Below are 41,609 nucleotides of genomic sequence, written 5' to 3'. Positions count from 1 at the left end.
TTCGCCCTCCGTCGTCAAAAAACTGCCTTATCAGCTGCCTTCGTTTCCTTTTTCCAGCTTTTGCCTATCTTCCAAGCAAAATTTTGGACTAGCATGAAAAAACTCGTTATCACCCTGTTTGCTCTGGGCCTTGCCACCTTTGGCTACACTCAGAATAAACCCCTTACCAAAGCCAATTATGAGCTGGCTGCCCGTTTTTCAACGCCAAAGGTGGAAAAAATGGTCTTTTCCACCAGTGTGACGCCCCACTGGCTCAAAGAAAGCGAACGCTTTTGGTACAGCTACGAAACCAGCCAAGGCCGCACCTATTACCTGGTCGATCCTGCCAAAAAGCTCAAAAAAGTGCTGTTCGACAACGTGAAAATGGCTGCCGACATGTCGCGGCTGTCCAAAGACCCCTTTGATGCCCAGCACCTCGACATCACCAACCTCAAATTCATCAACAAGGAAACGGCCATTCGCTTTGAAGTCAAAAGCAAACTGGCCGAAGAAGACGAAAAGAAGGACGATGGGGAAGACGATATGAAGGAAAAGAAGTCCGACGCACCACCCAAGAAAGTGAAGCGGACTTTCTACTTTGAATACGACCTCAATACAGGCGTACTCACGCTGCTGGATGATTACAAAAAGCCCAAAGACAAACCTACCTGGGCCACGATTGCCCCCGATTCCTCTTATGTGTTGTTCTCCAAAGATTTCAACTTGTATTGGATGGACAAGGCCAACTTCCTGAAAGCAGTCAAAAAAGAAAAAGACAGCACCATCGTCGAAACCCAATTGACGACTGACGGAGTCGAAAATTACGGCTATGAAAGTGGCACTTTTGGCCAGACAGACACGGAGAAGGAAAAAAACAAAGGCAAACGCCAGGGTGTCAGCGTCCTTTTTTCACCCGATTCCAAAAAGTTTGCCCTGATCCGCACCGATAGCCGCAAGGTAAAAGACCTTTGGGTCATCAACTCCATTGCCGAACCCCGACCTACGCTCGAAACCTACAAGTACCACCTGCCAGGGGAGAAGGATGCGCCGCAGTCTGAAATGCTGGTATTTGATTTCCCCTCCAAAGAAAAAATCCGCATTGCTTTGGATACCTTGAAGGATCAATCCTTGTCGCTGTTGCGGGCGCCCCGCCTGGCCAAAAACCGCGACGATGACCACCAGCCTGCACTGTGGTTGGCGCCCAATGCTGATCAGCTCTATTTTTCCCGCACCAGTCGCGACCTCAAGCACATCGACAATTGTGTGGCCGATACCAAAACTGGAGTGGTGAAAATCCTGATTACCGAAGAATTGAACACCTACGTCGAAACCCGCGACCTTGGTCTGGTCAACAACGGGGAAGAATACATCCACTGGTCAGAACGCGATGGTTGGGCACATTTTTACTTATACGACAAAACGGGCAAGCTGAAAAATCAGATTACCTCTGGCCCATTCCACTGCGAAAGCATCGAAGCAATTGACAGCAAAAACCGGGTACTGTATTTCCTGGCCAATGGCCGTGAGCCTGGAGAAGACCCATATTTGACGCACCTTTATCGCGTCAATTTTGATGGGACAGGCTTGAAACTCCTCAGCAGAGGCGAATTCAACCACACCACCTCCAACAACGACGCAAATACGTTTTTCATCAACAATTTTTCCCGCGTCAACACCACTCCAAAATCTGAATTGCTGGACAACCTGGGCAACAAAGTTATGGATTTGGAAACTGCCGACTTGTCGCAGCTTTTTGCCGCAGGCTATAAATTTCCAGAGCCATTTATCGTCAAAGCTGCCGACGGCATCACCGACTTGTACGGCGTGATGTACAAGCCCTTTGATTTTGACTCTACCCTGCAATACCCGATTCTGGAGTACGTTTACCCCGGCCCACAGACTGAAGCGGTGAACAAGTCGTTTTCTGCGGCAATGGATCGCACCGACCGACAGGCGCAATTGGGCTTTATTGTCATCACGGTGGGCAACCGCGGCGGCCACCCCAGCCGCTCCAAATGGTACCACAACTATGGCTACGGCAACCTGCGCGATTATGGCCTCGAAGACAAAAAAGTCTCTGCCGAACAATTGGCAGATCGATTTGATTACATCGACATCAACCGGGTAGGCATTTTCGGCCACTCTGGCGGGGGCTTTATGTCCACTGCTGCCATGTTGGTGTATCCAGACTTTTTCAAAGTTGCGGTGTCTTCTTCCGGCAACCACGAAAACAACATCTACAACCGCTGGTGGAGTGAAAAACACGATGGGGTCAAAGAAGTAAAAGACGCCAAAGGCAACATCACCTTTGAATACGACATCGACAAAAACTCCGACTTGGCCAAAAATCTGAAAGGCAAGCTGCTGATTTGCACCGGAGACATCGACAATAACGTGCATCCCGGCCTGACCATCCGCATGGCCAATGCCTTGATCAAGGCCAACAAGCGCTTCGACTTCTTTGTGTTCCCGGGCCAACGCCACGGCTATGCCGAGATGAATGAGTACTTCTTCTGGTTGCGCGCAGATTATTTTTGCAAGCACCTCTTGGGAGATTACCAGGACAGTACCGACATCATCCAGATGAACCGCGAAAAACCGATGAACAACAAGCGGCCTTAACGAACTACAATGTGGAGGTGACCTTGAGGAGATTAATCTTCAAGATCACTTCCATTTTGTTTTGGCAGTAGCCATTGCTTTTCCATCTTTTTCGCGGAGTAACTGATGCAGGTAAATCCCTTCTTCCAGTTCTTGCAACTCCGCATGCACCAGATCGTCGAGGTTTCCCTCTGCGTAAAAAAGCAAATCCATCCGTTCCAGTACTTGCTGATCCAAAACCGAATTGGGCAAAGCTTCCAGCATCCATTTCACAAAATGGACATTGTTGAGGTGGTTGATGAAATCCAAATCGTACCAACCCACCAAATAGCTGCGCTCGCGCTGAGGTTGATCCAGTGTAGGCAAAGCATCCAAAGCGTGCGTCAAACAAAGCTCTTTGGCCGGAAAATAACCCGAAAAACGTGCTAGCAAATCTGCAGGAATACGACTCATTTGTCGGGTTTCGGTATTCATCAACAGCCAGGTGGTAGCCGAAGTCGCTAAAATGTTCCCCTCCGCATCGTGCACCACAAAATCGCGGTAGGTAAACACCCGATCTGCACCGGTAGGGTAGGAGTGGATTGAAATTTGCTCACCCAAGGTAGGCAAGCGTTGTATGTCGAGTCGCTTGCGAATCAGCACCCAGCCCAATTTGTAGGCCTCCAGATCCCAAATAGAAATATTCAAGGCCAATACTTGTTGCATGGCCGTTTCTTGCATCAGGCGCACCAATGCTGGAATGGTCAACTGCTTGTTGCAGTCAATTTCAAAAGTACGAATGGCGTAAGATTCGAGTTGTGGGAGTGGTAGCATAGGGTAAAGGTAGAGAATTGAAAATTTGAAAAAAAACAGTTAATATTGTAAAAAAATACTTCGATGTTCAGTCAAGTTAACGCTTTTGATGAAATGGCCAACCTCCTTGCATCTGGAATTGAACCAGAACGGCTCATTGCTTATGAAATTCCACTACGGTTGATTGAACGTTATCAGTTTTTAGTGGACAAAGAAAAAAATGAAGAAGTTAGTACATCTGAAAAAAGTGAGTTGGATAGCCTTTTGATGATCAATCACGTAATCAGTATGGCTAAGTTGATGGCCTTGAAAAAACTGGCTGCTGCATGAGTTACATTTCTGCGTCATTGCGGCTCTTGGTTGCCCATCGCTCTCTTTTTCGTTGTGAATATTGTCGAATTCCAGATTTAGGTTTTGGGATTCCTTTCCAAGTCGATCATATTCGTGCTATTAAACATGGTGGATTGACTGTAATATCCAATTTGGCATATTGTTGTCCTGATTGTAATCGATATAAGGGGTCAGATTTGGGGTCTTGTTTGGAGGATGAAACCGTAATCATTCGTTTTTATAACCCTCGGACAGATCATTGGGATGATCATTTTATAACAGTTGATGGAATCATCAAAGGTAAAACTCCTCATGGTGAAGTCACTACCACTATTTTTCAATTTAACTCATTCGAAAGGATTATGTATAGAAACGAATTGATTGCTAACGATTTGTACTGAAATATAATTCACTTGAATCAAAATATAGATTAGTTTATGTCAATCTTGAGAAAAGCAGGCTAAGGACATAGACAATTTTTAAGCAGCCCATCGCAGGTTTTCCCCAAAAAAAGTCGTCCAATGCCTCAGCAACTAAAAACGACGATGCGATGAAGAACCACCCAAGCTTTCAACTACTTTTGTTGATCTGTTTTACAGCATTTTCCTGCAATTCAGCCCACACCCAATCCTACAATACCCTGTGGATTCCAGATACCCTGGCCGGACCCAAATTCAACCTGACCATCAAAGACACCTTTGCACAGCTTACACCTGGCAACCAGACCATTACTGCGGGGATCAATTCCAAATTTTGGGGCCCCACTTTGATTTTCAACAAAGGAGAAGTGGTCAAAATGAACATCAAAAACAAACTAAACGAAGCCACGACCATTCACTGGCACGGTTTCCACTTGCCCGCAGTAATGGACGGCGGTCCACACCAGGTCATTCCAGCGGGTACAGTATGGCAGCCATATTGGAAAGTAACCAACAACGCGGCGACTTATTGGTACCATCCCCACTTGCACGAAATGACCGAGGAGCACATCACCAAAGGGATCGGTGGTTTGATCATTGTACGTGATGCAGAAGAAGCTTCCCTTCCTTTGCCTAGAAAATACGGGGTAGACGACATTCCACTGGTACTCACTGATCGGGATTTCAGCACCCAAAAACAATTCCAAGTCGTGCCCTACGGCGACAGCATGATGACCAACGGGACTTTGCGGGCACAATTCAGCGTACCCGCGCAAGTGGTGCGATTCAGAGTGTTGAATGCGGCCATCGAACGTTCCTTCAACATTGGATTCAGCGACAACCGCAATTTTTCCATCATCACTTCTGATGGCGGTTTGCTGAATGCCCCGGTGAGCGTCAATCGCTACTTGCTCCACGCGGGAGAAAGAATTGAAATTTTGGTAAGCTTCAACGGACAAAGCGGGCAATCTTTTAATCTAAAAGCCTTCAATTCCACGTTGGGCAACGCAATCCCCGGTGGTGAAAACTTTCCAGGTGGGCCTTTTGCCAATTTTTTGGGCAAAAAAGACTTCACCATGCTGCACATCAATGTAACCGCAGCGACCGCCAATGCCATCACCAGCATTCCCACTACCTTGAAAACCAACGTGCTGCTCAATACTGCCAATGCCAATGTCACCCGCATCTTGACCATGAGCGACAGCACCGGAGTCACCAATCCGACGATCCTGGGCCCCAATGCTTTCCTCATCAATCACAAGTTGTTTGACATCAACTATAATCAATACAATGTACCTGTAGGCAATACCGAGATCTGGGAGATTCGCAGTACCTCTGGTTTTGGTCACCCTTTTCACATCCACGATGTAGAGTTCAACATTTTGTCGATCAACGGTGCAGCGCCACCAACAGCACAAGCGGGTTGGAAAGACGTGGTGTTTGTACCCAGCAGACAAACTGTGCGTTTCATTGCCAAGTTTGATGACTACGCCGATGCGCTGCACCCCTTTATGTACCATTGCCACATCTCGTTGCACGAAGACGAAGGCATGATGGGCCAGTTTGTAGTGACCGGAACCGCAACCAGTACCTTACAAGCCATTAAAAAAGCCAGGGACATCAAATTGTACCCCAATCCAGCCATCGATCGACTTTTCATCAACTTCAGCGATCCCAATATGCAAGCCTATTATATACGCATCAGCAATGCGCTTGGAAAAACCATGTACATGTTGCCTCGGCCTCAACTGCAAGGAGGAATTGACATTAGTAATTTTGCCTCGGGAGTGTATACCCTGGAATTGACCGATGAAAAAACCAAAACAACCACTACCAAAAAATTCATTAAGCAATGAAAGTCAGATACTTTACCTTCAAACTACTCGGGTTGCTGCTGGTTATGGCCATTTTTGGCATGAGTTTTAGCACGATTACCGGGAAAGTTATCCAGGATTTTAAATTGAAAAACGTTGATGGAAAATACATTTCCCTGAAAAACTACCCCAAGGCAAAGGGGTTCATCATTGTGTTTACCTGCAATCATTGTCCGTTTGCCAAATTGTATCCACCCCGCTTGAACGCGCTCAATAGCAAATACAGCAAACTGGGTGTACCGCTGATTGCCATCAGCTCTACAGATACCATTACATACGATGAAGACACTTACCCAAACATGGCCAGGAAAGCCAAACTGGAAAAATTCAATTTTCCTTACCTTTTTGATGGACAACAGCAAGTGGCAAAAAATTTCACTGCCCAAAAAACGCCACACGCATTTGTAATCTGGAAGGAAGATGGGAAATGGGTGGTCAAATACAATGGCGCCATCGATGACAATGGCGGAGAACCCGAAAAAGTAGAAAATCCCTACGTTGCACAAGCCGTTGATGCCTTACTTGTTGGAAAAACCGTGGTGCAAAAGGAAACCAAATCGATCGGTTGTCAGATTTATTTCCGGAAATAAAAATCAAGCAATTTCCTTTTATTATTTTTTAAAAACCATTTGGCAATTCGATTTAATCATCGTACATTTGCCCTCGCTTTGGGGGGAGGGTATATCTTCTGTCCTCTAAAGCCCACGAATTAATTCGTGGAATACAACGTTCTAAGGCCACGAATTCGTTCGTGGATGAGTTTACAAAGGATTTTAAACGAAAACAGGATATGCCTACTATTAACCAACTGGTACGCAACGGCAGAGAAAAAGTGGTTGTCAAAAGTAAGTCACGCGCATTGAACTCATGCCCTCAAAAGCGTGGTGTTTGTACGCGTGTGTACACAACGACTCCCAAGAAACCAAACTCCGCTTTGCGTAAGGTGGCTAAAGTACGTATGGTGAACGGCATCGAAGTGATTGCTTACATCCCGGGTGAAGGCCACAACCTGCAAGAACACTCCATCGTGCTGGTGCGCGGAGGTCGTGTAAAAGACTTGCCGGGGGTGCGCTATACCATTGTGCGTGGCGCATTGGACACCGCGGGTGTGAATAACCGCAAGAAAAGTCGTTCTAAATACGGTACGAAAGCACCGAAAAAGTAATTATGTTTCATTGGAAACCTCTAATTCAAGGTAATGAGAAAAAGAAAACCAAAAGTAAGAGTAATTGCGCCGGATCCACGTTACAATGATCCGATGGTTACGCAATTCGTGAATAACATGATGTGGGAAGGTAAGAAAAGTACCACACTCACCATCTTCTACGAAGCGCTGGATATTGTGCGTGATCGCCTCAAGGCTGACGAGCACAATACCTGGAAAAAAGCGCTGAACAACGTAATGCCAATGGTAGAAGTACGTAGCCGCCGTATCGGTGGTGCGACTTTCCAGATTCCTACTGAAATCCGCCCAAAGCGCAAGGTTTCAATCGGAATGAAGTGGTTGATTCGTTTCGCTCGCACACGCAGCGGAAAGGGTATGGCGGAAAAGTTAGCATCTGAAATCATTGCAGCCAGCAAGAATGAAGGCAACGCAGTGAAGAAGAAGGAAGATACCCACCGTATGGCAGAAGCCAACCGCGCTTTTGCACACTTCCGAACGTAATCTTTTATCATCTTTTAACCATAAACTCCATTGGAGTAAAGCCATGGCAACAGATCTTAAATACACCAGAAACATCGGTATCGCCGCTCACATCGACGCGGGTAAGACAACGACTACCGAGCGCATTCTTTACTACACCGGCGTAAGTCACAAGATCGGTGAAGTACACGATGGCGCAGCCACTATGGACTGGATGGAGCAAGAACAGGAGCGCGGTATCACCATCACTTCTGCTGCTACCAAAACCAAGTGGTTCTGGAAAGGAGAGGAATATCCCTTCAACATCATTGACACTCCAGGTCACGTAGATTTTACCGTAGAGGTAAACCGCTCTTTGCGTGTATTGGACGGTTTGGTGTTCCTTTTCTGTGCAGTTTCTGGCGTGGAACCTCAATCTGAAACCAACTGGCGTTTGGCTGACAACTATAAGGTTCCTAGAATCGGATTTGTCAACAAAATGGACCGTTCTGGTGCTGATTTCTTCAACGTGGTAAAAGACGTTGAAACCAAGTTGAAATCAAAAGCTATTCCGCTCCAAATTCCGATTGGTGCAGAGGAAAGATTCAAAGGTGTAGTTGACCTGATTACTGGTGAAGCCATTACCTGGAACGAAGCCGATCAAGGTATGACTTTCGAAGTAATCGAAATGCCTGCAGATTTGGTCGAAACTGTTGCTGAGTACCGCGAAAAACTGCTCGAAGCAGTTGCTGAATACGACGATACTTTGATGGAAAAATATTTTGAAGATCCGAACAGCATTTCTGCTGACGAAATCCGTGCAGCCGTTAGAAAAGCGGTATGTAACCTGGAATTCGTTCCGATGATGTGCGGTTCTGCCTTCAAAAACAAAGGGGTACAAGCAGTTTTGGACGCAGTATGCGCTTTCATGCCTTCTCCTCTGGATGTTGAAGCTGTAGTTGGTATCAACCCCAAAACGGAGAAAGAAGAAACTCGTTTGCCAAGTGTAAATGAGCCTTTTGCTGCACTTGCCTTCAAAATTGCTACCGACCCATTTGTAGGTCGTTTGGCTTTCATGCGCGTCTATTCTGGTGCATTGGATGCAGGTTCTTATGTCTTGAACTCTCGTTCTGACAGCAAAGAGCGCATCTCTCGTTTGTACCAAATGCACGCCAACAAGCAAAACCCAATCGATCGGGTAGAAGCTGGTGACATCGCTGCAGCTGTAGGTTTCAAGGATATCAAGACGGGTGATACCCTTTGCGATCTGGATAGACCAATCATTCTGGAATCAATGGTTTTCCCTGAGCCGGTTATCGCTATCGCGATTGAGCCTAAAACGCAGAAAGACCTTGATAAACTGGGTATGGCTTTGGCCAAATTGGCCGAAGAAGATCCAACCTTCCGCGTACGCTACGACGAAGACACCAACCAGACCGTAATCAGCGGTATGGGTGAATTACACCTCGAGATCATCGTTGACCGTCTGCGTCGCGAGTTCAAAGTAGAATGTAACCAAGGTGCTCCTCAGGTAAACTACAAAGAGGCACTTACGAATACCGTTTCCCACCGCGAAAAACTGAAAAAACAAACAGGTGGTTCTGGTTTGTTTGCCGATATGGAATTCGAACTCGGCCCTGCTGACGAAGAATTCCACCAAACTGATGACTTCCTCAGTGGCAAAACACGCCTCCAATTTGTTTGGGGTATCGTGGGTGGTGCAATCGATAAAAACTACGCAAAGCCAATTCAGGATGGTTTCAAAGCCATGATGAACAACGGTATCCTTGCAGGCTATTCCATGGATAGCATGAAAGTTAGAGTATTCGACGGCTCGATGCACGCAGTCGACTCTAAGCCTGTTGCTTTCGAATTGTGCGCCAAGGAAGGTTTCCGCGATGCCGCACCTAAGTGTAAGCCAGTATTGCTTGAGCCGATCATGAAGCTGGAAGTAATCACTCCAGAAGAATATACCGGTTCTGTAATCGGTGACCTCAACCGTCGCCGTGGTTTGCTTAAAGGCCAGGAAGACCGCTCCGGTGGCGCCAAATCAATCTTGGCTGAAGTACCACTTTCTGAAATGTTCGGCTACGTAACTCAATTGCGTACCATTACTTCTGGACGAGCCAACTCAACCATGGAATTTTCGCACTATGTAGCAGCGCCTACAAACGTTGCGAAAGAAGTGATTGAAAACGCCAAAGGAAACAAATAAACCGACAACCCAGGACTTCGGTTCTGGGAGTCAACCATCGATCCAGCCCACGAATTTATTCGTGGGCCAGATCATGGGGGAGTGAAACAAAAAAACGCTTTCGGTAAAAGTTTCCGAAAGTTTATTCATTGACATACATCAAATCAGATTTTCAGGCATGAATCAGAAAATCAGAATCAAACTCCGCTCTTATGACCACAATTTGGTGGATAAGTCGACGGAGAAAATAGTCAAAACAGTACGTAATAGTGGTGCCGTTGTAACTGGCCCGATTCCGCTGCCCACTGAGAAGAAAATCTTTACCGTGCTCCGTTCTCCGCACGTCAACAAGAAGTCTCGTGAGCAGTTCCAATTGCGAACCCACAAACGTCTGATTGAAATTTACACGCCTACTCAGAAGACAGTAGATGCGCTGTCCAAGTTGGAATTGCCTAGTGGCGTAGACATTCAAGTTAAGTTGACGTAATTGATTGCATTAATTTGCAATGCATTATTGATTGCAAACCAATTGCAATGAATTTTAAATCAAGAAGTGATGAACGGACTGATTGGTAAAAAGATTGGCATGACCAGTGTGTATGATAGCACTGGTAAAAGTGTGGCGTGTACCGTCATAGAAGCAGGTCCTTGTGTTGTAACACAGGTGAAGACCGAGCTAACCGATGGGTATACTGCCCTTCAATTGGCGTTTGGTGATACCAAAGCCAAAAATACCTCCAAGCCCCTCCAAGGGCATTTCGAGAAAGCAAATACCGAACCAAAGCATAAGTTGGTTGAATTTCGCGATTTCTCTATCGTAGAGAAAGCCATTGGCGAAATCATCAAGGTGGAAGATGTCTTCACTGAAGGAGACATGGTTCATGCTGTAGGGGTTACCAAAGGCAAAGGCTTCCAAGGCGTTGTAAAGCGCTACGGATTTGGCGGGGTCGGTGGTACTACTCACGGTCAGCACAACCGTCTGCGTGCCCCAGGTTCGATGGGTGCTTCTTCGTATCCTTCCCGCGTATTCAAAGGCAAACGCCTTCCTGGTCGTACTGGCGGTGACAATATTAAGGTCAAAAACCTTAAAGTCCTCAAAGTATTTGCAGAAGAGAATCTCATCTTGGTAAAAGGTGCAATTCCTGGACACAAAGGGGCTTACGTTATTCTGGAGAAAAAGTAATCGTTAACGGCCGCCTAACGAGCTAAGTTCATGGGGCGTTAAATTCAAGAAAAATGAAATTGGATGTTTTCAATATTCAGGGCGAAAAGACCGGTAGAGCCGTTGACCTTCCAGATGACGTTTTCGGCGGTGAGCCGAATGATCACGTGCTTTATCTCGCGGTAAAGCAATATCTGGCCAATCAACGCCAAGGTACGCACAAATCAAAAGAACGCTGGGAAATCGCTGGTTCTACACGCAAGTTGCACAAACAAAAAGGTACAGGTGGTTCTCGTAAAGGGGACATCAATAGCCCCTTGTTTCCAGGTGGTGCCCGGGTTTTCGGCCCTCGTCCACGCGACTACGAGCAAAAATTGAACAAGAAAGTTAAACGTCTTGCACGCAAATCTGCACTTCGCACCAAAGTCAAAAGTGGCGCTGTAGTGATTGTGGAAGATTTCAACTTCGATACACCAAAAACCAAGAATTTTGCAGACCTGTTGGGTAAACTCAACACAGGGGGCAAAAAATCTCTGGTTGTGGTTTCAGAACAAAACCATAATGTATTCCTCTCTAGCCGCAACATCCCAACTACCAAGGTGGTGCGTGCACAGGATTTGAATACTTACGAAATTCTGAATGCCAGAACATTGGTTCTATCTGAAAGCTCGATCCAAAAGATTGTTGAAACTCTGGCTTAATCCGTGTCGGAAAGCCTTAAGAATAGTTGAAAGATGGCAAAGAAAGAAATTCTTATTCAGCCGCTGATCACGGAGAAAGCAGAGAGATTGTCAAGTACATTGAACAAGTACTCTTTCATCGTGCATCGGAGAGCCAACAAAGTAGAGATCAAAAAAGCTGTTGAAGCTTTTTACGGGGTTACCGTTGAAGCCGTGAACACTCTGGTTGTTCCTGGTAAAACCAAATCTCGCTCTACCCGTACCGGTGTTGTGCGTGGCCGTGTATCTGCCTACAAGAAAGCAATTGTTACCCTCGCTGAAGGCGAAAACATTGATTTCTTCGCAGAGTTGTAAATTATGCAGCAATAGCTTCGGCTACCACTGCAGGTTAACCAATGTTCGTTCGGGTCGGCGAAACAATTATGGTGGTTTCGATCCGGCGATGAACGTAAAAGACCATAACAATGGCAGTTAAAAAAATGAATCCGGTAACTCCGGGATCGCGTTATCGGGTTGGTCAGACCTTCACAGAACTGACCACGGATAAACCAGAAAAAAGCCTGATGGCACCGCTTAAGAAAAGTGGCGGTCGCAACAGTTCAGGTCACTTGACGATGCGTCAACGTGGTGGTGGTCACAAGCGCCGCTATCGTGTCATCGACTTCAAGCGGGATAAGGATGGCATCACTGCAATCGTAAAAACCATTGAGTATGACCCCAACCGCACAGCGTTTATCGCTTTGGTGGAGTATGCCGATGGTGAAAAGCGCTACATCATCGCTCCCGATGGACTGAAAGTAGGTACCGAAATCATGTCAGGAGATGGTGCTGCACCAAACACGGGTAATGCCTTGTTTTTGAAGGACATTCCTCTTGGTGCAACCATTCACGCCATCGAATTGAGCCCTGGTAAAGGTGCCTCGCTCGCGCGCAGTGCTGGAACTTATGGTATCCTGAACGGTCGTGAAGGTAGCAAATACGCAGTAGTGAAATTGCCTTCTGGTGAAGCACGCCGTATCCTGGTCACTTGTAAAGCAACTATTGGTACTACCTCTAATGGTGACCACGGGTTGGAAGTATTGGGTAAAGCAGGCCGCAATCGTTGGTTGGGTCGTCGTCCACACGTACGTGGGGTAGCGATGAACCCTGTGGATCACCCCATGGGTGGTGGCGAAGGCCGCGCATCTGGTGGTCACCCACGAAACCGCAATGGTATGCCTGCTAAAGGCTTTAAGACCCGCGATAAGAATAAGGCTTCAAACAAGCTTATCCTTACCCGGAGAAAAACCAAAAATCCTTAAACAGCTATCAGCAATGAGCCACCGGCCATCAGCAGAAACATACTTCTGATGGCTAATGGCTGAAAGCTGAAAGCTGCTAGCTGATAAGACAATGGCAAGATCAATCAAAAAGGGACCATATGTGTTCCATAAATTGCTGGAAAAGGTTCTTGCATCAAAGGATGCAAAGAAAAAGAGCGTTATCAAAACCTGGTCTCGCGCTTCGATGATCATCCCCGATATGGTGGGTGAAACCATCGCCGTTCACAACGGTAAAACCTTCGTTCCAGTATTCGTTACCGAGAACATGGTCGGACACAAGTTGGGTGAATTTTCACCTACACGCAATTACAAAGGTCACTCTGGCAACCGTAAGAAATAAGTTTTAAGTGCTGGATTGTGAGTTTTGAATTAGTCACCGAGCGAAACCAAGGTGTAAAACTCAAAACGCATGGCCCAAAACTTAAAACCCTAAAAGAACAGACATGCAAGCTGTAGCAAAAATCAAAAATGTCACGATGTCTGCGCGCAAGATGCGTCTTGTAGTGGATATTATCCGTGGGAAAAAGGTGGATGATGCCATCAACATCCTGCGCTTTACTAAGAAAGAAGCTGCTGTGTGGTTGGAAAAATTAGTTCGTAGTGCGGTTGCCAACTGGGAGTACAAACTGGAAGGCAACGAAAGTGCTGACGATTACGACCTATACATCAAAACGGCTTTTGTTGATGGCGGTGCCATCGTTAAGCGTTTCCGCCCGGCTCCACACGGCCGTGCTCACCGCATTCGTAAACGTTCTAACCACGTAACGATCATTGTGGAAAATCGCACTGCGGTTCCCGGGGTTGATGATCAAGCTGTGGTTGTAGAAGAAATGGAACAAACTAATTAACAATCCAACTACACCATTATATGGGTCAGAAGACTAATCCAATCGGCAATCGCCTGGGGATCATCAGAGGTTGGGAATCCAACTGGTTCGGAGGCAAGGACTTCGCAGCCAAAGTTGTTGAGGATGAAAGAATCCGCATTTACCTCAATGCACGTGTTAACAAGGGCGGTATATCTCGTATCGTAATCGAGCGTACACTCAAGCGCATCACTGTAACCATCCATACTTCCCGTCCCGGTATCATTATCGGCAAGGGTGGTCAGGAGGTAGACCGTATCCGCGAAGAGCTCAAGAAATTGACCAGCAAAGACGTTCAGATCAACATTACGGAAATCCGTAAGCCAGAATTGGACGCCAATATCGTAGCAGAATCCATTGCCAAGCAATTGGAAGCGCGTATCAACTACCGTCGTGCCATCAAAATGTCGATCCAATCTACCATCCGTGCAGGTGGAGAAGGCATTAAAGTGCGCATTTCCGGTCGTTTGAATGGCGCTGAAATGGCACGTACTGAAGAATACAAGGAAGGTCGTACTCCTTTACATACCTTCCGCGCAGACATCGACTACTCTTGGAAAGAGGCGTTGACCGTTTATGGAAAAATTGGCATCAAAGTTTGGATCTGTAAAGGTGAAGTATTGGGTAAGCGTGAATTGACGCCTACTTCTGCTCCATCCAATACAACCCAACCTGGAGGTGGACAAGGCCAGGGTCAGAATCGTCGCGACGGCGGTGGTCGTGGCCGTGGTGGTGAAAGAGGTGAAGGCCGTGGTGGCAACGATAGAAACCGTGGCGGTGGCGGCGGTGGCGATCGTCGCCGTGGCGGTGCTGGTGGCGGCGGCGGCAATGCTGGCGGCGGTGGCGGTAACGCTGGCGGCGGCGGCAATAACCGCGGCGGTGGCGGCGGTGGAGGCCCACGCAAACGATAAGTAACGCAGAAAAATTAACTTCCCGATTTTGGGTTTTGAATAGAAGGTCGAACGATTCATTTCAAGTGAGCTTTCTATTCAAAACCCTCTAAAAAAATCGGGAAGTAATTTTTTGCGTCAGACTAAGGAAAGAGGTTTAAATTTTTTTAGTTGAGTTTGTTTAAGATTTAACTGAAAAAATTTAAACAAGTACTTAGAATATTTCAATCCAAAGCTGTACCTTTGCCAGACTTTTTCAAAAAGCTGGTGGTTTTCAGCTATTTTACTGAAATTCCGCTAAATACATAAACAATGTTACAGCCTAAAAGAACGAAATACCGCAAGCAACAGAAAGGCAGAATGAAAGGTCTGGCCCTGAAAGGCGGTACTATAGCGTTTGGGACATTTGGTCTGAAGGCAGTTACCGGTGCGCGGATTACCAACCGTCAAATTGAATCAGCTCGTATTGCGATGACTCGTTCTATGAAACGGGAAGGTAAAGTGTGGATTCGCATTTTCCCCGACAAACCTATCACCAAGAAGCCTCAAGAAGTGCGGATGGGTAAAGGTAAAGGTGCTGTGGATCACTGGGTAGCACAAGTAAAACCAGGTCGGATTATGTTTGAGATCGACGGTGTTCCACTCGAGGTGGCCAACGAAGCACTGCGTCTTGCTGCGCAAAAATTGCCAGTTTTGACCAAAATCGTTACTCGTCCCGATGCTGCAATTTAATGCTAAATGCATTCAAATAGGCGCCAGATATTAGTTTTCGCTGTGTTTTCCTCTTTAGTGAAAATATAATCAGTAGGAAACCCAATCTGGCGACGATGATTTATATCAAACTTAATTTTTTAAGCCAATGGCAAACAGTAATTTAGAAGAGCTAAAAGGATTAGCTGATGATGCCCTCCAGGCTGAGTTGGATAATTCCGAATCGCTCTACCGTAAAATGAAGTTCGAACACGCAATCAAAGGGTTATCTAACCCAATGGAGTTGCGTGACCTTCGACGCGACATTGCGCGCCTCAATACCGAGATGCGCCGTCGTCAAGTAACGACAATGGGTCCGGAAGAGTTGGCAATGCGTTCTAAAATTCGTGCAAGAAGACGTCGTAAACAGTAAGGTGATGGAAAGAAATCTTAGAAAAACGCGTACCGGCGTCGTGACAAGCAACAAGATGAACAAGACCGTTGCTGTAACAGTTGAGCGTAAGCTGCGCCACCCAATCTACGGTAAGTTCGTGAAGAAGACCAAGAGTTTTATGGCTCATGACGAAAATAATGATTGCAACATCGGTGATGTAGTGAAAATTATGGAAACCAGGCCATTGAGTAAACTCAAGCGCTGGCGCTTGGTCGAAATCATCGAAAGAGCGAAATAACCCACAATTTTAATCGTGGGGTCTTTATGATCAGCACGATTTCTATTCAAGGGTATTATCACGTGTGTTTACGATTTATTCCTCCTGAATTGGAGATAAATCCTCTAAAACCAGACGTCAACCATGATCCAACAGGAATCCAGACTCAAAGTAGCCGACAATAGCGGAGCCAAAGAAGTGCTCTGTATACGTGTACTCGGTGGCTCAGGCCGCCGTTATGCGTCCGTAGGCGATAAAATTGTCGTTGCCGTGAAAGATGCTTCCCCTGGAGGTGTCAAGAAAGGTAGCGTTTCAAAAGCAGTTATCGTTCGCACTAGAAAGGAAATTCGCCGTAAAGACGGTTCCTATATTCGTTTCGACGACAACGCTTGCGTATTGCTGAACAACAATGATGAGCCACGTGGTTCCCGTATTTTCGGACCTGTAGCTCGTGAGTTGCGCGAGAAGGAGTTTATGCGTATCGTATCTCTTGCTCCTGAGGTACTTTAACCCAAGCGTTGCTTTGATTCGCAAGCGCTATTAATTCGTCGAACAATGGCAGTTAAGAAAACAACAAACAATAAAAGACACGCTCCCAAGCTTAAAATCAAGAAGGGAGACATGGTCTTTGTGATCGCCGGCGCCTATAAGAATCTTTCTGATCCAAAAGAGGTGCTGGAAGTGTTCCCAGCTGAAAGTCGGGTACTGGTAAAAGATGTGAACATTCGGATGAAACACCGCAAAGCAACGCAAGATGCAGCAGGTGGAATCGAAGAAATGCTTGCACCAATCCACATCTCCAACCTCATGATTGTTGACCCAAAAGAAGGTACGCCTACTCGGGTTGGTCGCAAAGAGGTAGATGGTAAACTGGTTCGTTATTCAAAAAAATCAGGCGAAATCATTCAGTAATGAGTTACTTTCCTAGACTAAAGACAAAATACAAGGAGGAAGTGATCAGCGCTCTAATGGAACAATTCCAATACAGCTCTATCATGGAAGTACCCCGCTTGGTTAAGATTTCTATCAACCAGGGGATCGGCTCCGCTACACAGGATAAAAAATTGGTGGATGTAGCAATCGAAGAGATGTCTCGTATTGCAGGCCAAAAAGCCGTTCCAACCAAAGCAAAAACCTCAATCTCCAATTTTAAGCTGCGTGAAGGCATGCCAATTGGAGCAAGAGTAACCCTGCGCAATATCCGTATGTACGAATTTATGGATCGTTTAATCTCGATCGCATTGCCTCGTGTACGCGATTTTCGTGGCATCAATGACAAAAGCTTCGATGGGCGTGGCAACTATTCAATGGGCATTACCGAGCAGATCATCTTCCCGGAAATCGATATTGAAAAAATTGCCCGCATGACTGGTATGGACATCACTTTCGTGACCACTGCCAAAACCGATGCCGAAGCTTTGGCTTTGTTGAAATTGTTGGGTCTTCCATTCAAGAACCAGAAATCAAACTAATATACCGTGGCAAAGAAGTCGATTATCGCTCGGGAAGTAAAAAGAGCCAAATTGGTTGCTAAATACGCTGATTTGCGCAAGCAACTCAAAGAAGAAGGCAACTGGGAAGAACTGGATAAACTGCCCCGCAACTCTAACCCTATTCGGATGCACAACCGTTGTCAGTTGACCGGTCGTCCAAAGGGTTACATGCGCCAGTTTGGTCTTTGCCGGAATAAATTCCGCGAAATGGCCCTTTATGGCAAGATTCCCGGAATCACCAAAAGCAGTTGGTAAGAAAGAAATTCTTTAACAGTTGGCCAGGTTCCACGTTTCATGAAAATGGAAAACCGGCTGGCGAAACATCATAAAGATGGCATTTTCAGATCCTATTGCAGATTATCTGACGCGTGTTCGCAACGCGCAGCAAGCGGGACACCGCATTGTAGATATTCCTGCCTCCAAGTTGAAGAAAGCAATCACTGAGATTCTTTACGAGCAAGGCTATATCCTGAAATACAAGTTTGAGGACAATGTCGGCAAAGGTGGTCAGGGCATCATCAAAGTCGCTTTAAAGTACGATCCCATCACCCGTAAACCGGTGATCCGTGAGTTAGGCCGTATTTCAAAGCCTGGTTTGCGTAAGTACGCGAAAGCAGATGAAATGCCTCGTATCATTAATGGCCTGGGTTTGGCAATCGTTTCTACTTCTCGTGGCGTAATGTCTGATAAAAAGGCACGCGAACTGAATGTAGGTGGCGAATTGCTTTGCTACATTTATTAATTAACCGCTCAAATCAGAAAAGATGTCTCGAGTAGGTAAAGCTCCAATTCAACTTCCCAAGGGGGTAGACATAGATGTCAGCAAAGGCAATTTAGTTACAGTTAAAGGCCCTAAAGGTCAACTGCAACAAAAAATCGATCCAGACCTTACCCTCGAAATGAACGATGGTGTGCTGGAAATCAAACGCCCAACTGATCAAAAACGCCACCGTGAAGTTCACGGGTTGTTTCGCGCACTCATCAATAATATGGTGACTGGTGTTTCCGAAGGATATATTCGCGAAATGGAAATATTCGGGGTAGGTTTCCGTGCTGCCAGTAATGGCCAGTGGCTGGAATTGAGCCTTGGTTACTCCCACCCGATTTTGTTCCGCATTCCACAGGAAATCAAAATCGAAACGCGTCAAGATAAAGGTCAAAACCCGATCATTAAGCTTGAGTGCATTGACAAAGAATTGCTGGGTCAAGTGTGTGCCAAAATTCGCAGCTTGCGTAAACCCGAGCCTTACAAAGGTAAAGGTATCCGGTTTGTTGGTGAAGAAATTCGCCGCAAAGCAGGCAAGACCAGCGGTAAGAAGTAGCGGCAACCCTACGTGGTTGCCCAGTATCGGCAACCTTACTTGGTTGCCAACGGGTAACCACACAGGGTTACCCCAACTTGATTACCCCAACTAAACAAAAAAGGGACCTTGGGTTTGGCAACATTGCCCTACACTAAGATCATAAATAAATTGACATGCAACTCACAAAAGCAAATAGAAGACGCCGGATTCACAACCGCGTCCGTAAAAAAATTACGGGCACACCTGCGAGACCCCGTCTTGCTGTATACCGCAGCAATAAAGCCATCTATGCTCAAATCATCGATGACCTTGCTGGACACACACTTGTTTCTGCTTCATCCATGGAAGAAGCAGTTGTAAAAAGTGTAAACAAGACTGAACAAGCCAAAGCCGTGGGCAAAATCCTGGCTGAACGTGCAGTTCAAGCGAAAATTGGCGCCGTTGTATTTGACCGCGGCGGTTATCTGTACCATGGTCGTGTTAAAGCGTTAGCCGATGGCGCACGCGAAGCAGGACTATCTTTCTAAAAAACCATTAACCATAAAAGATAATGGCTAAACAGAGTGCAAACAGGGTAACACCTGCAGAAACAGAACTCAAAGAAAAGCTGGTACAGCTCAACCGTGTAGCGAAAGTTACCAAAGGTGGTCGTACATTTAGCTTCGCTGCGATTGTAGTAGTAGGAGATGGCAAAGGTACCGTCGGACATGGCTTGGGAAAAGCCCGCGACGTATCCGAGGCTATCGCCAAAGCAGTGGATGATGCCAAGAAAAACTTGGTACGCGTTCCATTGTACAAGGGAACCATTCCTCACGAAGTAAAAGGCAAATTCAAGGCGGGTAGCGTCTTTATCAAGCCAGCTTCCGATGGTACAGGTGTAATTGCGGGTGGTGCCATGCGTGCCGTACTCGAAATTGCAGGTATTCACAATGTATTGGCAAAATCACAGGGTTCTTCTAACCCTCACAACGTAGTAAAAGCTACCATTACGGCGCTTTCTCTGCTGCGTGATCCAGGTGTAATTGCCAAACAACGGAATATCTCTTTGGATAAAATGTTCAATGGTTGATCGGGCGCCATGTCCGCATCGTTTTGTAAATGCTTAAAACAAGAAGATCATGGCTAAGATCAAAATTACCAAGGTCAAAAGCACGATCGATCGTCCTAAAAATCAAAAACTTACCATGACAGCTCTCGGGCTGAACAAGATAAGTTCAACAGTAGTGCATGAAGCTACTCCACAGATTTTAGGAATGGTTCGGGTTGTAGCCCACCTCGTGAAGGTGGAAGATGTGAAGGAATAATTTCTTTGACAAATGGCAACGCTCAGCGAGAAACAGTTATTTTTTATAACTTGCATCTTCATCGCTGATTTGCTCAAAACATAATGCAATGGAATTGCATAATTTGAAACCTGCAGAAGGTTCTAACAAAAGTAGAAAACGTATTGCACGTGGTCAGGGATCTGGTCACGGAGGTACTTCTACTCGTGGTCACAAAGGGGATGGGTCTCGTTCTGGACACTACACCAAACGTAACTTTGAAGGCGGTCAGATGCCGTTGCAAATGCGTTTGCCAAAAGTAGGGTTCAAAAACCCAAACCGCGTGAGCTACGTACCGTTTAATCTTGGTCAACTCCAGGACTTTGCTGAAAAATTCAATCTAGATACCATCTCTAAAGAATGGCTTCTCGAAAAGGGGTACATCAGTCGCACGGATAAAGTAAAAATCCTAGGTGCTGGTGAACTGACTGCTAAGTTAAACGTAAGTGTACACGCTTGTTCTGCATCTGCCAAGGAAGCTATTGAAAAGCTTGGCGGAAGCATCAACATCGCTTAATTCTGAACGATGAAAAGGTTTTTTACCACTCTGCGTAACATTTGGGAGATCAAGGAATTGCGTACGCGCATCTTGTTCACTTTGGGAATGATTTTCATTTTCCGGGTGGGCTCCTTTATCGTCCTTCCGGGCGTGCTTCCTTCAGTACTGAAAGCACAATCCCAAAATGATGACAACTCACTTTTGGGGTTGATCAATGCCTTTACAGGCGGTGCCTTTAGTCAGGCCTCCGTTTTCGCACTGGGTATCATGCCCTACATTACGGCATCGATTATCATTCAGTTGTTGGGCTTTGCAGTTCCGTATTTCCAACGTTTGCAATCCAAAGAAGGAGAATCTGGCCGCAAAAAGCTGAATTCCATCACACGTTTGCTGACCGTTGCCATTACCCTGGTTCAGGGTGGCGGATACCTGCGGTACCTGTTCTTCCTGAAAGCAGTTGATCCCAATATTCCTCAAGGTATTTTCTGGTTTTCCAACATCATCATCCTGGCTGCCGGTACGGTATTTGCGATGTGGTTGGGCGAGCGGATTACCGACCGCGGTTTGGGCAACGGTACGTCGTTGATCATCATGGCCGGTATCATCGCACGTCTTCCGTTCGCGCTGGGATTCGAATTCCAATCTCAGTTGGACAGCAATGGCTTGTTGTTCTTTGTGGTCGAAATGGCGCTGTGGTTCGGAGTTGTGTTGCTCTCCATTATGATTATCCAGGCAGTTCGAAAGATACCCATCCAAATGGCCAAAAAAGCCGTTGGACGTGCCAGTGGAACAGACATGAGATCTGAACAGGATTTTATTCCGCTCAAACTCAATGCTTCTGGTGTAATGCCTATCATCTTTGCTCAGGCTTTGATGTTCCTGCCCACTACTGCTTCTCAGTTTAGTTCTACAGGTGGTGTTACATCTACTGGATGGTTGGCTGCTTTGAGTGACTTTACAAGTGTACCTTACAACGTAATCTACTTCTTGTTGATCGTTGTATTTACATATGTCTACACGGCTTTGATTGTCAACCCTCAGAACTACGCGGAATACCTGAAACGCAATAATGCTTTCATTCCTTCGGTGAAGCCTGGTCAGCCTACTGCTGATTACATTGATGCCATTACCTCGCGGATTACCCTGCCAGGTGCGGTGTTTTTGGGACTCATCGCTATTTTGCCAGCATTCGCGTCTGCGATTGGAATCAATCGCAACTTCGCGGTATTCTTTGGAGGAACATCGGTATTGATCATGATTTCCGTTATTCTGGATACGTTGCAGCAAATTGAAAGCCACTTGTTGATGCGTAAATACGAAGGTCTGGCCAAATCTGGCCGGATTCAGGGACGTGCATCGCAAAGCCGTCTCCAAGGTATTGGTGACTCTATATAACCGGGTTTTTCACAGAAAATTCGCTTGATTAAAGGCGGTTGGTGAAATTGCCAGTCGCCTTTAATTGCTAATTATCCTGAGCTTTAGTGCCGCATCGCAGAATGCATACGTTGCTCAGCCTCAATTTTGGCGCTATGGTATATTACAAAACGGACGAAGAGGTAGAATTCATTCGCAAAAGCTGTCTGCTGGTTTGCGACGCTTTGGCGCATGTGGCTTCCATCATTCGTCCTGGAATTACTGCCAAAGAGATTGATGATGCCGCTGAAACTTTGATTCGTGATCATGGGGCACACCCCGCATTCAAAGGGTATCGGGGATTTCCCGCTACGCTATGCGTTTCCATCAATGAGCAGGTTGTACATGGCATTCCTACCGATTCCATCATCTTCAAAGATGGAGATATTGTATCGGTTGACTGCGGAGTACAATGGAATGGTTTTTTTGGCGATGCAGCCTACACTTTCCCGCTAGGCAATGTAAATGACAAAGTGATGGAACTGTGTCGGGTTACCAAAACATCGCTGTACAAGGGCATAGAACAGGCCGTATCGGGTCGTCGGATTGGTGACGTTAGCTTCGCTATCCAAAACTACGTGGAGAAGGAATTCCATTATGGAATCGTAAGAGAATTGGTGGGGCATGGTGTAGGCCGAAACCTGCATGAAGATCCTGAAGTTCCCAATTACGGTAAACGGGGAAAAGGCATCAAACTACAAGAAGGATTGGTTATCGCAATCGAGCCCATGGTTAACTTGGGTAAAAAGGAAGTTGTCACTGCTAAAGATGGTTGGACGGTAGCTTCCAAAGATCGCCAACCTTCCGCGCATTATGAACACACCGTTGTGGTGCGCCGCAACAAAGCAGATATACTCTCTAATCATGTACCCATTGAGGAAGCAATATCCAGGAATGGCGAGGTTAGAGCAGTGAGTTTGAAAGGGGCAATGGCCTTAGAACCAGCCTAATAAGGATTATTGTCTGTTTACTGTAATTTTTTTCACTGAATGAGGAGGAAAATAAGCAAACATGCTTATCTTTGCACTCCGAAATCGGACTATGGCTAAAAAAGATTTGATCAAACAAGACGGGATTATTGAAGAAGCACTCTCCAACGCAATGTTCAGGGTGCGGCTCGAAAATGATCACCAAATCATTGCCACCATTTCCGGAAAAATGCGGATGAACTACATCCGAATTCTTCCAGGTGACAAAGTTTCGGTGGAAATGTCTCCTTACGATTTAACGAGGGGACGCATCATTTACCGCTACAAGTAATTACCATCCTCTGTTTGTAAATACCTGATAAACTACTCGAACCATGAAAGTTAGAGCATCTGTTAAGAAACGATCTGTCGATTGTAAGATCGTTCGCAGAAAAGGCAAGGTTTACATCATTAACAAGAAAAATCCAAAGCTTAAGCAACGCCAGGGTTAATCCCTAGTTTTGTTTGGATCATCAAAAGCACACGAAGATGGCTCGTATCGCAGGTATCGATTTACCAAGACACAAGCGCGGCGTTATTGCCCTTACTTATATCTTTGGCGTTGGTTCAACCACCGCAAAGCAAGTATTGGCTAAAGCTGACGTGAGTGAGGATATTAAAGTGGAAGCTTGGACTGACGAAAACATTCGCGAGATCTCTCGCATCGTCACTTCCGAGTACAAAACTGAAGGTGAACTTAAGACAGAAGTTACGATGAGTATCAAGCGCTTGCAGGACGTTGCCTGTTACCGCGGATTGCGTCATCGTAAAGGACTACCTCTGCGTGGACAACGTACCCGTACGAATGCTCGTACGCGTAAAGGCCCACGTAAAACGGTGGCTAATAAGAAGAAAGCAACCAAGTAATATCGGCATAGAAGAAGTCGAAGCTTTTGGGGCCAACTCACAGTTTGAACCGTGGGAAATCCGCCAAAACAACTTCACTGTTCTTTTATGTGCCTGATTCAAAAACATTTTTAAATGGCAAAGGCGAATAAGAAAGTTAAGAAGCGCAATGTTAAAGTTGAATCCGAAGGGTACGCATTTGTACAAGCGACATTCAACAACATCATTGTCTCTATAACAAACAAAACTGGCCAGGTAATATCCTGGTCTTCAGCAGGTAAGTCGGGTTTTAAAGGTTCTAAAAAGAACACCCCTTATGCCGCTCAGGTGGCTGCGACAGATGCAGGTAAGGTAGCTTACGATGCGGGCATGCGTGTTGCTGAAGTTTTCGTTAAAGGTCCGGGCTCTGGCCGTGAAGCCGCTATCCGCGCGCTTGACCAAGCTGGCATCCGTGTTACGAAAATTAAAGATGTAACGCCGGTTCCCCACAATGGCTGCCGCCCTCCGAAACGTAGACGTGTATAATCATTAAAAGCAATTCATCACAATGGCAAGATATACGGGTCCAAAGACCAAGAAAGCAAGATCGTTCGGAGAAGCCATCTACGGTCCAGATAAATACTTTGAACGCCGCAAATTTGCTCCTGGACAGCATGGACAAAGCCGCAAGCGCAAACAGCGTTCTGATTACGCGGTTCAGTTGACTGAAAAGCAAAAGGCTAAATATATTTATGGTGTTTTGGAGCGTCAGTTCCGAGGCACTTTTGAAAGAGCTACAGCCAAGCACGGGGTAACCGGTGAATGGTTGCTCAAATTACTCGAAGCTCGTTTGGACAACGTGGTTTTTCGCCTTGGTTTGGCGCGTACCCGCAGTGGTGCCCGTCAATTGGTAAGCCATAAACACATCCTGGTCAACGGTATTGTGTCCAACAGCCCTTCGCATCAGTTGCGTCCAGATGACGTGATCTCCATTCGTGGTAAGTCACAGAGCATGGACATTATTAAGGATAGCGTTGCTAACCGTGGCTCTGAGTCACGCAAATATACTTGGTTGGAGTTCAACCCTGACAAACTTGAAGGCCGCTTCATCGAATATCCTTCTCGGGAAATGATTCCAGAGAAGATCAATGAGCAGCTGATTGTCGAATTGTACTCTAAGTAATCGCATCGTTTTGGTACACAAAGGTTTTATTTTATAGCTGGAAAACAATCCGTTCAGGGCTATAAAATAAAGCCTTTAGGTGCTTTAACATACTTTGTTTGGATCAACGCTGGAAGACGTTCCTGCGTTCAGAGACCGGTCATTTAATCCTTCTCAAAGTCCATATTCCGCATATGAGCATTCTTAATTTCCAGAAGCCGGATAAGATCGTAATGCAAAAAGCAAACGATTTTGAAGGTCTTTTTGAGTTTAAACCCCTTGAACCAGGCTTCGGTCAAACTGTAGGGAACTCTCTTCGCCGAGTGTTGCTTTCTTCTTTGGAAGGCTATGCAATTTCTGCTGTGCGCATCGCAGGTGTCGATCATGAATTCGGTACCATTCGTGGCGTAGTAGAAGACGTAGTGGAGATCATCTTGAACCTCAAGCAAGTTCGCCTGAAAAAGATTTCAGGAGACGATGACGTCAACACCGAAAAAGTCTACTTAACCATCAATGGTAAAGAAGAATTTCGGGCAGGAGACATCGAAGACCACACCAATGCATTCCGGGTGATGAACCCTGAGCTGTTGTTGTGTACGATGGAGCCTTTCGTCAACCTTGAGGTGGAATTTACCATTACCAAAGGTCGTGGTTATGTTCCAGCAGATGACAATTTGCCGAAAGATGCACCAATCGGAGTAATCCCGGTAGATGCCATCTACACACCCATCAAAAACGTGTCTTACCGCATTGAAAATACGCGGGTAGGCCAACGTACGGATTATGAAAAGCTGACCATCGAGGTGAAAACGGACGGAACCATCCACCCGGAAGATGCCATCAAGGAAGCTTCGCGTATCCTGATCCAGCACTTGATGCTGATCACCGACGAAAACATTACTTTCGATGATGCTTCCAGCCGCGAAGACAACATTGTGGATGAGCACATCCTCCACATGCGCAAGCTGCTGAAAACTTCACTCGAAGATCTGGATCTTTCGGTTCGTGCTTACAACTGTCTCAAGGCAGCTAAAATCAACACCTTGGCTGAATTGGTACACTACGACACCCACGAATTGCTCAAGTTCCGCAACTTCGGTAAAAAATCACTCGTTGAAATCGAAGAACTCCTGCAAGAAAAAGGACTCACCTTCGGTATGGACTTGTCCAAGTACAAACTCGACGAAGAATAGATGGCAACCCACGACTTCAGTCGTGGGAGCCCACATAGGATGCAACCCATGGCTTTAGCCGTGGGAGATTCAAGGCAACCTATCCAAGTATAAACCCATGACTTTAGTCGTGGGCATTCGATGAACCCGCGCGACTCAGGTCGTGCACCCTGCAATAACCTGTGCAAATCATCTGCACGGTGTTGCGAAGACAACAACTCAATAAAATGAGACACGGAAAAAAACACAACCACCTTGGCCGTAAGGCTGAGCACCGTCAGGCACTGTTGGCGAACCTGACCATTGCCCTGATCACGCACAAGCGGATCACGACTACCTTGGCCAAAGCAAAGGCATTGCGCGTTCACATGGAACCGTTGGTGACCAAAGCTAAAGACGACTCTACCCACAACCGCCGCGTAGTGTTCAGCTACCTTCAGAACAAGGAAGCGATCAAGGAGTTGTTTGACGTAGTCGGACCAAAAATTGGCGATCGCCCAGGTGGTTACCTGCGCATCATCAAAATCGGTTTCCGCAGAAGTGATGCTTCGGATATGGCCATGATTGAGTTTGTTGACTTCAACGACCTGTACAATCCAGGTGGTGCAGAAACGAAGACTACCAACAAAGTACGTCGTTCTCGCCGGGGTAGTGGTGCCAAAGGCAAAACCGAAACAACAACTGCTGAAGTGGTGGAAACGGAAGCAACTGAGGTTGTCGATACAACTGAAGAGGCTGCTGCCGAAACACCTGAAGATAAGGAATAAGCCAGTTTGGCTGCTGATTTCAGAAAAAGGGCGATACCAAGGTTTTGGTGTCGCCTTTTTTTGTATGAAGAAATGAGATCCTATTCGATAGCCATTTTTTAGTCCTACAGAAAAAATTCACCAATCTGCACATTTCCTTCCAATCTTTCCCAATCAATCACTAATTTTGCAGCCAAATTGATGAGATGGAAGATAAGTACAGCAAGGAACCCAATTATACCCCTGCAATCTTGTTACTGGAAGATGGGACAGTTTACCACGGCAAAGCTGCCGGAAAAATTGGAACCACCACCGGAGAAATATGTTTCAATACCGGGATGACCGGATACCAGGAAATTTTTACGGATCCTTCTTACTATGGCCAATTGTTGGTGACCACCAACGCCCACATCGGGAACTATGGCACCAAAAACAGTGAAGTGGAATCGGGCAGCATCAAAATTGCCGGACTCATCTGCAAAAACTTCACCACGCAGTATTCTCGCCAGCAAGCCGACGACGATATCCAGGATTATTTTGAGCATGAATCGCTGGTAGGCATCTCTGATGTCGATACCCGTGCAATTGTGCGCCACATTCGCCACAAAGGTGCGATGAATGCCATTATTTCATCCGAAATTTTGGATATTGCAGCATTGAAAAAGCAGCTGGCTCAAGTACCTTCAATGGACGGTTTGGAGCTGGCCTCCAAAGTAAGCACCACTGAGGCCTACCTCATTGGCGACCCCAATGCGCAGTACAGGGTGGCAGTACTTGATTTTGGTACCAAGCGAAACATCCTGGAATGCATGGCCCAACGCGGTTGTTACCTCAAAGTATTTCCGGCCAAAACCCGTTTGCCTGAGTTGCAGGAGTTCAATCCAGACGGCTTTTTCTTTTCAAATGGCCCTGGCGATCCGGCAGCGATGGATTATGCGATCAGTACCGCCAAAGAGATTCTCCAGCAAGACAAGCCGATCTTCGGCATTTGTTTGGGGCATCAATTGCTGGCACTGGCGCTGGACATTCCGACCTACAAGATGTTCAACGGCCACCGGGGCATCAACCACCCGGTCAAGAACCTGCTGACAGGGCATTGTGAGATCACCAGCCAAAACCACGGTTTTGCGGTAGATCCCAAGGCCATTACGGCCAACGAACGGGTAGAAATTACCCACGTGAACCTCAATGACGATACCATTGAGGGCATTCGGGTGAAGGACAAAAAAGCCTTCTCCGTACAGTACCATCCGGAGGCAGCTCCTGGACCACACGATGCTCGATATCTCTTTGACGATTTCGTCAAAATGATGCAATAAACCACTGGCCGGAGGGATTCGGCGCACCTTTTTCACCAAACAACACAACGACTTATGAGTACCATTGTTGATGTTCACGCCCGGCAAATCCTGGATTCCCGCGGCAACCCAACTGTAGAAGTAGAAGTAACCACTGAAGACGGCTACTTTGGCCGTGCCGCCGTTCCTTCTGGCGCTTCTACTGGTAAGCATGAAGCTGTGGAGCTCCGTGACAATGACAAAAGCCAGTACCTCGGCAAAGGCGTAACCAAAGCAGTCAGCAATATAATCGAAGAGATTGCAGATGAACTGATCGGTCTGGATGCCACTGAGCAAGTATACATCGACAAGCTGCTCATCGAGCTGGATGGTACCGAAAATAAAGGCAAACTGGGTGCCAACGCCATTCTGGGTGTTTCTTTGGCCGTGGCCAAAGCAGCAGCTGAAGCCAGCGGACAGCCCTTGTACCGCTACGTAGGTGGTGTAAATGCAGTTACCCTGCCTGTTCCGATGATGAACATCCTCAACGGTGGTTCTCACGCAGACAACAGCATCGATTTCCAGGAATTCATGATCATGCCAATTGGCGCACCTACTTTTTCTGAGGCACTGCGCTGGGGAGCTGAGGTTTTCCACCACCTCAAAAACGTATTGAAGAAAAGCGGTTATTCTACCAACGTAGGTGATGAAGGCGGTTTTGCCCCCAACATCAAATCCAACGAAGAAGCCATCGAAATCGTGTTGAAAGCGATTGAAGTGGCGGGCTACCGCCCAGGTGAAGACATCTTCATCGCTATGGACGCTGCTGCATCTGAGTTTTACAACGAAGAAGAAAAAGTATACCACTTCCACAAATCCAGTGGCGACAAACTGACTTCATCAGAAATGATCAGCTACTGGAAAGGCTGGGTAGACAAATACCCGATCGTATCGATCGAAGATGGTTTGGCAGAAGACGATTGGGATACCTGGGCAGAAATGACCAAGGTGTTGGGCAATCGCCTGCAAATTGTAGGTGACGATTTCTTTGTAACCAACACCAAGCGCCTACGCCAAGGTATTGACAGAAATGCAGCCAACTCTATTTTGATCAAGGTCAACCAGATCGGTACTTTGACTGAAACCATTCAGGCTGTCGATTTGGCTACCCGCAATGCGTATACTTCGGTAATGAGCCACCGTTCTGGCGAAACTGAAGATACTACCATCGCCGATTTAGCCGTTGCATTGAATACAGGACAAATCAAAACAGGCTCTTTGTCTCGTTCTGATCGGGTCGCTAAATACAACCAGTTGCTGCGCATCGAAGAAGAACTGGCTGAAGCAGCGGTTTATCCTGGAGCAAGCATTTTCCGTTGGCGGTAGGGGAAACCCTACGTGGTTTGCCCTCCCTACGTGGTTGCCCCTACCGGGCGGCCACATAGGGCCGCCCCGACGGGTATTCCGAAAAAATCTGAAAATTCATGAGTACGAATCCAATCCAACCTTTTGTCAACCTGATTCCGGCACCGTTTCGGAATCGGTACATTCTGTTGTTGACGGTTTTCTTTTTCTGGATGATTTTCATCGACAAGCACGATGTGATCACCCAATGGAGATTGCAAAAGACAAAAGACAAGTTGGAGCAGGACAAGGCTTACTACGCCAAAAAAATTCAGGAGGCCAAGCGCGAGCGCAAAAACCTGCAAAGAAATGGCGAACAGTTTGCCCGGGAAAAGTACTACATGAAAAAGGAAGGGGAGGATGTGTTTATTATTGAAGAAGAAAAATAAGTTTTAAGTTTTAGGGTTACTCGCCACCGGTCGCCAAGCGAAGTCGAGGCGCCTGGTGGCGAGTAACCCTAAAAGCTGAAACCCTAAAAATTGAATAAAAAATGGCGGTTCTCGTTAACAAAGATTCCCGAATCATTATACAGGGATTCACTGGCAAGGAAGGTACTTTCCATGGTACCCAGATGTTGGAGTACAAAACAAACTTGATTGGTGGGGTTACTCCGGGCAAGGGAGGAACGACCCATTTGGATAAACCAGTTTGGGATACGGTTGAGCAAGCCGTAAAACTGGGTGGAGCAGATGTATCGGTGATTTTTGTACCGCCTCCATTTGCTGCTGATGCCATCATGGAAGCTGCTGATGCCGGCATCAAAGTCATCATCTGTATTACGGAAGGTATTCCGGTACAGGATATGGTGAAAGTAAAAGCTTATGTCGACAACAGCGATAGTCGCCTGATCGGCCCTAACTGTCCAGGCGTAATCACTCCTGACGAAGCGAAGTGTGGCATCATGCCCGGCTTCATTCACCGCAAAGGTACCATCGGCATCGTTTCTCGCTCTGGTACTTTGACTTACGAAGCCGTGGATCAAGTGACCAAAGCTGGCTTGGGTCAGTCTACTTGCATCGGTATCGGTGGAGACCCCATCGTAGGTACTTCTACCAAAGAAGCGGTTGAATTGTTGATGAACGATCCTGAAACCGAAGCCATCATCATGATTGGTGAAATCGGCGGCGGCATGGAAGCAGAAGCAGCGTACTACGTGAAAGCGCACGGTACCAAGCCTGTGATCGGTTTCATCGCGGGTCAAACTGCGCCTAAAGGCCGTAAAATGGGTCACGCCGGTGCGATCATCGGTGGGGCTGAAGATACAGCAGAAGCCAAAATGAAAATCATGGAAGAGTGCGGTATCCACGTGGTGAAGTCTCCAGCAGAATTGGGACATACCGTACTGAAGGCATTGGGTAAATAGTTACTACCTGTATAGAAAAGCAAAGAGTAAAGTTTCATGCGAGGCTTTACCCTTTGCTTTTTTATAGTCTTGTCGTAAAATCACCTTTACTCCTCCAGTTTCAAAGGAATGCGATTCAATCTTTTGCCAGTCAATTGAAACACTGCATTGGCAATTGCTGCTCCGATGGGGCCGATGGGCGGTTCGCCCATTCCGCGAGGATTTTCACCACTGGATAGCAATACCACTTCAATATCAGGGGCATCCCGGATGAAGGCCATTTGATAAAAACCAAAGGTATTGGGTTGCATTTTGCCATCTTTGATGGTAATCTCTTCAAACATGCTGGCGCTCAGGCCCATGATGATGGCTCCTTCAGTTTGGGCTTTAACCCCGTCGGGGTTGATGATCAGTCCGGGATCGATGGCACATATCACCTTGTTGACCTTGATTTTTCCATCTTTGATTTCTACCTCAGCGATTTGGGCAACTGGAGTGCCAACATCGATAGAACAGGCAATCCCACGCGCTTTTCCAGCAGGAAGAGGTTTGTCCCATTCGGCTTGTTTTGCAGCGGCTTTCAGCACACTTTTCAACAATTTACCCTTTTCGTTGTCGGCGAGGTGTTTTAGGCGAAACGCCAACGGATCTTGCTTGGCTTCGTGGGCCAGTTCATCCATAAAGGATTCGATGGCAAAAGTGTTGGACAAAAGCCCCAGTCCACGCCACCAACTGGTTTTGAAAGGAAGCTCAGCATGCCAGGCCACCGTTTTGTAATTGGGAATCGCCTTGTATTGGATCATTCCGCCTCGCCAGGCACCAAAGTCGGCACCTACCACCGCTTTGGCTACATCATTGCTCATCGGTAAAAAAACAGACAGAAGTGAACTATCAAAAGCCACATCGCTACTGGCGGTATGGTGTTCGATGGATTCGATATTGCCGTCTTTGTTCAATTTAGCCTTGAGTACGTTGTGTGAAGGTGGGCGCAAAATGCCATTTTGAAACTCTTCGGTCCGTTCAAAAAACACATGAACGGGTTTGCCAACTGCTTTGGATAGAAGTGCTGCCTCAACGGCATGAGGGGTTTCCAAGCGGCGACCAAATCCTCCACCCAGGTATTGGGGCTGTACATCCACGTCTTCTTCCTTAATGTTCAGGGCTTTGGCAACTTCTTTGCGGGTGAGGTTGGCCACTTGAGTACTGAGTTTTACGGTAGCTTTGCCATTTTGGTAATGCGCCGAAGCACCGTTGGGTTCAATATGCGCGTGTGCCCCCATTGGAGTGAAGTATTCTCTGGTAAAAACGTTTTCACCCGTTAATGCTACACTTCCTTCGGTTTGAATGACCACGTCATTGCCAGCGCCTACTTTGATCAACGCATCCACATCGGCCTGTTGAAGCAATTTTTCTGGCATCTGCCATTTGACGTCCACTTGGTGTTTGGCATCTTCGGCCTGAACTCGGGATTCGGCCACCACGCCGATAAAATCCTTTTCAATAACTACTTTGATCACTCCGGGCATCTGTGCGGCCTTTCCAGGCGTGGCACTGATGAATTTTGCTCCCACTACAGGAGGACGCAGCACCGAGCCATAAAGCATATCCGGGAAAGAACCGTCGATGCCAAAGATTGGCTCTCCTTTTACTTTGGCGACCAGGTCAATCCTAGGCAATGCTTTGCCTATAAACTTAAACTGGCTTTTCGATTTCAGGGTTGGTGGGTCAATTTTGAAGTCCCAGTTGCTGGCTTTTTCAGCAACTTCTCCATAAGTCATAGTTTTGCCTCCCCCCGCAATTTCGCCATTTTTTGCCGAAAGCGCATTTACGGAAACCCCCATCAATTCAGCTGCGTTGACCTTCAGCATCTCACGCATGGTGGCTGCCAGGGCACGCAAGGGTTCGTAAAGACCTGATACAGATAAGCTACCACCAGTAGAAACAAAGTCAATAGGGCCTTGAGCTGTACTTGCATGTACAACAGTAATTTTTTCCCAGTCTACTTCTAATTCCTCAGCAGCAATTTGCGCCAATGCCGTAAAAATTCCTTGACCCATTTCGACCTTGGGCGAGCGTAAAATTATTTGATTGTCTGGCTTGATTTCAAACCAGATGTAAGCATCAAACTTATTGTCAAAAGGCAGAATGGCTTCTTCGACTGTTTGAGCCAGCATTCTTCTCAGCGGCCCACGTCCAAGCAAACCTACGCCAAAAAGTACCCCTAAACCAACTCCAGAACGGATGATGAACTTACGACGATTGAATGTTTTCTTTGCCATGGTTGGATGCGGTTTAAAGGTTGTTTTTCAAAGCGACAGCCCGATGAATGGCTTTGCGCATGCGGTAATAAGTACCACAACGGCACAGATTGGTGATGTTGTCGTCGATGTCTTCGTCACTTGGATTCGGGATTTTGTCCAGCAAGTTGGCAACAGCCATCATAAAACCTGGCTGGCAATACCCACACTGCGGTACTACTTCATCAATCCAGGCTTGTTGCACTGGATGCAGACTGCCCTCTGGAGCAAGTCCTTCAATGGTGGTGATGTTTTTCCCTTGGGCGTTTTGAGCGGAATAAGAGCAAGAGCGCACGGCATCGCCATCGATGTGTAAGGTACAAGCACCACACATGGCTTTGCCGCAACCAAATTTGGTTCCTTTCAGGTTCAATACGTCCCGGACTACCCACAGCAAGGGCATATTTTCAGGTACATCTACCGATTGGGGGGAACCGTTAAGGGTGAATTCTATTTTCATGTCTGCGGGTGTTTGGTATTTCAAAATAAATACCGAGTAAAAATAATACGGTTTTGTTATAGTTTTACTGCCGATAACCTAAATGATACTTTTTCATAATCTGCAACAAAACGAAATGAGCGCAAAACGACAAGATTCTGCCCTGATTTTCATTTTCATCACGATGTTGATTGATGTAATCGGTTTGGGAATCATTATTCCGGTTATTCCCAAATTGATCATGGAACTCAGCGGCGAAGGACTCAGTTCTGCTGCACGTTACGGAGGCTGGATGATTTTTGCGTATGCTGCCATGCAGTTTGTTTTTTCGCCCATTCTAGGTGGATTGAGTGATCAGTATGGTCGGAGGCCGGTTTTGCTGTTTTCTTTGTTTGGGTTTGGGATCGATTACATCGTTATGGGTTTTGCACCAACCTTGACGTGGCTCTTTGTGGGGCGGATCATTGCAGGCATCACTGGTGCCAGTTTCACCACCGCTGGAGCCTACATTGCCGATGTAAGTGCACCTGAAAAACGGGCCCAAAATTTTGGCCTGATTGGCGCTGCATTTGGGTTGGGATTTATTTTGGGGCCAGTCTTGGGAGGATTTCTTGGGACGTACGGATCCAGGGTTCCATTCTTTGTATCGGCAGCGCTTTCTTTGCTTAACTGGTTGTACGGCTATTTCATATTGCCAGAATCACTGAAACCAGAAAATCGCCGCAAGTTTGATTGGTCGCGTTCCAATCCCATCAATTCACTTTTGAATTTGCGGCGCTACCCCATTGTGCTTGGACTGGTTTTTCCCAACATACTCATCATGATTGCAGGTTTTGCTACCCAAAGCACCTGGACTTATTATTGTATAAGTAAATTTGGTTGGAATGAAAAAATGATTGGCCTGTCGCTAGGTTTTGTAGGCGTAATGGCTGCCGTAGTACAAGGCGGCCTCACCAGAGCAGTTATCCCCAAACTGGGTAACTTTCGATCCATTTCATTGGGTTTAATTCTATATGCCATTGGCTATTTGTTGTTTGCCCTGGCCAACCAAGGCTGGATGATGTTTGCCATAACGGTAATTGCCTCACTTGGTGGGATTGCCATGCCCGCACTTCAAGGGATCATGTCCAATCAGGTTCCGATGAATGAACAAGGCGAATTGCGGGGCGCGCTGACCAGTGTGATGAGCCTAACCTCGGTGATTGGCCCGCTGATTATGACCAATTTGTTTGCTTATTTTACTTCTGAAGCGGCACCATTTCAGCTTCCTGCGGCACCGTTTTGGTTGGGTTCAATCCTGACTTTTTTGAGTTGGTTGTTTATCATTCGGGCATTGAAAGGCTTGAAAATTTAGGAACTGGTTTAAAATCTCGTTTCCATGAACACTGAAAATAATCCAAAGTTACTTTCCTTGCTTATTCCCGCTTTCAATAGTGCCAAACGTTTGCGCCCTGCTTATGAGGCTTTGACCCAATGTCTTGAAAATGAGCAGATCCCGTTTGAATTGCTGATCATCGACGATGGATCAAAAGACGATACCTGGCAATTGATGAAAGCCATTGCAGCCGAAGATTCGCGGGTATACGTATACCGCATGAGCCGCAATTACACTTCACCTTATGTGCATTTTGCCGGCATGTCGGTTTGTAAAGGGGCGTGCATCACCTTTATGCCCGATGACCTTCAACGCCCTTTGGAAACCATGATCGAATGCTACCGTTTGTGGGAAAAAGGCCACAAGCTGGTGATTTCATACCGAACCTCCCGCAATGATGGCTGGTTCAACGACCTTTTTTCCAATACTTATTATAGAATCATGAATGCCCTTTCAGAGGTAACCTTTCCTCCTGGCGGGGCAGATGGTTTTTTGGCCGACCGCGAGATCATCGACATTATGAATTCGAGCATTCACCCGATTCATACTTCTTCGGTAGTAGAGGTATTGCGCCTGGGGTTTGATCCAGTTTTTGTGCCTTATGACCGCCCTTCCCGCCCAGGAAAATCCCGCTGGACCTGGAAGAAAAAGGTTCGCCTGGCAAAGGACACCTTTTTTGCGTCGTCCTCTTTTCCCATCAGGGCGATCACCTACCTTGGTTTTAATATTTCGCTATTGTGCCTGTTGGCCATCCCGTTTTTGATTTATGCCCGCTTTTTTGCAGAGAGCCATCTTTTTGGATTTGCTATTCCTGGCTGGACCACCATTATCACCCTGGTTGCCTTTTTCAATGGCTTGATGTTGTTTTGTTTGGGCATCGTGGCAGAATACATTTGGCGCATTTACGAAGAAGTGAAAGGTAGGCCAGGTTTTTTGCTCCGCAAAGACGATAAACAGGATTGAAGCCAATTCCGTTCGGCAATACGAAAAAAACTTCGATCCTGCTACATTAGTCCTATCTTTGTGCTGGAAAAAATGTGCAAAGCAATGACGCTGAAGGAAAAAATCCAACAACTCGCAATCACCCATCACTCCAAAATCGTGGCCATGCGCAGGCATCTCCACCAACACCCCGAGTTGTCTTTTGAAGAACACGAAACCGGAAAATTCGTGTCCACTCAGCTTCAAAGCTGGGCAATTCCACACCAAACTGGCATAGCTGGAACGGGAGTTGTAGCCTTGATTGAAGGCCGCAATCCAAGCAAAAATATTGTAGCCTTAAGGGCCGATATGGACGCTTTGCCCATACTGGAAGCCAACGACGTACCCTACAAATCACAAAATCCGGGCATAATGCATGCCTGTGGTCACGATGTACACACCGCATCACTCTTGGGCGCTGCACGAATTCTGCACGAAACCCGCACTGATTGGGAAGGCTCGATAAAGCTCATTTTTCAGCCTGCCGAAGAACGCCTTCCTGGCGGGGCATCGCTGATGATCAAAGAGGGTGTGTTGCACGATCCCAGCCCGGCTTCTATTGTTGGTCAACATGTACATCCGCCATTGGCAGCTGGCAAAGTAGGCTTTCGTGCAGGGCGTTATATGGGCTCTTGCGACGAACTCTACATCACCATCACGGGCAAAGGTGGTCACGGCGCAATGCCGCAGGATTGCATCGACCCCATTCTGATGGCCGCGCACCTGATTACCACCTTGCAGCAGATTGTCAGCCGCAACAACGACCCGACCATTCCAACGGTACTGACTTTTGGAAAGATCAACTCAACGGGTGGTGCTACCAATATCATCCCCAATGAGGTCAAGATCGAAGGCACTTTCCGTACCATGGACGAAACTTGGCGCCGGGCTGCACACCAAAAGATGAAGCACATGGCGGAGCATTTGATTGAAGGAATGGGAGGCAAAATCGACTTTTTTATCGATGTGGGTTATCCTTGTTTGCTCAATGACGAGCCGCTGACCTTGCGCATGCGCCAAGCTGCCGAAGCCTACCTGGGCACAGAAAACGTGGTTGACTTGCCGGTTCGACTTACTGCGGAAGATTTTTCGTATTACTCTCAAGAGTTGCCCGCCTGTTTTTACCGTTTGGGAACGGGCAATGTGAGCAGAGGAATTACCTCTCCGGTGCACTCAGATACTTTCGATATAGATGAGGAAGCGCTTAAAGTGGGTGCTGGACTGATGGCCTGGTTGGCTCTTGAAGAATTGAAAGAATAATGAAAAAGCGGTGACATACACTGCATGTCACCGCTTTTTTGATCAAAGCCTAAATTTATGGGCACTTAGCCAGGCTGATTGCCCGACGAGCGAATATTGACCAATTTTTTCAAAAGGTCAAACCAGAAAGGGGCACCAAGGGAAACCGCCAATGCGGTGACAATCCAACCCAATACTTTGATGACCCAATCGCTGGGGGTCATACCTTGCAATTCTTCTGGGTGCCAGCCCAATCCAAGCGGGGATTTGGCCTGGTTGATTTCGTCATTGATCAAGTTATTCACTTGCTCCCATTGCTGTTCTACCGTTCCACCACTTTGAATACCCAGGTCAGATTTTTTGGCATAGGCTTCGGCCATGGATACAATCTCTTTCAACTCTTCAGGGTTGGACTCCAGGCGCTGGTATAAAGAGATGGTGTCGGCATTGAATACAATGGCCACCACCAGTCCGACAAAAGTGACCAGAATTTGAATGTTTCGCTTGTACCAACCGGCAGCGCGATCCATCACATCGTTGAACCAATTGCGCATTTTGGTTTTGAATTCTTCCAATTCATAGCCCGCATCGTTGAGCAACTGTTTCAAGACTTTTTTGAGTTCTTCGTTGGGCAGCTCCTCAATCTTTTGCGTCAATTTGCCAGAATCTTCGCCATTGAGGATGAGGTCCATCAGAATGGATTGAAAATTCTCGGCGCTGAGGTAGGAGGGGGGGCGTGATTTGGCATTGCCTCGGTAATTGCTCAATTGTTTGTAAAGCGCATTGCTCTTGAAGCTTTGAAAAAGCTCACCTTCTTTCAAACCCGTTGCCAGCATATTGCGGATGGCCTTCTCCAGGTTTTGTCCACGCAGTGCAAACATTGAGGAAATGAGCTCCATAATGGTGGTCACCAAAAGGCTCAACAGCAGCAATAAAAAAACAAGTCCAATGACTACTTGAATCAGTCCGATCATGGTATTCAGGTGTTTCGACTGGAAAGTTAGCGTTAAAATAGAGGATTGGGTAATGCTTAGTTAAATTGTTGGATTTTATTTTTACTCAGTTAAAATTTTCTGACTACATGTTTCTGGAATAACAAGAATATTTTTCTCAGAAATCAAAGGCTTTCTTTTAATCTTCACATCCGTAGGCAGCTTCGCTGCTGTATTTATTCACCACCTTAGGCACTTCAGACACCTAAGAGTCACCTGAGGCAATACAGCTTGGATTCTAAGGTGCATCTCAAGTGTCTGAAGTGTCTAAGGTGGTGAAAAATCGAATCAGCGAAGCTGCCTGAGTAATGTGAGTTAAATCACTGAAATAATCTAAGACCCTAAAGCCTCATTTCAAGGTCCCTTCAAACAACTTGAAAATCCGCTTATACTCATCTGCCCAACTGCTGGGCTCTACAAAACCATGGTCTTCGACGGGGAAAACCGCCAACTCCCACTTGTCTTTTTTCAACTCGATCAATTTTTGAGAAAGCCGGACAATGTCCTGAAAATGCACATTCACATCCACCATGCCGTGCAACATCAAGAGGTTGCCCTTGAGTCCCTCGGCGAAATATATTGGTGAACTGCGGCGGTAGGCCAGGCTGTCTTCCACTGGCGTGTTTAGAATATTGGAAGTGTAACCGTGGTTGTAATGTGCCCAATCGGTCACCGAGCGCAATCCTGCCCCACTTTTGAAAGTTTCTGGAGCGTTGAAAAGTGCCATCAGCGTGATGAAACCTCCGTAAGAACCTCCGTAGAGGCCGATGTTTTGGGGATTGACCTTTTGGGTACTCACCAGGTATTTTGCGCCATCTACATGGTCATCCAGGTCTTTGCCGCCCATGTGGCGATAGATTGCAGTACGCCAATCGCGGCCATAACCTGCACTGCCCCGATAGTCGATGTCCAGCACGGTGTAACCCTGATCGGCCAGGAAGTTGTTGAACATGAACTCCCGGAAATAAGTACTCCACCACTGGTGTACGTTTTGCAAGTAACCCGCACCGTGCACAAATATTACCGCAGGACGGGATGCTGCAGCCTTGTTGGGCTTGTACAAACGAGCAGGCACTTTTACGCCATCCCGTGCAGTGAACCACACAATTTCTGGCGCCCGCCAAGGGTAGGCTTTGAAGGCCGCAGTGGTAGAACTGGTCAATTGCAATGGCGTTGCGCCGATTTTATTGGGCATCCAATACAATTCCCAGGGCTGGTTGCTGTAGGAATAACGAATGGCCAGGGTGCTTTCATCGGGAGAGAGAACGACTTCATTGCCGCCTTTCAGGGTAGTTATCTTTTCCAGTTTACCGCCTGAAACAGGCAGTTTGTAAAAATGGCGCTCGTGTGGACCTTCGGCACTGGCGGTCAGGAAAAAAGATTGGCCATCGCGCGAAAGACTGGATTCCAGGACTTCAAAGTTGCCGCTGGTCAAGGCTTTTTTGGTTCCATTTGCTACATTGAGGGTGTACAAGTGTGAATATCCAGTTGCTTCAGATTGGTACCAGATGGTTTGATTGTCGGGTAACCAACCTACGCCACCTCCAAAACCACCAATTCCGGGGCCGCCAATCCATGCATCGTCGTGCTGGCGTTCGAGGAGTTTGAGCTGTCCAGTGGGCAAATCCAGGAGCATGATCCAGCGGTCTTTGCTGTCGAGTGCCCGTATGGAAACTACGGCTTTGCCATCGTCGGAGAAAGCGGGCCCAGTAATCACTACTTCGCGGGGCTTGTCGTATTTGGGATTGTAGGGTTTGTCTCCCCGGTGGTATTCTTTCAGGAAAGCGGGTTTGTCGTAAATGCCTTCGATCTTTTTGGTGTCAATCAGGTAAAAGGTATCCCGGGTGCGGTCGTAGATGCCAAATTCATAGGTATCCTGTGGAGCGCCAACCTTGGTGCGGGAGGAAATGTCTTCGGTGAAACCTGATTCGCTCACGTAATTGGGTACATCGGTATTTTTGGATTCAGCGCGTTTGGTGTAGCGGAACGTAACGAAACGCAAATCCGGACTGGCCTGGATACCTCCAACGAGTCTGCTGCCCGCATTGATTTCCTTGGGGCGTTTGACTTGAAGTGACTTGTTCAAGCGTTCGCGGGCGTCGCGTTGGCCTTTGCGCCAGCGGAGTACCTCAAACAAGTCCATTTGGTCTTCCTTGAGCCATTCTTCGTTTTCGAGTGGCTTGGCACTGGAGCGGGTTTGGCTACTGCGGAAATTGGTGAGTTGGCTAATGCCTCCGGTTGCGGCTTCCCAGGCAAAGAGATTGTTGTTGCTCAGCCAGGTAATGCTTTTTTCATCTCCACTAAAACGTGGATTGCCTTCATTGTCCAGGGTATTGGTGATTTGTTGCACTTTGCCAGAGGCTACTTCCAACAGAAAAATATCTCCACTTCTGCTGAAAACCTTGCGCCTAAAATCCCGGCTGTACACGCCACCGCCAATCGTATTGCGTTGCTCCTCCAGGCTTACCTTTTCGGGTTTGCCGTTGGGCAGTACTACTTTGTACAATGCAGCAAGGGTATCCATGCTGGGATTCCAGTTGAAGTAAATGGTTTTGTTGTCTTCTCCCCAGGAAATGTTTTCGGGTGAAAAACCTACAAAACGATCGCCTTGCATGATCTTGTCGATGCTCAGGTTAGCGGGCGATTGGGCGATGGCCATGAACAAGCTTCCGGTAACCAGGAGCATAGAGGTAATGATTCTTTTCATGTCAGGTTTGTAATGTATGCCTGACAAGATCGAAAAAAAATAGACAATCAAAAAAAGGAAAGCGATATTGATGCCGAACGGCAAGGGTAGGGGAGTGAATGGCAGGAACTTTGGGATCAAAGAACGGTTGAAAAATCGAAGTGGGCAATGCTGCTACCCACTCCGATTTTCCATTGTCTTAATCCTGCTTCATCCATTTAACAACCTGGCGCTCGCCATTCAGTTGAACTTCCAGTAAATACCAGCCAATCGGCATACTCTGTACATTCAATGAGGAGGCATTTTTTCCGGGTACCGCATCCAGAGACAACTGTCGCAAAACCGTTCCGGTTGGATGCATGATGCGTACGGTAGCACGCGAGGTGCTTTCTGCATGATTCTCGAAATTCAAGTACAAATCCGACCTAGTCGGATTGGGGTAAATATTGAGCAACATGCTAGGTTGAGCAGCTGTCTTTTGAGCCGGTGCGTTCAATTGCAGCTCCGGAGATTTTGGTGTTTCCAACCCATTTCCTAACGTGATCTTCATAAAATTGCTTGACAATTGGAAACAATTGT

At 46.8% G+C, this 41,609-nt stretch carries 51 protein-coding genes; 45 read left to right on the top strand and 6 right to left on the bottom strand.

The genetic code is table 11. The features are described 5' to 3' along the window. The first annotated feature begins 93 nt into the window (after positions 1 to 93). Positions 94 to 2,601 (top strand): S9 family peptidase, encoded by a 2,508-nt coding sequence (locus tag ABW391_RS11495; protein WP_353482009.1) that lies wholly within the window; start codon positions 94 to 96, stop codon positions 2,599 to 2,601. A gap of 45 nt (positions 2,602 to 2,646) precedes the next feature. On the opposite strand, the gene ABW391_RS11490 is transcribed toward ABW391_RS11495, so the two are convergent. Then, entirely contained in the window at positions 2,647 to 3,393 is a 747-nt protein-coding gene (locus tag ABW391_RS11490; RefSeq protein WP_353482008.1) for an acyl-[acyl-carrier-protein] thioesterase, read from the bottom strand. A 63-nt stretch (positions 3,394 to 3,456) separates the two neighbouring features. Here ABW391_RS11490 and ABW391_RS11485 point away from each other — a divergent pair, with 63 nt between their 5' ends. The 41 genes from ABW391_RS11485 (at position 3,457) to sucD (ending at position 31,042) form a co-directional block, all read left to right on the top strand. Then, positions 3,457 to 3,702: a hypothetical protein gene (locus ABW391_RS11485; protein ID WP_353482007.1), complete on the top strand. Its 246-nt coding sequence runs from the start codon at positions 3,457 to 3,459 to the stop codon at positions 3,700 to 3,702. Continuing rightward, positions 3,699 to 4,103, top strand: coding sequence for an HNH endonuclease (locus ABW391_RS11480; RefSeq protein WP_353482006.1), 405 nt, complete (start codon positions 3,699 to 3,701; stop codon positions 4,101 to 4,103). Before ABW391_RS11485 ends, ABW391_RS11480 begins: the two co-directional genes overlap by 4 nt. Positions 4,104 to 4,252: 149 nt before the next feature. Further along, the gene (locus ABW391_RS11475) at positions 4,253 to 5,977 is read left to right on the top strand and encodes a multicopper oxidase domain-containing protein (protein ID WP_353482005.1); all 1,725 of its coding nucleotides are present in this window, start codon (positions 4,253 to 4,255) and stop codon (positions 5,975 to 5,977) included. Beyond that, positions 5,974 to 6,585, top strand: a complete 612-nt coding sequence (locus ABW391_RS11470; protein WP_353482004.1) for a thioredoxin family protein — start codon at positions 5,974 to 5,976, stop codon at positions 6,583 to 6,585. The genes ABW391_RS11475 and ABW391_RS11470 overlap by 4 nt, the downstream gene beginning before the upstream one ends. A 200-nt stretch (positions 6,586 to 6,785) precedes the next feature. Next, complete coding sequence (gene rpsL, locus ABW391_RS11465) at positions 6,786 to 7,160, top strand: 30S ribosomal protein S12 (protein ID WP_353482003.1); 375 nt, start codon at positions 6,786 to 6,788, stop codon at positions 7,158 to 7,160. Between the two features lie 33 nt (positions 7,161 to 7,193). Further along, the gene (rpsG, locus tag ABW391_RS11460) at positions 7,194 to 7,661 is read left to right on the top strand and encodes a 30S ribosomal protein S7 (RefSeq protein WP_353482002.1); all 468 of its coding nucleotides are present in this window, start codon (positions 7,194 to 7,196) and stop codon (positions 7,659 to 7,661) included. 43 nt (positions 7,662 to 7,704) lie between these two features. Next, complete coding sequence (gene fusA / locus ABW391_RS11455) at positions 7,705 to 9,834, top strand: elongation factor G (protein WP_353482001.1); 2,130 nt, start codon at positions 7,705 to 7,707, stop codon at positions 9,832 to 9,834. A 157-nt stretch (positions 9,835 to 9,991) separates the two neighbouring features. After that, the gene (rpsJ, locus tag ABW391_RS11450; RefSeq protein WP_013767113.1) at positions 9,992 to 10,300 is read left to right on the top strand and encodes a 30S ribosomal protein S10; all 309 of its coding nucleotides are present in this window, start codon (positions 9,992 to 9,994) and stop codon (positions 10,298 to 10,300) included. A 69-nt stretch (positions 10,301 to 10,369) separates the two neighbouring features. Continuing rightward, positions 10,370 to 10,996, top strand: coding sequence for a 50S ribosomal protein L3 (rplC, locus tag ABW391_RS11445; RefSeq protein WP_353482000.1), 627 nt, complete (start codon positions 10,370 to 10,372; stop codon positions 10,994 to 10,996). Between the two features lie 53 nt (positions 10,997 to 11,049). Further along, on the top strand, positions 11,050 to 11,676 hold the full coding sequence (gene rplD, locus ABW391_RS11440) for a 50S ribosomal protein L4 (RefSeq protein ID WP_353481999.1): 627 nt from the start codon (positions 11,050 to 11,052) through the stop codon (positions 11,674 to 11,676). 33 nt (positions 11,677 to 11,709) lie between these two features. After that, on the top strand, positions 11,710 to 12,009 hold the full coding sequence (rplW, locus tag ABW391_RS11435) for a 50S ribosomal protein L23 (protein WP_353481998.1): 300 nt from the start codon (positions 11,710 to 11,712) through the stop codon (positions 12,007 to 12,009). A gap of 110 nt (positions 12,010 to 12,119) precedes the next feature. After that, positions 12,120 to 12,956, top strand: a complete 837-nt coding sequence (gene rplB / locus ABW391_RS11430) for a 50S ribosomal protein L2 (protein WP_353481997.1) — start codon at positions 12,120 to 12,122, stop codon at positions 12,954 to 12,956. 91 nt (positions 12,957 to 13,047) lie between these two features. Next, a complete protein-coding gene (gene rpsS / locus ABW391_RS11425; protein WP_353481996.1) occupies positions 13,048 to 13,317 on the top strand; it encodes a 30S ribosomal protein S19 in 270 nt (89 codons plus the stop codon). 103 nt (positions 13,318 to 13,420) lie between these two features. Continuing rightward, positions 13,421 to 13,825, top strand: coding sequence for a 50S ribosomal protein L22 (rplV, locus tag ABW391_RS11420; RefSeq protein ID WP_353481995.1), 405 nt, complete (start codon positions 13,421 to 13,423; stop codon positions 13,823 to 13,825). Between the two features lie 20 nt (positions 13,826 to 13,845). Beyond that, positions 13,846 to 14,754, top strand: coding sequence for a 30S ribosomal protein S3 (gene rpsC, locus ABW391_RS11415; protein WP_353481994.1), 909 nt, complete (start codon positions 13,846 to 13,848; stop codon positions 14,752 to 14,754). A gap of 291 nt (positions 14,755 to 15,045) precedes the next feature. Then, entirely contained in the window at positions 15,046 to 15,465 is a 420-nt protein-coding gene (gene rplP / locus ABW391_RS11410) for a 50S ribosomal protein L16 (protein ID WP_353481993.1), read from the top strand. 127 nt (positions 15,466 to 15,592) lie between these two features. Further along, a complete protein-coding gene (gene rpmC / locus ABW391_RS11405) occupies positions 15,593 to 15,856 on the top strand; it encodes a 50S ribosomal protein L29 (RefSeq protein ID WP_353481992.1) in 264 nt (87 codons plus the stop codon). Between the two features lie 4 nt (positions 15,857 to 15,860). Beyond that, positions 15,861 to 16,115 carry a 30S ribosomal protein S17 gene (rpsQ, locus tag ABW391_RS11400; RefSeq protein ID WP_353481991.1) on the top strand — a complete coding sequence of 85 codons (255 nt, stop codon included), beginning with the start codon at positions 15,861 to 15,863 and terminating at the stop codon, positions 16,113 to 16,115. Positions 16,116 to 16,238: 123 nt separating this feature from the next. After that, complete coding sequence (gene rplN / locus ABW391_RS11395; RefSeq protein ID WP_353481990.1) at positions 16,239 to 16,604, top strand: 50S ribosomal protein L14; 366 nt, start codon at positions 16,239 to 16,241, stop codon at positions 16,602 to 16,604. 45 nt (positions 16,605 to 16,649) lie between these two features. Beyond that, complete coding sequence (rplX, locus tag ABW391_RS11390) at positions 16,650 to 17,006, top strand: 50S ribosomal protein L24 (protein WP_353481989.1); 357 nt, start codon at positions 16,650 to 16,652, stop codon at positions 17,004 to 17,006. Continuing rightward, positions 17,006 to 17,566, top strand: a complete 561-nt coding sequence (gene rplE, locus ABW391_RS11385) for a 50S ribosomal protein L5 (RefSeq protein WP_353481988.1) — start codon at positions 17,006 to 17,008, stop codon at positions 17,564 to 17,566. The genes rplX and rplE overlap by 1 nt, the downstream gene beginning before the upstream one ends. Positions 17,567 to 17,572: 6 nt before the next feature. Continuing rightward, the gene (rpsN, locus tag ABW391_RS11380; RefSeq protein WP_353481987.1) at positions 17,573 to 17,842 is read left to right on the top strand and encodes a 30S ribosomal protein S14; all 270 of its coding nucleotides are present in this window, start codon (positions 17,573 to 17,575) and stop codon (positions 17,840 to 17,842) included. 76 nt (positions 17,843 to 17,918) lie between these two features. Continuing rightward, positions 17,919 to 18,329, top strand: a complete 411-nt coding sequence (gene rpsH / locus ABW391_RS11375; protein ID WP_353481986.1) for a 30S ribosomal protein S8 — start codon at positions 17,919 to 17,921, stop codon at positions 18,327 to 18,329. Positions 18,330 to 18,351: 22 nt separating this feature from the next. Then, on the top strand, positions 18,352 to 18,909 hold the full coding sequence (gene rplF / locus ABW391_RS11370) for a 50S ribosomal protein L6 (protein ID WP_353481985.1): 558 nt from the start codon (positions 18,352 to 18,354) through the stop codon (positions 18,907 to 18,909). A 155-nt stretch (positions 18,910 to 19,064) separates the two neighbouring features. Continuing rightward, on the top strand, positions 19,065 to 19,418 hold the full coding sequence (rplR, locus tag ABW391_RS11365; protein WP_353481984.1) for a 50S ribosomal protein L18: 354 nt from the start codon (positions 19,065 to 19,067) through the stop codon (positions 19,416 to 19,418). A gap of 23 nt (positions 19,419 to 19,441) precedes the next feature. Further along, positions 19,442 to 19,960, top strand: coding sequence for a 30S ribosomal protein S5 (gene rpsE / locus ABW391_RS11360; protein ID WP_353481983.1), 519 nt, complete (start codon positions 19,442 to 19,444; stop codon positions 19,958 to 19,960). A gap of 49 nt (positions 19,961 to 20,009) precedes the next feature. Next, positions 20,010 to 20,195, top strand: coding sequence for a 50S ribosomal protein L30 (rpmD, locus tag ABW391_RS11355; RefSeq protein ID WP_353481982.1), 186 nt, complete (start codon positions 20,010 to 20,012; stop codon positions 20,193 to 20,195). An 88-nt stretch (positions 20,196 to 20,283) separates the two neighbouring features. Next, a complete protein-coding gene (rplO, locus tag ABW391_RS11350; protein ID WP_353481981.1) occupies positions 20,284 to 20,730 on the top strand; it encodes a 50S ribosomal protein L15 in 447 nt (148 codons plus the stop codon). Between the two features lie 9 nt (positions 20,731 to 20,739). Then, a complete protein-coding gene (gene secY / locus ABW391_RS11345) occupies positions 20,740 to 22,107 on the top strand; it encodes a preprotein translocase subunit SecY (RefSeq protein WP_353481980.1) in 1,368 nt (455 codons plus the stop codon). A 134-nt stretch (positions 22,108 to 22,241) separates the two neighbouring features. After that, on the top strand, positions 22,242 to 23,075 hold the full coding sequence (map, locus tag ABW391_RS11340; RefSeq protein ID WP_353481979.1) for a type I methionyl aminopeptidase: 834 nt from the start codon (positions 22,242 to 22,244) through the stop codon (positions 23,073 to 23,075). 91 nt (positions 23,076 to 23,166) lie between these two features. Further along, positions 23,167 to 23,385, top strand: a complete 219-nt coding sequence (gene infA, locus ABW391_RS11335) for a translation initiation factor IF-1 (RefSeq protein ID WP_353482010.1) — start codon at positions 23,167 to 23,169, stop codon at positions 23,383 to 23,385. Between the two features lie 43 nt (positions 23,386 to 23,428). Then, positions 23,429 to 23,545, top strand: coding sequence for a 50S ribosomal protein L36 (gene rpmJ / locus ABW391_RS11330; RefSeq protein ID WP_044234117.1), 117 nt, complete (start codon positions 23,429 to 23,431; stop codon positions 23,543 to 23,545). A gap of 37 nt (positions 23,546 to 23,582) precedes the next feature. Next, complete coding sequence (gene rpsM, locus ABW391_RS11325; protein WP_353481978.1) at positions 23,583 to 23,960, top strand: 30S ribosomal protein S13; 378 nt, start codon at positions 23,583 to 23,585, stop codon at positions 23,958 to 23,960. 114 nt (positions 23,961 to 24,074) lie between these two features. Beyond that, positions 24,075 to 24,464 carry a 30S ribosomal protein S11 gene (gene rpsK, locus ABW391_RS11320; protein ID WP_353481977.1) on the top strand — a complete coding sequence of 130 codons (390 nt, stop codon included), beginning with the start codon at positions 24,075 to 24,077 and terminating at the stop codon, positions 24,462 to 24,464. Between the two features lie 22 nt (positions 24,465 to 24,486). After that, positions 24,487 to 25,101: a 30S ribosomal protein S4 gene (gene rpsD / locus ABW391_RS11315; protein ID WP_353481976.1), complete on the top strand. Its 615-nt coding sequence runs from the start codon at positions 24,487 to 24,489 to the stop codon at positions 25,099 to 25,101. Positions 25,102 to 25,274: 173 nt separating this feature from the next. After that, positions 25,275 to 26,273: a DNA-directed RNA polymerase subunit alpha gene (locus ABW391_RS11310; RefSeq protein WP_353481975.1), complete on the top strand. Its 999-nt coding sequence runs from the start codon at positions 25,275 to 25,277 to the stop codon at positions 26,271 to 26,273. Positions 26,274 to 26,479: 206 nt separating this feature from the next. Next, positions 26,480 to 27,019 (top strand): 50S ribosomal protein L17, encoded by a 540-nt coding sequence (gene rplQ, locus ABW391_RS11305; RefSeq protein ID WP_353481974.1) that lies wholly within the window; start codon positions 26,480 to 26,482, stop codon positions 27,017 to 27,019. A gap of 185 nt (positions 27,020 to 27,204) precedes the next feature. Next, positions 27,205 to 28,317 (top strand): glutamine-hydrolyzing carbamoyl-phosphate synthase small subunit, encoded by a 1,113-nt coding sequence (gene carA, locus ABW391_RS11300; protein ID WP_353481973.1) that lies wholly within the window; start codon positions 27,205 to 27,207, stop codon positions 28,315 to 28,317. A 54-nt stretch (positions 28,318 to 28,371) separates the two neighbouring features. After that, a complete protein-coding gene (gene eno / locus ABW391_RS11295; protein WP_353481972.1) occupies positions 28,372 to 29,661 on the top strand; it encodes a phosphopyruvate hydratase in 1,290 nt (429 codons plus the stop codon). A gap of 98 nt (positions 29,662 to 29,759) precedes the next feature. Further along, positions 29,760 to 30,068, top strand: a complete 309-nt coding sequence (locus ABW391_RS11290) for an FtsB family cell division protein (protein ID WP_353481971.1) — start codon at positions 29,760 to 29,762, stop codon at positions 30,066 to 30,068. A gap of 101 nt (positions 30,069 to 30,169) precedes the next feature. Beyond that, the gene (gene sucD / locus ABW391_RS11285; protein WP_353481970.1) at positions 30,170 to 31,042 is read left to right on the top strand and encodes a succinate--CoA ligase subunit alpha; all 873 of its coding nucleotides are present in this window, start codon (positions 30,170 to 30,172) and stop codon (positions 31,040 to 31,042) included. 86 nt (positions 31,043 to 31,128) lie between these two features. Here sucD and ABW391_RS11280 read toward each other — a convergent pair whose 3' ends face one another. Together ABW391_RS11280 and ABW391_RS11275 are read right to left on the bottom strand one after the other, a co-directional pair. After that, positions 31,129 to 33,300: a xanthine dehydrogenase family protein molybdopterin-binding subunit gene (locus ABW391_RS11280; protein WP_353481969.1), complete on the bottom strand. Its 2,172-nt coding sequence runs from the start codon at positions 33,298 to 33,300 to the stop codon at positions 31,129 to 31,131. Between the two features lie 13 nt (positions 33,301 to 33,313). Further along, complete coding sequence (locus tag ABW391_RS11275; protein WP_353481968.1) at positions 33,314 to 33,778, bottom strand: (2Fe-2S)-binding protein; 465 nt, start codon at positions 33,776 to 33,778, stop codon at positions 33,314 to 33,316. 115 nt (positions 33,779 to 33,893) lie between these two features. Between ABW391_RS11275 and ABW391_RS11270 the strand changes: the two genes are divergently transcribed. The 3 genes from ABW391_RS11270 to ABW391_RS11260 all read left to right on the top strand — a co-directional run bounded on the left by ABW391_RS11270 (position 33,894) and on the right by ABW391_RS11260 (position 37,373). Beyond that, complete coding sequence (locus ABW391_RS11270; RefSeq protein WP_353481967.1) at positions 33,894 to 35,111, top strand: TCR/Tet family MFS transporter; 1,218 nt, start codon at positions 33,894 to 33,896, stop codon at positions 35,109 to 35,111. A 24-nt stretch (positions 35,112 to 35,135) separates the two neighbouring features. Next, positions 35,136 to 36,095, top strand: coding sequence for a glycosyltransferase family 2 protein (locus ABW391_RS11265; protein ID WP_353481966.1), 960 nt, complete (start codon positions 35,136 to 35,138; stop codon positions 36,093 to 36,095). A gap of 84 nt (positions 36,096 to 36,179) precedes the next feature. Further along, positions 36,180 to 37,373, top strand: a complete 1,194-nt coding sequence (locus ABW391_RS11260; RefSeq protein ID WP_353481965.1) for a M20 metallopeptidase family protein — start codon at positions 36,180 to 36,182, stop codon at positions 37,371 to 37,373. A gap of 65 nt (positions 37,374 to 37,438) precedes the next feature. Here ABW391_RS11260 and ABW391_RS11255 read toward each other — a convergent pair whose 3' ends face one another. From ABW391_RS11255 to ABW391_RS11245, 3 genes are all read right to left on the bottom strand, one after another. After that, positions 37,439 to 38,326 (bottom strand): hypothetical protein, encoded by an 888-nt coding sequence (locus ABW391_RS11255; RefSeq protein ID WP_353481964.1) that lies wholly within the window; start codon positions 38,324 to 38,326, stop codon positions 37,439 to 37,441. Positions 38,327 to 38,693: 367 nt separating this feature from the next. After that, positions 38,694 to 41,051 (bottom strand): S9 family peptidase, encoded by a 2,358-nt coding sequence (locus ABW391_RS11250; protein WP_353481963.1) that lies wholly within the window; start codon positions 41,049 to 41,051, stop codon positions 38,694 to 38,696. 178 nt (positions 41,052 to 41,229) lie between these two features. Next, positions 41,230 to 41,609, bottom strand: a 380-nt coding sequence (locus ABW391_RS11245) for a T9SS type A sorting domain-containing protein (protein WP_353481962.1), incomplete at its 5' end; no start/stop codon positions are given.

Source organism: Haliscomenobacter sp. (genome assembly GCF_040403615.1).
Taxonomy (GTDB): Bacteria; Bacteroidota; Bacteroidia; order Chitinophagales; family Saprospiraceae; genus Haliscomenobacter.
This window is presented reverse-complemented; position numbering and strand designations above follow the sequence as displayed.

Bases quoted from the DNA above. Each gene is read 5' to 3' on its own strand.
- rplW (WP_353481998.1), top strand. From the start codon at position 11,710: ATGGCAAAGAAAGAAATTCTTATTCAGCCGCTGATCACGGAGAAAGCA.
- eno (WP_353481972.1), top strand. From the start codon at position 28,372: ATGAGTACCATTGTTGATGTTCACGCCCGGCAAATCCTGGATTCCCGC.
- ABW391_RS11265 (WP_353481966.1), top strand. From the start codon at position 35,136: ATGAACACTGAAAATAATCCAAAGTTACTTTCCTTGCTTATTCCCGCT.
- ABW391_RS11275 (WP_353481968.1), bottom strand. From the start codon at position 33,778: ATGAAAATAGAATTCACCCTTAACGGTTCCCCCCAATCGGTAGATGTA.
- ABW391_RS11290 (WP_353481971.1), top strand. From the start codon at position 29,760: ATGAGTACGAATCCAATCCAACCTTTTGTCAACCTGATTCCGGCACCG.
- secY (WP_353481980.1), top strand. From the start codon at position 20,740: ATGAAAAGGTTTTTTACCACTCTGCGTAACATTTGGGAGATCAAGGAA.
- ABW391_RS11495 (WP_353482009.1), top strand. From the start codon at position 94: ATGAAAAAACTCGTTATCACCCTGTTTGCTCTGGGCCTTGCCACCTTT.
- ABW391_RS11280 (WP_353481969.1), bottom strand. From the start codon at position 33,300: ATGGCAAAGAAAACATTCAATCGTCGTAAGTTCATCATCCGTTCTGGA.
- rplQ (WP_353481974.1), top strand. From the start codon at position 26,480: ATGAGACACGGAAAAAAACACAACCACCTTGGCCGTAAGGCTGAGCAC.
- sucD (WP_353481970.1), top strand. From the start codon at position 30,170: ATGGCGGTTCTCGTTAACAAAGATTCCCGAATCATTATACAGGGATTC.
- rplB (WP_353481997.1), top strand. From the start codon at position 12,120: ATGGCAGTTAAAAAAATGAATCCGGTAACTCCGGGATCGCGTTATCGG.
- ABW391_RS11250 (WP_353481963.1), bottom strand. From the start codon at position 41,051: ATGAAAAGAATCATTACCTCTATGCTCCTGGTTACCGGAAGCTTGTTC.
- rplP (WP_353481993.1), top strand. From the start codon at position 15,046: ATGTTACAGCCTAAAAGAACGAAATACCGCAAGCAACAGAAAGGCAGA.
- map (WP_353481979.1), top strand. From the start codon at position 22,242: ATGGTATATTACAAAACGGACGAAGAGGTAGAATTCATTCGCAAAAGC.
- rplR (WP_353481984.1), top strand. From the start codon at position 19,065: ATGCAACTCACAAAAGCAAATAGAAGACGCCGGATTCACAACCGCGTC.
- ABW391_RS11260 (WP_353481965.1), top strand. From the start codon at position 36,180: ATGACGCTGAAGGAAAAAATCCAACAACTCGCAATCACCCATCACTCC.
- infA (WP_353482010.1), top strand. From the start codon at position 23,167: ATGGCTAAAAAAGATTTGATCAAACAAGACGGGATTATTGAAGAAGCA.
- rpsE (WP_353481983.1), top strand. From the start codon at position 19,442: ATGGCTAAACAGAGTGCAAACAGGGTAACACCTGCAGAAACAGAACTC.
- carA (WP_353481973.1), top strand. From the start codon at position 27,205: ATGGAAGATAAGTACAGCAAGGAACCCAATTATACCCCTGCAATCTTG.
- rplC (WP_353482000.1), top strand. From the start codon at position 10,370: ATGAACGGACTGATTGGTAAAAAGATTGGCATGACCAGTGTGTATGAT.
- rplV (WP_353481995.1), top strand. From the start codon at position 13,421: ATGCAAGCTGTAGCAAAAATCAAAAATGTCACGATGTCTGCGCGCAAG.
- rpsG (WP_353482002.1), top strand. From the start codon at position 7,194: ATGAGAAAAAGAAAACCAAAAGTAAGAGTAATTGCGCCGGATCCACGT.
- rpsH (WP_353481986.1), top strand. From the start codon at position 17,919: ATGGCATTTTCAGATCCTATTGCAGATTATCTGACGCGTGTTCGCAAC.
- fusA (WP_353482001.1), top strand. From the start codon at position 7,705: ATGGCAACAGATCTTAAATACACCAGAAACATCGGTATCGCCGCTCAC.
- rpsJ (WP_013767113.1), top strand. From the start codon at position 9,992: ATGAATCAGAAAATCAGAATCAAACTCCGCTCTTATGACCACAATTTG.
- rpmD (WP_353481982.1), top strand. From the start codon at position 20,010: ATGGCTAAGATCAAAATTACCAAGGTCAAAAGCACGATCGATCGTCCT.
- rpmC (WP_353481992.1), top strand. From the start codon at position 15,593: ATGGCAAACAGTAATTTAGAAGAGCTAAAAGGATTAGCTGATGATGCC.
- ABW391_RS11480 (WP_353482006.1), top strand. From the start codon at position 3,699: ATGAGTTACATTTCTGCGTCATTGCGGCTCTTGGTTGCCCATCGCTCT.
- rpsC (WP_353481994.1), top strand. From the start codon at position 13,846: ATGGGTCAGAAGACTAATCCAATCGGCAATCGCCTGGGGATCATCAGA.
- rplN (WP_353481990.1), top strand. From the start codon at position 16,239: ATGATCCAACAGGAATCCAGACTCAAAGTAGCCGACAATAGCGGAGCC.
- ABW391_RS11310 (WP_353481975.1), top strand. From the start codon at position 25,275: ATGAGCATTCTTAATTTCCAGAAGCCGGATAAGATCGTAATGCAAAAA.
- ABW391_RS11270 (WP_353481967.1), top strand. From the start codon at position 33,894: ATGAGCGCAAAACGACAAGATTCTGCCCTGATTTTCATTTTCATCACG.
- ABW391_RS11490 (WP_353482008.1), bottom strand. From the start codon at position 3,393: ATGCTACCACTCCCACAACTCGAATCTTACGCCATTCGTACTTTTGAA.
- ABW391_RS11475 (WP_353482005.1), top strand. From the start codon at position 4,253: ATGAAGAACCACCCAAGCTTTCAACTACTTTTGTTGATCTGTTTTACA.
- rplX (WP_353481989.1), top strand. From the start codon at position 16,650: ATGGCAGTTAAGAAAACAACAAACAATAAAAGACACGCTCCCAAGCTT.
- rplO (WP_353481981.1), top strand. From the start codon at position 20,284: ATGGAATTGCATAATTTGAAACCTGCAGAAGGTTCTAACAAAAGTAGA.
- rplF (WP_353481985.1), top strand. From the start codon at position 18,352: ATGTCTCGAGTAGGTAAAGCTCCAATTCAACTTCCCAAGGGGGTAGAC.
- rpsD (WP_353481976.1), top strand. From the start codon at position 24,487: ATGGCAAGATATACGGGTCCAAAGACCAAGAAAGCAAGATCGTTCGGA.
- rplE (WP_353481988.1), top strand. From the start codon at position 17,006: ATGAGTTACTTTCCTAGACTAAAGACAAAATACAAGGAGGAAGTGATC.
- rpmJ (WP_044234117.1), top strand. From the start codon at position 23,429: ATGAAAGTTAGAGCATCTGTTAAGAAACGATCTGTCGATTGTAAGATC.
- ABW391_RS11255 (WP_353481964.1), bottom strand. From the start codon at position 38,326: ATGATCGGACTGATTCAAGTAGTCATTGGACTTGTTTTTTTATTGCTG.
- rpsQ (WP_353481991.1), top strand. From the start codon at position 15,861: ATGGAAAGAAATCTTAGAAAAACGCGTACCGGCGTCGTGACAAGCAAC.
- ABW391_RS11470 (WP_353482004.1), top strand. From the start codon at position 5,974: ATGAAAGTCAGATACTTTACCTTCAAACTACTCGGGTTGCTGCTGGTT.
- rpsS (WP_353481996.1), top strand. From the start codon at position 13,048: ATGGCAAGATCAATCAAAAAGGGACCATATGTGTTCCATAAATTGCTG.
- rpsL (WP_353482003.1), top strand. From the start codon at position 6,786: ATGCCTACTATTAACCAACTGGTACGCAACGGCAGAGAAAAAGTGGTT.
- ABW391_RS11485 (WP_353482007.1), top strand. From the start codon at position 3,457: ATGTTCAGTCAAGTTAACGCTTTTGATGAAATGGCCAACCTCCTTGCA.
- rpsM (WP_353481978.1), top strand. From the start codon at position 23,583: ATGGCTCGTATCGCAGGTATCGATTTACCAAGACACAAGCGCGGCGTT.
- rpsK (WP_353481977.1), top strand. From the start codon at position 24,075: ATGGCAAAGGCGAATAAGAAAGTTAAGAAGCGCAATGTTAAAGTTGAA.
- rplD (WP_353481999.1), top strand. From the start codon at position 11,050: ATGAAATTGGATGTTTTCAATATTCAGGGCGAAAAGACCGGTAGAGCC.